57 protein-coding genes and 1 rRNA gene (1 of these 58 running past the window's edge) are annotated in these 57,671 nt (G+C 49.0%); 27 read left to right on the top strand and 31 right to left on the bottom strand.

Annotated features, from left to right (window positions below):
- A protein-coding gene (locus H6F88_RS21210) for a DNA polymerase III subunit gamma/tau (RefSeq protein WP_190644718.1) crosses the window boundary here: on the bottom strand, positions 1-724 show its beginning. The gene continues 1,397 nt to the left of window position 1, outside the view; only the first 724 of its 2,121 coding nucleotides appear in the window; it begins with the start codon at positions 722-724; the stop codon falls past the left edge of the window.
- Between the two features lie 266 nt (positions 725-990).
- Here H6F88_RS21210 and H6F88_RS21205 point away from each other — a divergent pair, with 266 nt between their 5' ends.
- Positions 991-1,587, top strand: coding sequence for a rhomboid family intramembrane serine protease (locus H6F88_RS21205; protein WP_190644717.1), 597 nt, complete (start codon positions 991-993; stop codon positions 1,585-1,587).
- A gap of 46 nt (positions 1,588-1,633) precedes the next feature.
- On the opposite strand, the gene H6F88_RS21200 is transcribed toward H6F88_RS21205, so the two are convergent.
- Both H6F88_RS21200 and H6F88_RS21195 read right to left on the bottom strand, forming a co-directional pair.
- Complete coding sequence (locus H6F88_RS21200) at positions 1,634-2,371, bottom strand: 4'-phosphopantetheinyl transferase superfamily protein (RefSeq protein ID WP_199333727.1); 738 nt, start codon at positions 2,369-2,371, stop codon at positions 1,634-1,636.
- A 44-nt stretch (positions 2,372-2,415) separates the two neighbouring features.
- Positions 2,416-3,918 (bottom strand): MFS transporter, encoded by a 1,503-nt coding sequence (locus H6F88_RS21195; protein ID WP_190644716.1) that lies wholly within the window; start codon positions 3,916-3,918, stop codon positions 2,416-2,418.
- 295 nt (positions 3,919-4,213) lie between these two features.
- Between H6F88_RS21195 and H6F88_RS21190 the strand changes: the two genes are divergently transcribed.
- Positions 4,214-4,732, top strand: a complete 519-nt coding sequence (locus H6F88_RS21190; protein WP_190644715.1) for a phosphoribosyltransferase — start codon at positions 4,214-4,216, stop codon at positions 4,730-4,732.
- On the opposite strand, the gene H6F88_RS21185 is transcribed toward H6F88_RS21190, so the two are convergent.
- On the bottom strand, positions 4,689-6,371 hold the full coding sequence (locus tag H6F88_RS21185; RefSeq protein WP_190644714.1) for a HAMP domain-containing sensor histidine kinase: 1,683 nt from the start codon (positions 6,369-6,371) through the stop codon (positions 4,689-4,691). The two genes, H6F88_RS21190 and H6F88_RS21185, sit on opposite strands and share 44 nt — an antisense overlap.
- A gap of 639 nt (positions 6,372-7,010) precedes the next feature.
- Here H6F88_RS21185 and H6F88_RS21180 point away from each other — a divergent pair.
- A complete protein-coding gene (locus H6F88_RS21180) occupies positions 7,011-7,475 on the top strand; it encodes a hypothetical protein (protein WP_190644713.1) in 465 nt (154 codons plus the stop codon).
- A 149-nt stretch (positions 7,476-7,624) separates the two neighbouring features.
- On the opposite strand, the gene H6F88_RS21175 is transcribed toward H6F88_RS21180, so the two are convergent.
- Positions 7,625-8,662: an AEC family transporter gene (locus H6F88_RS21175; RefSeq protein ID WP_190644712.1), complete on the bottom strand. Its 1,038-nt coding sequence runs from the start codon at positions 8,660-8,662 to the stop codon at positions 7,625-7,627.
- Between the two features lie 94 nt (positions 8,663-8,756).
- Here H6F88_RS21175 and H6F88_RS21170 point away from each other — a divergent pair, with 94 nt between their 5' ends.
- Positions 8,757-9,569, top strand: coding sequence for a M15 family metallopeptidase (locus tag H6F88_RS21170; protein ID WP_347277722.1), 813 nt, complete (start codon positions 8,757-8,759; stop codon positions 9,567-9,569).
- Positions 9,570-9,572: 3 nt separating this feature from the next.
- Positions 9,573-10,256, top strand: coding sequence for an ATP-dependent Zn protease (locus H6F88_RS21165; protein ID WP_190644711.1), 684 nt, complete (start codon positions 9,573-9,575; stop codon positions 10,254-10,256).
- Positions 10,257-10,339: 83 nt separating this feature from the next.
- Here H6F88_RS21165 and H6F88_RS21160 read toward each other — a convergent pair whose 3' ends face one another.
- The 7 genes from H6F88_RS21160 to H6F88_RS21130 form a co-directional block, all read right to left on the bottom strand.
- The gene (locus tag H6F88_RS21160) at positions 10,340-10,720 is read right to left on the bottom strand and encodes a hypothetical protein (protein WP_190644710.1); all 381 of its coding nucleotides are present in this window, start codon (positions 10,718-10,720) and stop codon (positions 10,340-10,342) included.
- A gap of 36 nt (positions 10,721-10,756) precedes the next feature.
- Positions 10,757-12,469 (bottom strand): AarF/ABC1/UbiB kinase family protein, encoded by a 1,713-nt coding sequence (locus H6F88_RS21155; RefSeq protein ID WP_347277721.1) that lies wholly within the window; start codon positions 12,467-12,469, stop codon positions 10,757-10,759.
- 372 nt (positions 12,470-12,841) lie between these two features.
- Positions 12,842-14,635 (bottom strand): ABC transporter permease subunit, encoded by a 1,794-nt coding sequence (locus tag H6F88_RS21150; protein ID WP_190644709.1) that lies wholly within the window; start codon positions 14,633-14,635, stop codon positions 12,842-12,844.
- 5 nt (positions 14,636-14,640) lie between these two features.
- The gene (locus tag H6F88_RS21145; protein ID WP_190644708.1) at positions 14,641-15,393 is read right to left on the bottom strand and encodes a phosphonate ABC transporter ATP-binding protein; all 753 of its coding nucleotides are present in this window, start codon (positions 15,391-15,393) and stop codon (positions 14,641-14,643) included.
- The gene (locus H6F88_RS21140) at positions 15,390-16,304 is read right to left on the bottom strand and encodes a putative selenate ABC transporter substrate-binding protein (protein ID WP_190644707.1); all 915 of its coding nucleotides are present in this window, start codon (positions 16,302-16,304) and stop codon (positions 15,390-15,392) included. Before H6F88_RS21140 ends, H6F88_RS21145 begins: the two co-directional genes overlap by 4 nt.
- Positions 16,305-16,446: 142 nt before the next feature.
- Positions 16,447-16,635: a hypothetical protein gene (locus H6F88_RS21135; protein ID WP_190644706.1), complete on the bottom strand. Its 189-nt coding sequence runs from the start codon at positions 16,633-16,635 to the stop codon at positions 16,447-16,449.
- Between the two features lie 137 nt (positions 16,636-16,772).
- On the bottom strand, positions 16,773-17,285 hold the full coding sequence (locus H6F88_RS21130) for a DUF4347 domain-containing protein (RefSeq protein ID WP_190644705.1): 513 nt from the start codon (positions 17,283-17,285) through the stop codon (positions 16,773-16,775).
- 260 nt (positions 17,286-17,545) lie between these two features.
- Here H6F88_RS21130 and H6F88_RS21125 point away from each other — a divergent pair, with 260 nt between their 5' ends.
- Both H6F88_RS21125 and tsaB read left to right on the top strand, forming a co-directional pair.
- Complete coding sequence (locus tag H6F88_RS21125; protein ID WP_190644704.1) at positions 17,546-19,453, top strand: serine/threonine-protein kinase; 1,908 nt, start codon at positions 17,546-17,548, stop codon at positions 19,451-19,453.
- Positions 19,454-19,539: 86 nt separating this feature from the next.
- On the top strand, positions 19,540-20,202 hold the full coding sequence (gene tsaB / locus H6F88_RS21120; RefSeq protein ID WP_242050642.1) for a tRNA (adenosine(37)-N6)-threonylcarbamoyltransferase complex dimerization subunit type 1 TsaB: 663 nt from the start codon (positions 19,540-19,542) through the stop codon (positions 20,200-20,202).
- 9 nt (positions 20,203-20,211) lie between these two features.
- Here tsaB and lptC read toward each other — a convergent pair whose 3' ends face one another.
- The 3 genes from lptC to metG form a co-directional block, all read right to left on the bottom strand.
- A complete protein-coding gene (gene lptC, locus H6F88_RS21115) occupies positions 20,212-21,369 on the bottom strand; it encodes an LPS export ABC transporter periplasmic protein LptC (protein ID WP_190644702.1) in 1,158 nt (385 codons plus the stop codon).
- A gap of 4 nt (positions 21,370-21,373) precedes the next feature.
- Positions 21,374-21,979 (bottom strand): NYN domain-containing protein, encoded by a 606-nt coding sequence (locus H6F88_RS21110; protein ID WP_190644701.1) that lies wholly within the window; start codon positions 21,977-21,979, stop codon positions 21,374-21,376.
- A gap of 110 nt (positions 21,980-22,089) precedes the next feature.
- Positions 22,090-23,682: a methionine--tRNA ligase gene (metG, locus tag H6F88_RS21105; protein WP_190644700.1), complete on the bottom strand. Its 1,593-nt coding sequence runs from the start codon at positions 23,680-23,682 to the stop codon at positions 22,090-22,092.
- A 580-nt stretch (positions 23,683-24,262) separates the two neighbouring features.
- Here metG and H6F88_RS21100 point away from each other — a divergent pair.
- Positions 24,263-24,982 (top strand): lysophospholipid acyltransferase family protein, encoded by a 720-nt coding sequence (locus H6F88_RS21100; protein ID WP_190644699.1) that lies wholly within the window; start codon positions 24,263-24,265, stop codon positions 24,980-24,982.
- A gap of 1 nt (position 24,983) precedes the next feature.
- Positions 24,984-25,823, top strand: coding sequence for an alpha/beta hydrolase (locus H6F88_RS21095; RefSeq protein ID WP_190644698.1), 840 nt, complete (start codon positions 24,984-24,986; stop codon positions 25,821-25,823).
- 62 nt (positions 25,824-25,885) lie between these two features.
- On the opposite strand, the gene H6F88_RS21090 is transcribed toward H6F88_RS21095, so the two are convergent.
- The gene (locus tag H6F88_RS21090; protein ID WP_190644697.1) at positions 25,886-26,611 is read right to left on the bottom strand and encodes a phycobilisome rod-core linker polypeptide; all 726 of its coding nucleotides are present in this window, start codon (positions 26,609-26,611) and stop codon (positions 25,886-25,888) included.
- A gap of 80 nt (positions 26,612-26,691) precedes the next feature.
- Positions 26,692-27,165 carry a phycobilisome protein gene (locus H6F88_RS21085; RefSeq protein ID WP_190644696.1) on the bottom strand — a complete coding sequence of 158 codons (474 nt, stop codon included), beginning with the start codon at positions 27,163-27,165 and terminating at the stop codon, positions 26,692-26,694.
- Positions 27,166-27,471: 306 nt separating this feature from the next.
- Here H6F88_RS21085 and H6F88_RS21080 point away from each other — a divergent pair, with 306 nt between their 5' ends.
- Together H6F88_RS21080 and H6F88_RS21075 are read left to right on the top strand one after the other, a co-directional pair.
- Positions 27,472-27,690: a hypothetical protein gene (locus tag H6F88_RS21080; RefSeq protein ID WP_190644695.1), complete on the top strand. Its 219-nt coding sequence runs from the start codon at positions 27,472-27,474 to the stop codon at positions 27,688-27,690.
- A gap of 26 nt (positions 27,691-27,716) precedes the next feature.
- Complete coding sequence (locus H6F88_RS21075) at positions 27,717-28,358, top strand: ABC transporter permease subunit (RefSeq protein WP_190644694.1); 642 nt, start codon at positions 27,717-27,719, stop codon at positions 28,356-28,358.
- Positions 28,359-28,411: 53 nt separating this feature from the next.
- Here the strand turns inward: H6F88_RS21075 and H6F88_RS21070 are convergent, their stop codons facing one another.
- Positions 28,412-29,092, bottom strand: a complete 681-nt coding sequence (locus H6F88_RS21070) for an ABC transporter permease (RefSeq protein WP_190644693.1) — start codon at positions 29,090-29,092, stop codon at positions 28,412-28,414.
- A 77-nt stretch (positions 29,093-29,169) separates the two neighbouring features.
- Between H6F88_RS21070 and H6F88_RS21065 the strand changes: the two genes are divergently transcribed.
- Positions 29,170-30,762, top strand: a complete 1,593-nt coding sequence (locus tag H6F88_RS21065) for an AAA family ATPase (protein WP_190644692.1) — start codon at positions 29,170-29,172, stop codon at positions 30,760-30,762.
- A 71-nt stretch (positions 30,763-30,833) separates the two neighbouring features.
- Positions 30,834-31,241 carry a DUF1257 domain-containing protein gene (locus tag H6F88_RS21060; protein WP_190644691.1) on the top strand — a complete coding sequence of 136 codons (408 nt, stop codon included), beginning with the start codon at positions 30,834-30,836 and terminating at the stop codon, positions 31,239-31,241.
- Positions 31,242-31,345: 104 nt separating this feature from the next.
- Here H6F88_RS21060 and H6F88_RS21055 read toward each other — a convergent pair whose 3' ends face one another.
- Together H6F88_RS21055 and H6F88_RS21050 are read right to left on the bottom strand one after the other, a co-directional pair.
- Positions 31,346-32,659 (bottom strand): metallopeptidase TldD-related protein, encoded by a 1,314-nt coding sequence (locus tag H6F88_RS21055; RefSeq protein WP_190644690.1) that lies wholly within the window; start codon positions 32,657-32,659, stop codon positions 31,346-31,348.
- Between the two features lie 39 nt (positions 32,660-32,698).
- Positions 32,699-33,226: a hypothetical protein gene (locus H6F88_RS21050; RefSeq protein WP_190644689.1), complete on the bottom strand. Its 528-nt coding sequence runs from the start codon at positions 33,224-33,226 to the stop codon at positions 32,699-32,701.
- Positions 33,227-33,525: 299 nt separating this feature from the next.
- Here H6F88_RS21050 and H6F88_RS21045 point away from each other — a divergent pair, with 299 nt between their 5' ends.
- Positions 33,526-33,930 carry a hypothetical protein gene (locus H6F88_RS21045; protein ID WP_190644688.1) on the top strand — a complete coding sequence of 135 codons (405 nt, stop codon included), beginning with the start codon at positions 33,526-33,528 and terminating at the stop codon, positions 33,928-33,930.
- Between the two features lie 27 nt (positions 33,931-33,957).
- On the opposite strand, the gene H6F88_RS21040 is transcribed toward H6F88_RS21045, so the two are convergent.
- The 7 genes from H6F88_RS21040 to phoU form a co-directional block, all read right to left on the bottom strand.
- On the bottom strand, positions 33,958-34,986 hold the full coding sequence (locus H6F88_RS21040) for an alpha/beta fold hydrolase (protein ID WP_190644687.1): 1,029 nt from the start codon (positions 34,984-34,986) through the stop codon (positions 33,958-33,960).
- 182 nt (positions 34,987-35,168) lie between these two features.
- Positions 35,169-36,074 carry an acetylglutamate kinase gene (gene argB / locus H6F88_RS21035; RefSeq protein ID WP_190644686.1) on the bottom strand — a complete coding sequence of 302 codons (906 nt, stop codon included), beginning with the start codon at positions 36,072-36,074 and terminating at the stop codon, positions 35,169-35,171.
- Between the two features lie 84 nt (positions 36,075-36,158).
- Complete coding sequence (locus H6F88_RS21030; RefSeq protein ID WP_190644685.1) at positions 36,159-36,761, bottom strand: shikimate kinase; 603 nt, start codon at positions 36,759-36,761, stop codon at positions 36,159-36,161.
- An 82-nt stretch (positions 36,762-36,843) separates the two neighbouring features.
- A complete protein-coding gene (locus tag H6F88_RS21025; RefSeq protein WP_190644684.1) occupies positions 36,844-37,743 on the bottom strand; it encodes a hypothetical protein in 900 nt (299 codons plus the stop codon).
- A 134-nt stretch (positions 37,744-37,877) separates the two neighbouring features.
- Entirely contained in the window at positions 37,878-38,531 is a 654-nt protein-coding gene (locus tag H6F88_RS21020; protein ID WP_190644683.1) for a UbiX family flavin prenyltransferase, read from the bottom strand.
- Positions 38,532-38,572: 41 nt separating this feature from the next.
- On the bottom strand, positions 38,573-40,972 hold the full coding sequence (locus tag H6F88_RS21015) for a ribonuclease R family protein (protein ID WP_190644682.1): 2,400 nt from the start codon (positions 40,970-40,972) through the stop codon (positions 38,573-38,575).
- A gap of 643 nt (positions 40,973-41,615) precedes the next feature.
- On the bottom strand, positions 41,616-42,269 hold the full coding sequence (gene phoU, locus H6F88_RS21010; protein WP_190644681.1) for a phosphate signaling complex protein PhoU: 654 nt from the start codon (positions 42,267-42,269) through the stop codon (positions 41,616-41,618).
- Between the two features lie 379 nt (positions 42,270-42,648).
- Between phoU and psaM the strand changes: the two genes are divergently transcribed.
- From psaM to H6F88_RS20950, 12 genes are all read left to right on the top strand, one after another.
- Entirely contained in the window at positions 42,649-42,744 is a 96-nt protein-coding gene (gene psaM / locus H6F88_RS21005) for a photosystem I reaction center subunit XII (RefSeq protein ID WP_190644680.1), read from the top strand.
- Positions 42,745-43,152: 408 nt separating this feature from the next.
- Entirely contained in the window at positions 43,153-43,560 is a 408-nt protein-coding gene (locus H6F88_RS21000; RefSeq protein WP_190644679.1) for a hypothetical protein, read from the top strand.
- 114 nt (positions 43,561-43,674) lie between these two features.
- Positions 43,675-44,463 carry a hypothetical protein gene (locus H6F88_RS20995; protein WP_190644678.1) on the top strand — a complete coding sequence of 263 codons (789 nt, stop codon included), beginning with the start codon at positions 43,675-43,677 and terminating at the stop codon, positions 44,461-44,463.
- A gap of 187 nt (positions 44,464-44,650) precedes the next feature.
- Complete coding sequence (gene hppD / locus H6F88_RS20990) at positions 44,651-45,781, top strand: 4-hydroxyphenylpyruvate dioxygenase (protein WP_190644677.1); 1,131 nt, start codon at positions 44,651-44,653, stop codon at positions 45,779-45,781.
- 268 nt (positions 45,782-46,049) lie between these two features.
- The gene (gene lexA, locus H6F88_RS20985) at positions 46,050-46,667 is read left to right on the top strand and encodes a transcriptional repressor LexA (RefSeq protein ID WP_190644676.1); all 618 of its coding nucleotides are present in this window, start codon (positions 46,050-46,052) and stop codon (positions 46,665-46,667) included.
- Between the two features lie 378 nt (positions 46,668-47,045).
- On the top strand, positions 47,046-47,414 hold the full coding sequence (locus H6F88_RS20980) for a LapA family protein (RefSeq protein WP_190644675.1): 369 nt from the start codon (positions 47,046-47,048) through the stop codon (positions 47,412-47,414).
- Between the two features lie 32 nt (positions 47,415-47,446).
- Positions 47,447-47,584 carry a hypothetical protein gene (locus H6F88_RS20975; protein ID WP_190644674.1) on the top strand — a complete coding sequence of 46 codons (138 nt, stop codon included), beginning with the start codon at positions 47,447-47,449 and terminating at the stop codon, positions 47,582-47,584.
- 11 nt (positions 47,585-47,595) lie between these two features.
- A complete protein-coding gene (locus H6F88_RS20970) occupies positions 47,596-48,453 on the top strand; it encodes a segregation/condensation protein A (protein ID WP_190644673.1) in 858 nt (285 codons plus the stop codon).
- Between the two features lie 246 nt (positions 48,454-48,699).
- A complete protein-coding gene (locus tag H6F88_RS20965; protein WP_190644672.1) occupies positions 48,700-49,863 on the top strand; it encodes an NDP-sugar synthase in 1,164 nt (387 codons plus the stop codon).
- Between the two features lie 210 nt (positions 49,864-50,073).
- A complete protein-coding gene (locus tag H6F88_RS20960) occupies positions 50,074-50,625 on the top strand; it encodes an FHA domain-containing protein (protein ID WP_190644671.1) in 552 nt (183 codons plus the stop codon).
- Between the two features lie 26 nt (positions 50,626-50,651).
- Complete coding sequence (locus tag H6F88_RS20955) at positions 50,652-52,649, top strand: FHA domain-containing protein (protein ID WP_190644670.1); 1,998 nt, start codon at positions 50,652-50,654, stop codon at positions 52,647-52,649.
- Positions 52,650-52,682: 33 nt separating this feature from the next.
- Positions 52,683-53,108, top strand: coding sequence for a hypothetical protein (locus H6F88_RS20950; protein WP_190644669.1), 426 nt, complete (start codon positions 52,683-52,685; stop codon positions 53,106-53,108).
- A gap of 18 nt (positions 53,109-53,126) precedes the next feature.
- On the opposite strand, the gene H6F88_RS20945 is transcribed toward H6F88_RS20950, so the two are convergent.
- The 3 genes from H6F88_RS20945 to menA all read right to left on the bottom strand — a co-directional run bounded on the left by H6F88_RS20945 (position 53,127) and on the right by menA (position 55,525).
- On the bottom strand, positions 53,127-53,510 hold the full coding sequence (locus H6F88_RS20945) for a VOC family protein (protein ID WP_190644668.1): 384 nt from the start codon (positions 53,508-53,510) through the stop codon (positions 53,127-53,129).
- Positions 53,511-53,558: 48 nt separating this feature from the next.
- On the bottom strand, positions 53,559-54,239 hold the full coding sequence (locus H6F88_RS20940; protein ID WP_347277723.1) for a hypothetical protein: 681 nt from the start codon (positions 54,237-54,239) through the stop codon (positions 53,559-53,561).
- 389 nt (positions 54,240-54,628) lie between these two features.
- Positions 54,629-55,525 carry a 2-carboxy-1,4-naphthoquinone phytyltransferase gene (gene menA / locus H6F88_RS20935; RefSeq protein ID WP_190644666.1) on the bottom strand — a complete coding sequence of 299 codons (897 nt, stop codon included), beginning with the start codon at positions 55,523-55,525 and terminating at the stop codon, positions 54,629-54,631.
- A 534-nt stretch (positions 55,526-56,059) separates the two neighbouring features.
- On the opposite strand from menA, the gene H6F88_RS20930 reads away from it, so the two are divergent.
- Positions 56,060-57,475: an isochorismate synthase gene (locus H6F88_RS20930; protein WP_190644665.1), complete on the top strand. Its 1,416-nt coding sequence runs from the start codon at positions 56,060-56,062 to the stop codon at positions 57,473-57,475.
- A 95-nt stretch (positions 57,476-57,570) separates the two neighbouring features.
- Here H6F88_RS20930 and rrf read toward each other — a convergent pair.
- Positions 57,571-57,671 (bottom strand): 5S ribosomal RNA (gene rrf, locus H6F88_RS20925); the annotation flags it as partial.

The following is a 57,671-nucleotide window of genomic DNA, read 5'->3' as shown; positions in this document are numbered from 1 at the left end:
CCAGTTCCCAAACCCGCTCAACTGTGATTTCGCCTTCCAGTAAGCTCAACTGATCGAGCAAGCTTTCGGCATCTCGCAGTCCGCCTTGAGAGATTTGGGCGACTAGTTGCACGGCATCAGGGGCGATGTTGATCTGTTCCTTAGACGCAATTACGCCTAAGTGCTCCACCATTGCCTCTAGCGGAATCCGGCGAAAATCGAACCGCTGACATCGAGAAATGATGGTTGGCAGCACCCGCTGTGGATCGGTCGTTGCTAACACAAACACAACGCGATCGGGCGGTTCCTCCAAAGTCTTGAGCAAAGCGTTAAATGCTGCTGTGCTAAGCATGTGGCACTCATCGATGACGTAGACCTTAAAGCGACACTGAACTGGAGCAAACTGGGCACGTTCGATCAGTTCACGGATGTTGTCTACGCCTGTGTTGCTAGCTGCGTCGATTTCGATCACATCTAAAGCTGAGCCTCTGGCGATCGCCCGGCACACATCACACACGCCACAGGGTTTGGCCGTAGGCACATCACTTTTGATGCAGTTCAGTGATTTTGCCAAAATTCGGGCGCTGGACGTTTTTCCCGTTCCTCTAGGTCCAGTAAATAGGTATGCAGGGGCAATTCGCTGTTGCTGAAGGGCATTGCTAAGCGTGGTGGCGATCGCCCCCTGTCCTACCAGTTCTGCAAACGTCTGCGGACGATATTTGTGATGAAGCGGTTCGTAGGACATAGAGCGTTTGTAAGTTCCCATCCTTTAGGGTAAGCGATCGCCAATACGAACATATGAACTATTTTCTCGTACAATTTTGTGAATTCACGCCACCCTAATTCACTTCGCTAAGATACAAGCAGCCAGCTTTGGAGCGATCGCCTTCCTCTCCCTGCTTGCTCCCTGCCCTCAGTCAAACCTGGATTCTAGCCTTCCTAAAATAGAAGCAAGCATACGCTTGAGCCTGACAGAATTGCTGCTCTGCTGTTCTCAACCGAAACCTATAGATGTTAGAACTTAACCGACCTGACCGAAAGCAAGAACGTTTTTATAATGGCGTTTTTGCGCTGATTCTGATCAATTTAATCCTGTTTATGCTGGATCAGGTTTTACCGCTCCAGTTTCTTTATCTAAACCATGCTCGCCCTGTTTGGTATCAATTTTTTACGTCCATGTTCCTTCACGCAAATTGGGCGCACCTTTCAGGCAACCTGTTTTTTCTCTACATCTTTGGCAAGCTAGTTGAGGAAGAAGAAGGGATTTTAGGTGTTGTTGCAAGCTATCTCGTTACAGGGCTGGGTGCAAACCTGTTGAGTGTGCTGTTGCAGCCTGGAGCAACTCTTTCTTTGGGGGCTTCTGGCGCGGTATTTGGCTTGTTTGTTGTCAGTGTTCTGCTTAAGCTGAGCTGGAGCTGGCGCAAAATTCTAGAAGTTCTGATTTTGGGGCAGTTTGTGATTCAGCAGGTGGTAACTGAATTGCAGCAGGTTGGACTGCAAGATGGAGTTAATCGGATTGCTCACATTGGTGGGGCATTGGCGGGAGTTGCACTGATTATGGGACTGAGGCGACTGACGCACGATAAAAGAATTGATTCTCAATTGTAGGGTAGGTGCAGGAGCGATCTCCCCCTCTGCTTTCCGGCAAACTTAATCAGATCTCCCAGCACCTTAGCTGATAGTCCTGCCCTTCTACCGCAAGGGCTGCTTTGTAGCTAGCCGAAAGATCGAGTAGCTGTAACGACCAGAGGTTTGCTGTTTCAGAACTGCCTAAAACCTTCTGCAGTTGAACCTTTGGAGTTAGGGCAAATTCGATTTGGTCCATAGGTTGACTCAAACCGCTGCCGATCGCCTTTAAATAAGCCTCCTTACAAGTCCAATAGGTTAAAAAAGTTTCTTCAGGGCAGTTTGAATTGATGAGCGAATTTTGCTCTTGGAGGGAAAGGCAACGTTCTGCAAGTTGATGAACTTTGGGCAATGGGCGAATTTGCTCAACATCAACCCCGATTTGGCGATCGCGTGTTACTCCGCACAATACGACTTCCCCAGAATGCGCCAGGTTAAATTGCAGTCCGGTGTTGGCAAGAGAACCTGCTAATGACGGTTTGCCGTGAATTCCATAGCAAAACTGAATTTGTTCAGCGGAAGTATTCAAATAACGGCTCAAGATTTGCCGCAATCGTCCTCGACTGATGGTGAAGCGATGGCGATCGCGCTCAAAGTGGAAGCGATCGGCTCTGGCTTGCTCGTCGGCAGAGAGAATTTGTCGAAGTTGGGGAACTTGGGCGATCGCCTGATCAACCCAGGTTAGCCAAAGGTGAACCTGATCTTTGTCTAAGACCGGGTGAAGCGGGGGAGAACCCCAACCAGAGCTAATAGAATGCCTCATCATCACAATGTGAAAGCAGATAAGCCCGTAGCTCAGCAAGGTTCATCTTAAAGTCTGGTTTCATCTTCTGCCGGTTCATCGCTAGCTAGTGGAGGCTGAGGCAATTCGCCAGGAACGGCTTCTGCGGCTTCGATTTGGCGAGCTTGCTTGCGCTGGTGCAACTTTAGAAGGATTTCAGCGTGCTTTTCACGGGTAATTGGATAAAAGTAAGCCAAAATCACGCCTAAAATCAGTGACACGGTAGGTAATGGACCGATCGCCACGCGAATGGCCAACAGCGCAGACTCAGGTTGCACCGGAAGCGGCTCTCCAGGAGTGGCTTCGATGAAGCCTGATTGCTCCAGTGCGATACCCACCAGAGCCAGTCCGACTGCCAGTCCAATTTTTTGCAGCAGGGTCATAAACGCGTAGAAAACGCCTTCTCGCCGCTGCCCGGTTTCTAACTCGTCTAGCTCGATCACGTCGGGCAACATCGCCCAGGGCACCAGATAAGCGGTGGCAACTCCAAAACTGGCAGCAAAACAAAGTAAATACATCAGCCCAACCTGACCAGGCTGCACAAAGAATAGACCTGCCTGAACAATAATCCACAAGCCCATGCCCATGAAATAGAGCGATCGCTTACCAACCCGCTTGCTAATGGCGTTGCAAACAAACAGCATGATAATTGCCGTTCCCTGGACGGCCGCTGCTACCAAAAAATAAGAGTCCAGCCCCATCCAGCTCACAACAAAGTAGGGAATGATTGCAGCCGTAAACTGGAGTGCCAGCCAGGAGAACAGATAAATACCAATCACATAGAGAAAAGGACGATTGCTTAGGGCAACTTTGAATTGTTCTAAAATTGGCATCGATTCTGCATCGTTTTCTGGCTGCAAGCTGGCTTGCTGCATGTTTTGCCGCGTTCTGCCAATGGTGCCCCAAATACACCAATACAGCGTCAAGATCGACAGGACGGCGCACACAATTCCCGTGACCCAATATTGTTGTCTGGCATTGGAGAAAACTTCCCCCATCACGAAGCCCAAAACCAGGGCTAAGACTGCACCACCCAGTGAAAAGGCAAGCCTAAAGCTGTTTAAGCTGGTGCGCTCGTCATAGTCTTGGGTTAGCTCCGCAGTCAGAGCAGAGTAAGGTACATTGACCACGGTGTAAGCTGCGTTAAAAAGAATGCCAACCAGGACGTAATACCAAAACTTGAGTGTGATATTAAAATCTGGCACTAGCCACATTAGGCAAAAGCTCAACCCCATTGGAATGGTGCCATACAGCATCCAGGGATGACGACGGCCCCAGCGAGGAGAATGGGTGCGATCGCTCAACACCCCCACCGCAGGATCGTTGAATGCATCCCACACTTTGCCGATCAGCAATACTTGCCCTGCCAAAGCTGGATTTAACCCAGCAACATTAGTGAGAAAAATCAGCAGCGACCAGGCCTGTAAGTTTGCAGTGATGCCTCCACTCATATCTCCAGCGCCGTAAGATAGCTTGGTGAAAAGGTTGAGCTTTTGAGATGGTTGAGTATCAGCAGGTGCAGATTGAGTCATGTCGAATTTAAGGCAGGCTGAACGATAGGGAACTTAGGCAAGCGTTTCCTCTGGCAAACCTATAACAGCAGGTTAGGGGAGGTATAGCAACAGCGCGCTGATACAAGTGCCAGTATTGCGTCTGGTTACATGTCAAAACAGTTACCTTGTGCCATCATCTCAGGGTGTCATGATTTTGTGGAATTTTGAAGTTTGATTTTTGAAAGTTGTACGGTGAAGGGGACACAACCTTTCAAAAATTAAACAAGTTTCCTATATGATGCTTCTCATCTTTGCAATCTGAATTGAGCCTGTCATGCCAGACCTTCACGTTTCCTGGGCAGATTACTACCAAAAAATTGAGCAACTCGCGGTCAAAATTCACCAGTCCGGTTGGAATTTCAACCAAATTATTTGTCTCGCTAAAGGTGGACTACGAGTTGGAGACGTTTTGTCTCGCATCTATGACAAACCCCTGGCAATTCTGGCAACTTCCTCCTATGGTGGTCCCAATAATCAAGTACGAGGCTCAGTCACCTTTTCTCGCGACTTAACGATGACAACCGCCAATCTAGGCAGCCATGTTCTGCTGGTTGATGATTTAGTCGATTCAGGTGTGACTTTAAAGCGCACTCTGACTTGGCTCGATCGCCACTACGGGTTTTACACCGACGAAGTGCGAACTGCCGTGTTGTGGTACAAAGAATGCTCGGTCATTGCTCCTGACTACTACGTTGACTATTTGTCTGACAATCCCTGGATTCACCAGCCGTTTGAGGGGTATGAAAAAATTAGCCCAGCAGAACTGGCTGCGTCTTTTGAAGCGGAATCTTAACTGTGAAAGTCGTGCCTTCCCCAAGCTGGCTGGTAAAGCTGATCTCCCCCTGATGGCGCAGCACACACTGCTGGGCGATCGCCAGTCCCAGTCCTGTTCCTTGAACGGCCTCGACATTGCCAGCCCGGTGAAATAGCTTAAACAAATGAGGCTGATCTTCAGGAGGGATACCAATTCCGCGATCGCGCACCGTGAAGGTAGCTATCTGCTTGTGGCAAACTAGCTCAAAATCAATGGTTTGTCCGGTTTTAGAGTACTTCAGAGCATTTGAGAGGAGATTGATCAGAATAAAGCGTAAAAGCTTTTTGTCTACACACGCTGGTTCGCCATTCATTTGACTGGTGAATGTGATGACCGGACTGCTGCCTTCTTCTGGCTGCATCTCTGCTGTAATCTCACGACAAAACTGCTCTAGATCCAGTGAAATTGGATTGAACTCCAACTGTCCAGCTTCTGCCTGATTGGCAACCAAAACATCCTCAAGCAACTGCGTCATATTCTGAATTGCAGTCTGCATTCGGCAAAAATATTGCTGCTTTTTCTCTTCGGTTATTTTTTGCCCATAGTGTTCTAGCAACTCCGTAGAAGTTTTGATTACAGTCAACGGAGTTCGCAGTTCATGGGAAACCATCGCGACAAAGCGAGATTTGAGTTCACTCAGTTCTTTCTCCACCTGTAGAGCATGACGCATTTCATTTTCTACCAGTTTGCCTTCACGAATTAACTGCTCACGGGTACGGATGCTGGTAATCATCAGGTCAAATACCTTAGCAAGAATGTCCATCTCATCTGGGAAGCGGCTTTGCCGAGAATAGGACAGTCCCTGCTCATAGTTTCCTGCACCGATGAATTCGGCTGATTCAGTGAGCTTCGTCAAATGTTTCGTCAACTCGCCCGACAAAATGTAGACCAGCACGAAGATGATGCCATAGGTGGGAATGAAGGAGATTAAGAACTGGTGGCGAATTGCTTGTTGAACTTTACGCACCTCATCAAAACGAAAATCAACTCCCAAAGCGCCAACCTTTTCACCTTGTAAATTAGTAATGGGTGCGACTCCAGAAATCCAGGTTCCCCATTGATCGGTGAAGGATTCGGTGCTGATCGTCTGACTGGATAGCCCCTGGTAAAGAATTGAGCCTTCGGTTGACCCTTCCTCTGCTTCAACGTCGTAATACTGAAGGAATTTTGCTCCGTCGATCCTATGGTTAATGGCACTGCCGCTACCGATAAAAAAGATTGCCCCTGGTTCTGGTGCGGCTACATAGGTGTAGGTAAAGGCTCTTGGTTCAATGCTCTCTACGGTTGCCAACCACCTGACATGTTGCCAATAACGTAAGTCATTGCTGTAGCCATCTTCTCTACGTTTTCCTTCCCGGTACAAAGATAAGAATGTGTCGCCATTGACCTGGTTAGCCGCAGCCGTTAGGGTACTAGCCAAATCATCCTTGATATGGGAGATGGCTTGCTCTGTTGCAAGGCTATAGGCCCGATAGAAAACCCCTGCCCAGACAGTCGCAAACGCCAAACTGCACCCCACTAACAATTTTGTTCGTAGGCTAATAAATTTTGGTTTTTTAGGAGTGGGTGTAACAGTAACAGTGTGAGGCTGACGACCAAACCACTGAAGAGGTGACATATTTGGCCTTGACATGATGAGAAAAGTCGATCCGTTTGATAGAACTTTTTGAATGGAAATGAACAGCTTTCAATTTGGTGATGGTTTTGCCGCTGCTCGTCTCACTCCACACGAGGTTGAATCGGTCTAGCTTCAAGCTCTAGAGTTGCTGGCTGTATCTGTTTATTATTCCCTCTGCTTTTCTGCTCGCTGGTCAAAGGGATTGAGAGTTCTCAAAAATTTTAAAGAAATTTCAAGACAATCTCTAAAGCTCAGCTATGTTAAGCAATCAGTCAGTAATGTCAGGAAAACGATGAAGAAGCCATGAAGAGTATAGGAAGGAGAGCGATCGCCTATGGAAATTCTCTAACATGGCTGGAACAACTCCGTAGTCTTCTTTGTCAACCTATAAGCAGATTCATGAAGCTTGCATAAAATAGTTGATATACTGTGTGGAATTACGCTGTAGTAATTAGGACATCTGCATCCTTTGACCACTTAAAGTACGTAATTGCTTGAGATGCCCCTCTAACATCCAGCAAGTACGAGTATCAGCAAATACAAGGACAGATGGCTTGGTACGTTTCACCCTCCTTGAACTATCGGTTGACTGTTTCGATACCTTCCTCACACCTTTTACAGTGATTTCTGGAGCTGAGCATGCAAGACAAGAGCGATCGTTACCGGGTTAAAACGGTGCCAACGCTCACTGGTACGAAGCGAATAGGCAGTTATCTAGTCGATGCGGGTTTGTTGACCGCTGGTCAAATCGAAGTCGCTCTCAACGACCAAAAGGTAACTGGGATGCGGTTTGGTGAAATTTTGGCCGCGCGTGGCTGGGTCAAACAGCAAACCGTTGACTATCTGATGGAAAAAATTGTGGTGCCAGAGCGCCATTCCTTTAAGCAACGGGTAGGTCAGTCAAAATCTAGAACTGATGGGCTGAGCGCAAACCAACCTTCCAAGGCAGCCGGGGATGAAATTTCTTTGCCACCTCGCCTTTCTGTACCGGGTCGTCAGTCTAGCTCCACCGAAGGGCAGTCTTCTGTCCGCAAAGATTTGCCGATCTCTAAGCCTCTACCCTCAGTGGGGACTTCTGATGGAGATGTGAATTGGGTCGGATAGGTAATTTAATTTTTGATGAAGCTAAAAAATCCGAAAAGGAGTGCAGCATTGTTTGTCCTCCTTTTTTGTTAGACCTTCTGCACGAATGGAGGCGCGCCTTCATTCATGCTTCAAGAAAGGACTCATGCAGAGAGTCTATTGAGTTTGAGTCAGTTTGAGAAGAGCCATAACCAAATGGGGAGTGTTAGCAGTAAGCCCAGTGAGCCGACGGCTAATGCTGTTACCGTTAACTCTCGGTCAAGATTGTAGGCTTCAGCAATCACTAGAGTTGCGAAGGCTGGAGGCATGGACATTTGTAGGACGATCGCCAATTGAGGTGGTCCTGTTACCCCAAAGTATGACAGCCCAAACCCGACCATTAAGGGGACAATCAGCATTTTGATGCCCAAGCTGATCGAGGCGGGTTTGACGCTTTGCCATGAGGTGAGTTGGCTCAGTCGCATTCCTAACAACAGTAAAGACAGAGCAATGACCGCCCAACCGCAGCCCTTTAATGCCTGCTCTGCTAGCTCTGGTAATGGAATAGTGCGGAACCCCAAACCCAACCAAAAACTCCATAAAGCAGGGTTCTTCAATAGGGCTTCAATCAGTAGTCGTTGCCCCTGTCCGCCCATACCAAATCGGGCTGCTAGCGCAACCCCTAACCCATAAGCTCCCAATGTACTGCCGAGGGTGTCATAGAAAATCGCCCAAGCAAAATACTGCGGTCCAACTAGTGCTAGCGAAACGGGATAGCCCAGGTATCCTGTATTGCCTACCATTGCTGCTAATAAAAAGCTGCCTTGAGTAGGTTTGCTCCAGTTTGCTTGGGGCGATCGCCTCTTGCTCTGTGCAGAATTTCTCTGTGTAAAATTTCTCAGTGCAGAATTTGCCTGACTGCCACTATGTAGAGTTTGCTGTTGCTGCCAGTGTTTCCAGTGCGATCGCCCTTGTATCCAAATCCAGGCTAGTCCTCCTCCTAACAGCATCGCTGTCCAGGCAGCAATGGGTGCTAGCCAAACCGACTCCGATAAATCTGTCTGACGTAGAAAAGATACAATGCTAAGCGGCACTCCAACCCAAAACAGGAACTTGCCGAGAAATAGGGGAACGGCTTTAGGCAGCTTGTGCCCCAACAGGACACCCAGACCAATCCACCCGATTAGGGGAACATAGAGTTTTAACAGACTTATTTCCAGACCCGGCATATTTATCAGAAGTTAAATTAGGTTGGGGGTGCCTCAGTTTACAATCGCTTCTACAATCACTAATGTGAGGACTTCTAAGTATGGGAGTTGGTCTGTGAATAATGCGGGTTCGCCCAGAAAGCCTCCAGGGCTATCGGCTCATGGAGATGATATTCCTGAAGCATTGCGCGAAACTCCTGCCCTTAAGCCTAAGCCGACCCGTTCTGGCTGGCGGCTATTTTGGTGGGGATTTATGGGGTTTGCGATCGCCCTCATTGCAGGTGGTCTGGCGGCCTGGCTGACTCAGTCGATCAGCCCTGGTTCCCTCACTGGTGGTGCAGCTATTCCTCTACAAGCTGGGCTTCAGACAGCTCTGGCTCCCGCTGGCACTCAGTCTTCTGATTTGCTGCTGGGGCATCTCCCCTATGAGGAAGCACCCGAAACAGAACTAGCACCCATCGCCACAGATGGCAGCATCCGTTTGCGGCAAGCGGCGGCAGAGCGGTTTACTGAAATGAGCAATGCAGCTCGTGCCGATGGAGTTGACCTGGTCACCATCTCTGGTTTTCGTACCGTTGAAGAACAGCAATATCTGTTTTTTGGCATCCAGGCTGAACAAGGGCAGGCTTCAACCGAGCGAGCTGAGGTCAGCGCCCCACCAGGTTACAGTGAACACCATACAGGTTACGCGGTTGACGTAGCAGATTCCTCTCAACCAGAGACAGATTTAGAGATCAGTTTTGAAAATACACCCGCCTTTAAGTGGCTCAAGGAAAACGCTGCTTACTTCAATTTCGAGCTATCTTTCCCTGAAAATAATCCTCAAGGGGTTAGCTACGAACCTTGGCATTGGCGCTTTGTGGGCGATCGCGACAGCCTCGAAACCTTCTACAAAGCCCGTACCCCGACTGCCAGATTGGGAAGCTAACCGATGAGTCAAACTGCTCTAAATCTAATTGCAATCACAATTTTTACCCTGGTGATGTCAAGTCTGCTAGGACCATTGGTGAACTTATCACCCGTGGTGCCTGCGATCGCTGTTTTTGGGCTATTAGGGGCAGCAACGCTGGACACACTGAGTTGGCAGGGGCGTGGGGGTACGTTGCTGCTAGATTGGCTGGCTCGCTTTTCACCCCAACACCGAGAGCGGGTCATTCATCATGAAGCTGGGCATTTTCTGGTGGCTCATCTTCTAGGAATTCCAATTACGGGCTACACCTTAAGCGCCTGGGAAGCTTTTCGACAGGGACAACCGGGTCTAGGTGGTGTGAGTTTTGACAGCCAGGAACTCAATGCAGAATTGGAAAAGGGCATACTTTCTGCTCAGTTAGTAGACCGCTATTGTACGGTCTGCATGGCAGGAGCGGCAGCTGAGAAGCTAGTTTATGGGAATGCCGAGGGAGGCGCTGACGATCGCCAAAAACTACGCATCCTCTGGACACAGCTTAAGCGACCCCTGAGCGAATGTGAAACGAAGGAACGCTGGGCATCTTTACAAGCGCGATCGCTACTAGAAGTCCACCGCTCTGCTTATGAAGAACTAGTGATTGCCATGACTCAGGCTGAACCTGTGAGTAAATGCTACGAGGTAATTGAGCAAGTAGCCATCAAGTAAAAGCATCGTTCTAGATGTTCCTGCGCGAATGGGGGGCACGCCTTAGGCGTGCCCCCCATTCGCGCTTCAAGAAATGACCCAATTTAGTTGAATAGGTCTAAGTCCAGTGCTTTAGAGCCACCTTTTTCGAGCTGTACAAGAATACTGCTGAGTTGATACCACACCAAAAGGCTGATGAAAGCGGTGAGGGGAAGAGCGATCGCATACGCTAACCAAGTAGGGAAGCCAAAAATCTCCAGCCCCGATGAGAGAAACACACAGGCTCCGATGCCAATTCCGACAAAGGGCACAAGCAGTTGAATTCCCTGTAAATTTGCTAAAGTGCGAGTCGAGCGATTTCGTGACCACTCCTGGACTGCCTGCTCAAGCGTCGTCTTAAAGGCGATTCCAGAGGCGATTCCAGCTAGAAGACCGGCAAATAGCAGGAAATAAGGCGGAGAATAATAGTATAAGGGTACGGGCACGGGGTAGATCCTTGAAAATGCGAGTAGTTTGTCTACTTAATGATTTGCCCTGTTCTGAAATCCTGAGAAGGCTGCAAAGGTTGGAAGTAGAGCAACTTCCTCAGTAGATAGTCCGGTCAATGCTCCTAAGGCTGCGTTTAATAAACGCGAGGGCTTAAAGTCTGGTTTGATCAAATTCCATAGCCGTCGTACTTCGTCGGTGTGCAGGCGATCGTCTTCAACTAATGCCAAGACAAGCTGCCGCCTCAAAAATTGACCTTCATCAGACAACAGGTATTGTAAACCTAATTGAGCCGTTGGCAATATGTCGAAGTTTTGGTCAGAACGGGCGATCGCAATCAGATCCTCTAGGCGCTCCCACTGGAACTTGCCATTCTTAAACAAGATCTCAATCAGCCTGCGCCGTAGTTCAGGCGATTCACCGGTGAGTAGCCGTCGAGCCACATAGGGGTAGGCAACCTCAACAATTTTGAAATTGGGGTTAAGGCTAAGCGCCAGACCTTCCTGAGTTACCAAAGAGCGGATAATCAGCGCAAACTTAGCAGGTACCCGAAACGGGTATTCATACATCAGTTCAGAAAACTGATCGGTAATAGTTTTGAAGTTAAAACTGCCAACGCTTTCCCCAATTGCCTTACCCAAGACCATTTCTAGAGCTGGGACAATTTCCCAGATGTTGGTTTGCGGTGTAAGGAAACCAAGCTTTACAAAGTCCTCTGCAAGTTCGGGGTAATCTTTATTGACGAGATGAACCAAGGAGTCAACCAGCGTTTCTTTCATCTCCTGGCTGAGTTGATCCATCATGCCAAAGTCGATATAGGCCATCCGACCATCTGGCATCGCAAACAGGTTGCCAGGATGTGGGTCAGCATGAAAGAAGCCAAACTCTAAAAGCTGCCTCAGCCCCGAAGTGACCCCAATTTGAATCAAGGTATCTGTATCTAGACCAAACTCCTGAATTTTCTGCATGTCAGTGAGCTTAAAGCCGTTGATCCACTCCAGTGTCAGGACATGAGTGCTGCTGTAGCGCCAATAAATGGCAGGAACCTTGACGTTAGGATCATCCTGAAAGTTGGCAGCAAACTTTTCGGCGTTTCGTCCCTCGTTTAGATAATCAATTTCCTCAAACAGTTTGATACCAAACTCATCCACAATCAGAGTCAGGTCATGCCCCAAATTTAGAGGCAGCCAGGGAGCAATCCAGCCCGCTGCCCAACGCATCAAGTACAGATCTAACGTCAGAGTTGGCAGCAGGTTAGGACGCTGCACCTTAACCGCTACTTCTTCGCCGCTGTGCAGCTTAGCCCGATAGACCTGCCCTAAACTAGCAGCAGCAATAGGTTCTGGCGAAATCTCGCTAAAAATTTCACTGATAGAACGGTTTAGCTCAGTTTCGACGATGGGAAACGCTTGAGCAGTAGGGAAGGGAGGTAACTGATCTTGCAGTTTGATCAGCTCTTCCAAAAAGTCTTTACGAATAAGGTCAGGTCGAGTGGAGAGCGCCTGACCAACTTTGATGAAGGTTGGACCCAATCGGGTCAACAACTGACGTAGCTGAACGGCACGCTTAGACTTATTTGCCTCAACTCGGTGCTGCCACTCATCCCACTTCAGTCCCAGGATGAATCCAGCAAACGCTAACATAACCATCAGAGAACGCCACCAGGTTTTCCAGGGACGGTAGCGATAGTGTTGGGCGATCGCGCCCGCATCATAGCGTCTCAGCCGATTTAATGGATGCTGACTCACGCCTCTCTATACCTCTCAAACTGGGGATTTGCGATTTAGGTTTTGCGTAGACTAGACTCAATATCTGCTGAGGCATTGTCTCACTGACATTGCCTGCTAAGACCCCGTGGGGCGTTAAACACCAGCCACCACCTATGAGAGACTACCCTACGACAGCTACAGTTCCAGGCAGTCTACAGGGGGCAGAAGACAAAGTCACAAACCTAAATCCCTTTAGATTGCCCAGCTTTTCTTTTATTAACTATAGTATAGAAAACTACAAATATTTTTATCGCTTGTTAGTTCATCTATTAAATTTTGTAACAAGCTGATATTTGAAGACGCTAATTCATTATGGATTCGTGGGGGCAAAGCAAAAGTTTTGATTGAAGGTTAACGCAGCGATCGCCTCATCCTGCCGCTGACCCAATCCACAATAAACGTAAGGACAACAAAACTGCTCAATGTCACGATGACACTGCTGTAATCAAAACTGCTCAACTGCTCAGTCAACAAACGCCCCAATCCGCCAGCGCCGACCAGCCCGACAATGACAGTTTCTCGCATACAGACCTCCCAACGGTAAAGAATGTAAGCCAGGAATCGCGTCATTGTGGTGGGCAACACGCCATACAGAAAAACCAGGGAGGCAGGCGTTCCCTGCGCTTTCAAAGCTAGTAGCGGTCGCTGGTCCAGGTTTTCAGTGACTTCTGCCATCAGCCGACCAAGAATTCCCAGGTTATGTAACCCCAGGGCGATCGCCCCGGGTAATATTCCTGGAAACAGCACAAATAGCGCTACCAGCGCCCAAATTGGTGCAGGCACTGCACGAGCAATCAGCAGAACCGATCGGGTGAGCAGCAGCATTCCCCAAGCAAGCAGACAACCTGATCGGCTGGACTGTGTAGGATTGAGCAATCCACCAGGCAAGAAGAAGTTGTGAGCTGCCGGAAAGGAAAGCAGAATTCCGCCGATGCCTGCTGCTGCGATCGCCAAAATCGACATCGCCAAAGTTTGCCATGAGAGCGCTAGCAGTTGAGGAAGTTGCTCTCGATCAAAGTTGGGTGGCAGGGAGGATTGAGTAATATCTGCCAAGAGCTGCATTGTGCGCGGTGACCACAGCTTGCTGAAATCGGCTGACACATACCAAAAGCAGAAAGGAATGAGCAGCACTGCTCCCAAACCTGCTACCATGACCCAGCGATCGCGGGGTTGTCGCTGTTGCTTAGGCATAGAAACTCGATCAGCTGCATTTTGAGTGGGATGGGACTCTTGCCCGCCCGAACTAGTGGAATAATCATCCCGCAACCCCTCTAATTTCTGGCTCTTAGATCGAGTGTCCCGCCGCAAGTTTAAATCTAGGCGACTAGGTGACCCTAGACGATGACGTAGGACAGCGCTGGTGAGATCGACAGTCCCATTCAACACAAACAGCGCATAGAAGAGTGTCCAAAGTTGCTCATAGCGAAGGGACTGAAGGCTGAGCAAAATTTGATAGCCTAACCCACCTGCACCAATGATCCCCAGTACTGCCGCTGACCGAATCGAACACTCAAAGCGGTAAAAACTGTAGGAAAGCAAATCTAGAAATGCTTGGGGTAAAAGACTGTAGGTAAACGCAGTCAGCGGCGCAACGCCACTGTTTAAGAGCGCCATCAACGGTTGACGGGGCGTTTCATCTAGAATTTCGGAGAACACCTTGGCAACGATCGCCCCGTAGGGAATGGCGATCGCCACAATTGCCACCAGTGGGTCTAAGCCAAAAATATTGATTAAAAACAATCCCCAGATCAGTTCGTGAATTGCCCTGGGTATTGCTAAACCTGCTCGAATCGTCAGCCAAATTGAACGTTGCTTTGCTTGGCGAGGAAAAACGGACTGCCACCATACTTCTGAGACGAGCACACCACCGACTAACCCAAACAGCAGACTAAGGCACGTTCCACAAACCGCGTAAGCCAGTGTGATGACTGTGGCATCCAGGGTCAAACGCAAAAACTCTGGGCTGAGGTCGGGCTGTACGCTAGCTTGGAAAAATCGCCCCAGTTGGGACAATCCACCCAGGTTGAGCCAGTCCCGCTGAAACAGTCCTGCTTGGTAAAGGGAAAGGGCGATCGCCCCCAACGCAACCAATCCCCAGATGGCACGCTGATTTAGCAGTGAGGGACGTGATAGCGGCTGATCCATCCCCTTTACTCCTTCAGCCGATAGAGGGCATCGATCATTTCAGCCGAAACAGAAGCGGGTGGTGCATCAAATAGGATTCTGCCGTTTCGCAGCCCAATGATGCGATCGCAATGGCTTCGCGCTAGCTCCACTGAATGGAGGCTGGTCACAAGCGTCTTACCCGATTCCTGCACCAGAGTTCGCAATAAACTCATTACCTCCTGGCTAAGTGCTGGATCAAGGCTAGAGACAGGTTCGTCTGCCAGAACTACTAGCGGATCTTGGACTAGAACTCGTGCGATCGCCACCCGCTGCTGCTGCCCCCCTGAGAGCTGATCTGTTCGGGCATAGAGCTTTTCAGGAATGCCAACTCGATGCAAGGCAGCAGCGGCAGTTTTCACCTCCAGCGGGTAAACCAGGGACAGGGCTGCCCGCCAAAATGACCAGCGCCCCAGATGACCAGCGTTCACATTGTGAATCACTCGCAGGCTATCAACTAACTGAAACTGCTGATAAATTGTGCCGATCTGCCGCTGCACACGACGCAGTTGGCGAGAAGAGAGGCGACTGAGATTTTTTCCCAACGCCCACACTTCTCCTCGGTTGGGCAACAAGGTTCCATTGAGCAAGCGCAATAGCGTGCTTTTCCCAGCACCACTGGACCCCACCAGTGCTACCCGTTCACCAGGATAAATTTGCAGGTTAATGTCATCGAGTGCCAGGAAATGTCCAAACTGCTGAGTTACTCGTCTCAGCTCAAAGATGGGATCTGAATTCATTGAATCTTGCCGATCGCCCGCCCAACGTCCTCAATCTGCTGATAGTTGGAATTCTCCGTCTCGATAAACTGATTTGCCCCAAACAACTCTAAAATTTCCTTTTGCTCCGGCACATTGGGGTCAAGCTTCAGCAGTGCTGCCTGCACCTGCTCGACAAAGTCTTCCCCGTAACGCTCTTTGACTTGGGGGTTGATCACCCAGTGGTAGTCAAAGTATGCGGGCGATCGCCAGATCACATCCACCTTACTCAAATCAATATCGCCTGCCTCAACCCGGCTCTTCCAGACTTGCTCATTAAGCACACCAACTTCATACGTGCCAGCTTCCACAAGCTGGATTGTGGCATCGTGTGATTGTGAAAAGCCAACTTCTCCACGGAAATCTTCCAGGCTCACACCTGCTTGCTCCAGGAAGTATTGCGGCATCAGCCGACCCGACGTAGAAGACTCACTGCCAAAGGTAAACGTTCGCCCTTTGAGGTTGGTCAATTCATTCAGGTCATTGAGTGGAGCAATGCCAGTATTTTTGTTGGCGATGAAGACACTGTGAAAGTCAGCATCAATGTCACGCTGGGCGATCGCCTCCGATCCCTCAACCTGCAACCGAGCCTGCACCCCAGTTAATCCGCCAAACCAGACCATGTCTAAGTCACCTACTCGAAAAGCCGTGACCGCTGCTGTGTAGTCCGTGACGGGCTGATATTCGACAGGTACTCCCAACTCTGCCTCCAGATAATCTGCCAGCTTGCTGTAAAGTCGCTGGAGCTTTTCTGGATCTTGGTCAGGAATTGCACCTGTGACAAAGGGTTGGGCAACAGAATCCTGTGGCGATGAAGCTGTCTCTGAACCAGGTGAACAAGCAGCCAAGGGCAGCATCAGCACCAGCAGAGCAGACAGCAATGTTCTTTTCATTAGCGCACCAATCTTGTTTCTTTAGCAGAAATAAACCAAGAGTTGATGGTATCGCTAAATCTACCAGAATAGGATGCACCGGGAGGGGAGCAAACAGGAAGGCAGACAGAATGTGGGTCACGCAAACTGTATGTCAGCCAGACTATAGGTGAGGGGAATTATCGGACAAGCTTTCAAGCTGCAACATTACCTGAAGCACCCGTTCAGTTTCTGCGGCTGTAACAAACCGCTTGAAAAGTTGACGTGCGTTCTTCTTCTGGCGTAACGTTGCCCGGTTATACCACAGCCAAAACAGATCTCTTGGGCTAATGCAATCAGGAATGTCGCACATGATGAGGTTGCACTATTAAGGTCGTACTTCCACCAGAACTATTTGCAGGATGCCCGATAATCTTCAGTTTTTATCCCTCAAAAGCAAGAAAACCCTGATTATCAAGGGATCATGAAGCTCAAAGGCAAAGTTGTGAACTAGGTACTAGAAGCGATGACATCTACACCTGTAAGTTGACTGAAGCGGTGTACAAACTCAAAGCCATGACTTTCAGCTACAACAGTACAGCCGTAAAGAACAATCTTTCCGCTACCTGTGGCAGAAAAGGAACTGCACCAGTCTTGTAAATCCCAAGCGTAGCGATCGAGGTTGTGGAGTCCGAGTTTGGTACTGCCTAGACAGAGGTGGTTGGACGTTCCGCTAGAAATGATGTGAAGTCCAAAGATTTCAGAATGTCGGTCAAGGATTTGGGTAATTTGCTCAACTCCATCTGAGTCGGGATTGAGCAAAAACTTCTTGGTTTTGATTTCAGTCTGCTTCATCCAGGTGCGGTGGTTCTCAATACTGGAATCAACGATCACTAGCTTCTGAGGTGACTCTAGGATGGAGGATGGGAAATAAAGCGCGTTGCCATGTAGGTCTTTGACGGGTAGCGATCGCTCCAAGATATCGGTGCTACATGCCGCACCCTGTCCGTTTGCTGAAACCATAAGATTAGAACTCCAGATTCTTGTGAGCGAAGCTTGGCTTGGTGTCAGACTGAAAGGTTTTAAAGCAGCTTTCAACCTGGTTTAGAAAGTAAGCTAACAAAAGTAACTTTGACTTTGAAATGCAAGAAATACGCAGTCTTTGGATGGTTTTGTAGGACTTGCAGTATTTAGACGGAGATGGAACTGCACAAGTTAGGAAAGTTGTTCATGATGAAAGTAGGTGTTTTTTGCCTACACCGCTCTCGTTGCCACTCTTTTGCATGAGTTACTGTTTCAATCCTGCTTGTCAAAAGCCTTATAGCCCTACTGAGGCGAAGTATTGTCAGAGTTGTGGCTCAAAACTGCTGGTGGGCGATCGCTACCGGGCATTGAAACCCATTGGGCAGGGCGGCTTTGGCAGAACTTTTTTAGTCACAGATGAGCAAGACCCAACGGATCAGCGCTATGTGATTAAGCAGTTTTTTCCACAAACGCCCCACCTGCGCGATAGTGACAAGGCGGCGGAGTTATTCCGTCAAGAGGCTTGCCGCTTGGATGAGTTGGGCAAACATGCTCAGATTCCAGCGCTGATTGCTTACTTTGAACAGGAGCAATCTCAATATCTGGTTCAGGAATTTGTAGATGGACGCAATTTGTCCGAAGAGTTGTTGGAAGTGGGCTGCTTTGATGAAGCTCAGATTCGCCAGCTTTTGATTGCGATTCTGCCTGTACTGAAGTTTGTCCACAATCATCAGGTCATTCATCGAGACATTAAACCTGAAAATATGATTCGGCGTAGGGTCGATCAACAATTGGTGCTGGTTGATTTTGGTGCTGCTAAACGCGCCTCAGAAACTGCCCTGGCTAGAACTGGCACCATGATTGGCAGTGCTGGATATGCGTCACCAGAGCAGACGGTTGGCAAAGCCGGATATTCAAGCGATCTTTACAGCTTGGGGGTTGTGTGTGTGCACCTGCTGACTGGAATGCACTTGTTTGATTTGCTTAGTGTCGGAGATGATGCTTGGATTTGGCGAGATTATTTGAGTTACCCAGTAAGCGATCGCCTCGGTCAAATTCTCGACAAGATGCTAGAGCGGGCAACCAATAAGCGCTATCAGACTCCCGATCAGATTCTCCAGGATTTGTACGCTGCTGAGTCTTCGCCGTCGGTATCTTCGCTTGAGTTAGTGGAACAGGCAAAAACGATACAAAGATCGCGAGCTGTTTCCATCGTTACACCCTTGCATCAGGTTGAGCAAACCTCGCCTGTCGCATCCACTTGGCAGTGTACCCGCACAGTGCAGGGGCAGTGGAGCGTTTTCACGCCAATTCTGGCGCTGACTTTTAGTCCTGATGGGCAAACGTTAGCTAGTGTGGGTCAGGACAGAAATGTGAGGCTGTGGAATCCCCAACTTGGGCAAGCAAAACTGACATTGCCTGGACATCTGGATTTTGTAAGCGCTGTAACCTTCAGCCCAAATGGGCAGTTTTTGATTAGCGGTAGCTATGACCACACAATTAAGCAGTGGGATTTGAAAACTGGCCCTAAGATTCGTACTTTTGCTGGACATTCCAGAGCTATAACTACTGTTGCAATTCATCCTGATGGGCAAATCTTAGCTAGTGGTAGCGATGATTGCACAATTAAACTCTGGGATCTTCGTACAGGGAAGGAAATCCGCACGTTGAGAGGACATGTAGGTTGGGTTAATGGAGTGAAAGCGATCGCCTTTAGTCCAGATGGAAAAATTCTTGCCAGTGCTGGATATGACTGTGTGGTTAACCTGTGGCAGGTCGATACGGGGGAATTGCTGCTTACGCTAAAAGGAGTTTTAGAAATTGTTTATGCCCTTGCTTTTAACCCGGATGGGAAAACGCTTGCCGCCTGTTATGCAGATACGATTAAACTTTGGGACTTGGGTACAGGAGGGGTTCTCAATACATTTTCTAAAGAAGCTTCTGGTGGCGCAGGTATCCGCTCTATTGCGTTTAGCCCTGATGGGGCAAGGCTCGTTAGTGGCAGTGGCAAAAAGGTAAGAATTTGGCGGCTTGAAACTGGGAAACGGTTATGTGACCTTGAGGGACATACTGGAAACGTAACGGCGATCGCCTTTAGCTCGGACGGAAGAATGTTTGCCAGCGGCGGCTGGGATCGGAAAATAAAGATTTGGCAGGAGGATAGGTAAGCAGGATGAGGGGTGAAGAATTCCTTCTGATTTATCACTTACCGTTTAAGCATGAAAGGGAGCAATAACAGTTGAGCAGCTATGGATTGGCGATTCATACTAGTAGTTCTGATTTAGGGTTGGCGTTAAGCAACTTTGCTGGAGAAGGGCGATCGCAGCATTGGGATTTGGGGCGATCGCTCTCCAGTCACCTACATCAATATTTGATCGACTTTATGCAACCTCAAACCTGGGCAGATCTACAGTACATTGCTGTTGCTAAAGGTCCAGGCGGCTTCACTGGAACGCGAATTGGTGTCGTTGCCGCTCGAACTTTGGCACAGCAGCTTAATCTTCCGCTCTTCGGTATTTCATCTCTGGCAGCAGTAGCGTGGCATGGGCGATCGCAAACGATTGGTTTAAACCCTGCCAGCGTTGAAGCTAGTTCTACTGCTTTGATTGATCAAGCTAGTAGGACTGATGTAGCCGTACAAATGCGTGCCCAGCGAGGAGAGCTGTTTGTTGCCATCTATGGCATTAGTGATGCAGGACTAGTTGAGCTTCTGCCAGATACCGTTATGGCGGAGGAAAAATGGCAGCAGATGTTACCGACCTGGACACGTCCCTGTCGCTTGATTCAAGCTGAAGGCGGTTTAGGAATGACTGCTACGAGTTTGCTGGAGTTAGCTCACCTTGGCTGGCAACAAGAATTGCGCCCTGACTGGTCAACCGTCTTACCATTTTATGGACAGCATCCTGTTTCTGCTTAATGAGCTAACTCAATTAATACTTCCAGGAATAATCTCTGTAACGACTCGCCCACCGCTCACAACAACTGTTCGGTCCTGAAGCCTACCAACGGCTCTAGGACCTCGCAAATTCAGCGGCGGATTAGACTGGTTGTAGGTTACGTTCCCTTCAGCGACAACCTGTTGGTTGTTCATATTCCACGTCAAGCTATCTGAATCCAGTTCTGACTGGTTGCGCTGGCTGACTGCTGTGACGTTGCGATTCAGGTAAACGATTTTGCGGTTGATGTCCATGCGTCCCTGGTCAGCCGTTAGAGTGATTTGCTGTTGACGCTGCTGCACTGTGACAGGTTGGGTGGAAACTAGAGTCTCGTTCTGCAGATTCCACACCAGTAGGTTGCTGGTGACTACCACTGGAGGGTCTTGCAGAGCCAGGTTCGCTCTTTGCCTGAGGGTAGCAACTTTGGTTTTGAGATTGACTTCTGCTCGATCGGCGTTTGCTCGATCCGTTACTCGATTGCCATTCAGACGCTCAACCTGAATGCGGCGATCGCTCACAATCCTTTGGTCTTGTAGTCTCCAGGTCAAATGCTCAGCATTGAGCCGCAAAGCTGGGTCACGTGAAGTCGCAACCACTTTGCCTAATAGCTCTACTCGGCGATCTCGACTGTAGGCTCGCGCTTCTGTTGCTGAAACTCTAAGCTGAGGATGGGTTGCACTGAGATTGTTTCGCACAACCAGCAGATCCTCCTCAGGACGCCACTCTAGCTGATTGCCCCGCAACACCATTCCATCCCGCAAATCTGTGGCTACAATTTGTCCGTTTAGAACAACTTTTTCCCCATCTTGCTGCACTTCTCCGCTCTGGGCACGGATTTGGAAAACGGCTTTACCGTCTTGAAATAGCTCTCCCTCAGGGTTTTCAACTCTAGCAACCTGTTGATCCTGACTGTAAGTCGCTTGATCCGCTTCAATCTTCCAGAGCGTTTGCCCTTGGTCGTCTGCCTGGTTTAGGGTGATGTTGTTAAACGTCAGGTTACTTTCCAGGTTTTGCACCGCAGAACTGTCTTCTGCGAGTTGTTCAGATGCCCGATTGCCCCTCCTGCATCCAGGAAGGGTGACCAACAGCATTAGAACAACAAGCGACCACGCTACGGACCGACTCAAGGGCAATGGTTTGAGACGCATTCTTTTAACCTTCAGTCTGGTCGTCTGTAATGCCGATGCTAGAGAGGGGACGGTAGGTGTAGTTTTGTCGGGGCGTTTTCTGGATATCTTCTTTGATGTTATCTAAATCGATGTAGCGATCGGCAACATTGATCAAACTGTCGCTAGTCATCGAGCGAAGACTAACAACTTCGACGCGTACTCCGCGATAGCTGACTGCATCAACTGCATAGGCAAGATCACCGTCGCCGCTGACGAGAATGGCTGTGTCATAAGCGCCAACCAATGCCATCATGTCTACTGCGATTTCAACGTCCAAATTTGCCTTCTTTGAACCATCGGGTAGTTGTACTAAATCCTTGGAAATTACTCGATAACCATTACGGCGCATCCATAGCAGAAAACCCTGCTGCTTTTCATTGGTGCGATCGACTCCGGTGTAAAAGAAAGAGCGCAACAGCCGAGAGCCAGCCGTCAAACGGCAAAGCAGCTTAGTGTAATCAATCTCAATTCCCAACTGTAGGGCGGCATAAAACAAATTCGAGCCGTCGATGAAAATGGCTACTCGTCCGCGATTTTCTAATACCTGCTCTGGTGTAAAAACAGAGTCATTTTCTACATTATTAAACATGGTTTTAAGACCTCATTTTATGAAAAAGTGAATAGTTTATAGAGCTGAAAGAATTTAGGCTGATAGGGGCGATCGCTTAATATAAAGCAGAAATCAGGTCTAAAGTGGATCTAAAGCGGAGGCTCAAGCCGTTGAAAAATGGGTTGGGGATCACCGAGCAACTGATTAGCTGGTAGAGTTCCCCAATCGGTGTGGATCGTAAACGGGACAAGGGCATTTGTATCCCGATTGTTAAAGTCAACAGAAAAACCGAGCTGTTGGTAGATTGCAGTACTGATGTCAGGAATAATGGGCGACAGCAAATAAGCCGCCAGCCTAACGGACTCTAAAACGCTGTACAGGACCCGTTCGACCGCAGCCTGATCCCCCTTTTTGTAAAGCGTCCAGGGGGCTTGCTCATCTACGTACTTGTTGCTAGCTCGAACTAGAGCCAGGATGCTGTCGCAAGCACGGCTAAATGCTAAAGATTGATATGCCTGAATGACCTGATTACTAAGAGCTAAACCCTTCGACTTGAGGATATCTTCGGTAGAGATATCTTCAGCAGAAACGTTGGGGACGCGGCGATCGCAATATTTCTGCGCCATCTTTAGGGTGCGATTGAGCAGATTGCCCAAATCATTGGCTAAATCAGCGTTGAGGATATTGATAAATCGAGTTTCGTTAAAATCACCATCCCGCCCAAATTCAATTTCCTTGAGGAAATAGTATCGAACAGCATTGGAGCCATAACGATTTGTCAGTTCTACCGGGTCAAGCGTATTTCCCAGCGTCTTACCCATCTTCTGCCCGTCCTTGGTCAAAAAACCGTGACCAAAAACCTGTCTTGGGATAGATACCCCTGCCGACATTAACATAGCCGGCCAGTAAACCGCATGAAACCGCAAAATGTCTTTGCCAATCAGGTGCAGATTCATTGGCCACCAGCGAGACAAGGCGTTGTCTAGCGTCGGCTCATCGTCGGGCTCAAGCAGAGCCGTAATGTAGGCTAGCAGCGCATCAAACCAAACATAGATCGTGTGCTTGGGGTCAACGGGCACCGGGAAACCCCAATCCACACTGACTCGTGAAATTGAGAAATCCTGAAGACCACGTTCTACAAAGCTCAGCACCTCGTTGCGACGACTCTCAGGCTGAATGAAGTCAGGCTGCTGCTGGTAAAGCGCCTCTAATGGACCCTGATATTTAGATAGACGGAAGAAATAATTCTGCTCATCGCGCCATTCCGCTTCCTTGTTGGTGTGAATCGAACAGCGGTGCCCCTCTAAAAGGTCTCGCTCTTCCTTGAATTCTTCACAAGAAACGCAATACCAGCCCTGCTGCTGCCCCATGTAAATATCGCCATTCTGCCAGACTCGATCAAAAAACTCTCGCACAATCGCCTCGTGGCGGGGTGAGGTTGTGCGAATAAATCGATCGGGCTGGATGTTTAACAGCTTCCAGAGGTCTTGAAAGCTACCTGCAATCAAGTCGCAATGGTCTTGGGGCGATCGCCCTAATGCTTCGGCAGTACGTTGAATCTTTTGTCCATGCTCATCCGTACCCGTGATCATCAGGGCAGGAATTCCTTGAAGACGATGAAAACGAGTAATCACATCGGCTGCAATCGTGGTGTAAGCACTGCCAATGTGAGGTACATCATTTACATAGTAAATCGGTGTAGTTATTGAAAAGGTATGATTGCCCGTAGCGGTAGAACTCATGGAAATCTTAAACCGTACTCCTAAAAGCCGTCATCAGCTATTAAACAAAGAAAACTAGTACACGGATGCTGTATCGCTTATGTTTACCTTAGCTCTTCCAGCTTAGACGCATTGAACTGACACTAGGAGTAGCACGTAATTCAATGTGATAGTTGGAGTGTAAACATTCTCATTTTATGCGTAAACTTTACTCAAAATAATGCAAAAAATCTTAAGTTAACTCAGTCACGGTAACCGGATGCTCAGATATTGCTCAAATTAGAGTGAACGAGGACTAATATTGCTCAAAATAGGACGAGAGGTTGTGGAAGGGTATGAGCAATTTAAAAACGGATGAAAATCATTCCAGAGGACTAGAGCAAGAGCTTGAGAATCTATCGATCTCTAGGGCTAGAGGTTAATTTGATAGTGTAAATTAATATTAAGCTCGTACTAATTCTAGTGCTTCTGGGTTGAGGTTGAAAGTCAAATTTGCTTTTTTCTCCGTCTTAGCCTCCTCAAGCTACTGAATTCGTGGACATGGTAGTTGATTCCATGTTTCGCCAGCGACGAGTTAGCAGGATAGTTTTGATGGTTACGTATGTTGCTGCATGATCCTCTGTTCATCTCCCGCCAACTGCTTACTGTCTTAGGAACCCGGCTGTTTGCATATCACCAAGATCAGGTTCCGCAGAGTAGTGCGATTCTAGTTGTGAGCAATCATCGCAGCTTTATGGATGCGCCCCTGCTGATGGCGGCGATTAATCGCCCGATTCGGTTTGCCTGTCATCACTACATGGGGCAAGTACCTTTAATGCGCGAGGTGGTGACGCGAATGGGCTGTTTTCCGTTAGATGCACCCCAACAGCGTCAACAGGCGTTTTTTGATCAGGCGACCCGACTTTTGCAAACTAAACAGGCTGTAGGTGTGTTTCCAGAAGGGGCACAGCCGATGATTCAGGTCACAGCAGCAGAAAAGTTAGGGGAGTTTCATCGTGGCTTTGCTCATTTAGCTTTACGTGCCCCAATTCAAGAGCTGGCGGTTTTGCCAGTGGCGATCGCCTCTTACGAGGAAAGTACCAATTCTGCAGTTCCACTCAAGCTTTTGAGCTGGTTTGACCCATCCGAACCGCTATTTGACCAGGACGGTTGGCACCCGATGGTGGTTTACCAGCGGGTACATATTTTGGTGGGACGACCTTTGTGGATTACAGCGTCTCAGCGCCAGAGTTATCAGGGAAAGCAGGCAAGAACAGTCGTCGCAGACTTAACCGCTCATTGCCATTCAGAAATCAGCAGCTTGTTAAGCCAGGGTTATTAACATGTCAGCAATTCCTCGTCAGGTTTATTTCCGCACTCCTCGCAAAACTAAACCTGAAGCGCCTTTGTTTGTTTTCCTTCCCGGTTTAGATGGCACGGGTGAACTGCTGCGTGTGCAGACCGAAGGCTTGGAACCTACTTTTGATATTCGCTGTTTGGCAATTCCCCCAACCGACATGACAGGCTGGGATCAGCTTGCCGAACAGGTTTTGGCACTAATTCGGACGGAATTGGAAGGAGAGCATCACCGCCCAATTTACCTCTGTGGAGAATCGTTTGGCGGCTGTCTGGCAATGAAAGTAGCGTTGCGATCGCCCCAATTGTTTCATCGAATTATTCTAGTTAACCCTGCCTCTTCTTTTGCCCGTCGCCCCTGGATGCAATGGGGATCGCTAGTTACTCAATGGCTGCCAGAGCCTCTATATGAGTTGTCCTGCTATGGATTGTTGCCTTTTCTGTCATCGTTAGGGCAAATTGAGGCAGGCGATCGCCGTGCCCTAATCGAAGCAATGCTATCAGTTCCCCAGCAGGCATCTATTTGGCGGCTGTCGCTCTTACGCGAGTTCAGGGTTACTGCCAATCAGTTAAAGCAGCTAAAACAGCCTGTTTTGCTAATTGGCAGTCGGCGCGATCGCCTTCTGTCTTCTGCCTCAGAAGTGCAGATCTTGGCGCGACATCTTCCGAATGCAAGAGTCTTGATTTTGCCCAATAGCGGTCATGCGTGTTTGCTAGAGTCAGACATCAATCTATATCAAATGATGCGAGACCGCGATTTTATGAAGGACAGTCACTCTATGAGCTTAGAAGGCTCTACGGCTGTGTTCTCTGCTGCTTCTTCGTAGCTTCTGCAAATGGCAGTGCTTCTTTGCCCCTACTCTGATTTATGGGGCTACAGCGACTAATCCTAAGTTCGCAGCGATCGTCTCAGCAGTTCTCGCTGCTGGGGTGACAGAGAGCCAATGATTTGTTTTGCTTGAGCAACGTCCATCTTTCGTAGCAGTGATAGTAGCTCTGCTTGTAGCATTTCCGCAGTTGAGGAAACGGGTATATGTGACTCATCAGCTTCTGGGTGTCGGCATACTCCAGCGTCACAATTTAGCCCCAACTGTCGCCAGTAAAGCGTTGGTACAACCCAGCCCCGTTGCCCAAAATATTCATGATTCAGCAGACTCGACTCCAGATATGCCTTAGGAGATTCGTACTGCTTTTGCTGCCGGGGATAGGGAACGGTAAAACAGCCAAACGCCTTGCGATATTCTTCCGAATCGAGCAGGGCCATAATGACTTGTTTTACTCCTTGCTTTAGCAAAATGTTGCTGTAAAGCTCAATCTCCGCCTGGTCAAACGGTGCGCGACCCATGAAATGCTTAAAGCACCAATCCAGGAATTTTAGGTTAGAGCAATTAAAATAAAACGCTTTAAGATAAGCTTCAGACTGACCTAATTCTTTAAGAAATCGCCGTACTCCAATCTTATCGGTGAGAAAGTTTTTCTCTGCTTGCGCCAGACTTCTTCGCTCGAAACTGTAGGGCTGTCGTTCGAGAACTTGTTGATAAATCTGATGCAGCGCAGATTGCCGTTCTTCAACTGGAGAATGGCGACTAACTGTAACTGGGGTAACATTTTCCATGCGAAAGACCGCTCCATTGATTGCGTTTAGGGTTGAATGGAATGGCTGAAGATCGCAGGTGTGGTTAGGAAAGCGTAAATTTAAGCGTGAGATTGGAGAGAGGTAATGACGCTCTCTAAGTGGGGGCGAACCAAGCTACTGCTTATAGCGGGTAAGTTGGTGTGAATCGCTTCTTGAAGATAACGATAGGCCACCATACATTGAGCATTTTTCTTGTGGGCCACGAGAATGGTGTCCAACCAGGACATCATCTGCTCTTTGAAGAAAATTTCATCGTCCCGTAAGATTGATAGAGCAACATAACGAAGCACTTCTGTCATGTCGTATTGACAGCGCTGCCCATGTTTCTGAATCAGTTCTGGATAAACTTGGGCTAGTTTTCGCAGTGCTTGTAAAACCAGCTTTTGGTTTTGGTCACGTAAGTACTGATAAGTTTCCAGGCGAGTTGTATAGCTTTGAAGATAGTGCTCTAGGGGTTGAAGCCCTTGAGCATCAAGGTAGCTACCATCTGCCTCTAAAACTTTTTGCTCCAAAATTCGATTGAGAGTATGCATAACAAGCTGAGATCAAGTGAAGAGTGTGATCCAAACTGAGGGCTAAAGACCCTACCTGCAAATGCGGGAAAGGTGGCTAGTTAAAGCGACTCTAAGTTTAGGGGATTAGCTAGATAAGAGGTTTAAATTTAGGCGGAGCGTGATAATTCTGTCGCTTATTTTCTAGACTGCCCTGGAGAGAAAGGCATTGCTATAAATTGATGTGTTTCTAAACAAGTTGATGCGATTCTTAATACGGGTCTTTGCCATAGGATAAAGTGATGGACGTGCCGGTAGAGCGATTTGGTAGAGCGATCAGGTTTTAGAATGCATTCCGATTCAGGCAAGCAGCAGGTTGTGATCAAAATAGAGGCTGAGCTTTTAGAGCGGTTAGATCGGTTGACGGGCGATCGCAATCAAGCGATTGAGTCTGCCATTCGGCTCTGGTGCGACCAGCAGTCTGACAACGTGGGTAAGATACTGCAACGGTCAGCTCAGGTGCATCAGCAGCGCCATGACAATGACGAAACAGGCTGGTTAGTGTAGTTGGTCGATGTAGAGGGAGCGCAACCGTGGAAGTGTTTGCTCAGGCTTACGAATATGCCGCTACCAACGTAGGCGAGTTAGTTACTGCACTGAGACAACACTTTTTGCTGGTGCTGGTGCCGCTGGCGATTGGACTGATTGTGGGTTTGCCGCTGGGGTTGTGGAGCGCGCGATCGCGTTCAGCGTCCACGGTTCTGATCAATGGCTTTAATGCGCTGCGGGTGATCCCCAGTCTGGCGATTCTATTTCTGGCAATTCCCTATTTTGGGCTGAGTTTTCAGTCAGCGGCGATCGCCCTTACCCTGCTAGTCATGCCCCCCATCTTAATTAGCACCGATGTCGCCTTTCGTAACATCGACCCGATGATCCGAGAAGCTGCTTACGGCATGGGAATGGCTCCGGGACAGGTACTTCGCCTGGTCGAGATTCCACTGGCGTTGCCCGTGATTATCGCTGGGATCAAAACGGCAACCGTGGAAGTGATTGCTAGCGCCACCCTTGCAGCTTTCATTGGAGCAGGCGGGCTAGGAAGTTTCATTGTCTTAGGATTTGCCCTTTACGACAATTCTGTTTTGTTGGTTGGAGCGATCCCAGTTGCGCTTCTGGCACTATTAGCTGAAATCGGGTTAGGAACATTGCAAAGATTTCTACAGCCACCTACGGGTTGAGCTGAATCACAAGCAAAGATGCGATTATCAGCAAGTGTTTGCGTGAAGGATCTCTAGCTCGGATTGGGCAACTTATCTAACTGTCTCTTTTGAGCACGAGTAGTTTGTTGAATGCGTCTACCGGGATTTGCTGCCCATTCTAGGGCTAGCAATGCACCATTGATGATGAAGGCGAGTAGGGAGACGGCGATCGCCCCTGCCCAGATTTTGTCGTAGCGCCCAGCCTGGTTGATTCCGTCAAACAGCAGGGTGCCTAACCCGCCTGCCCCAAACTTTGCGCCAATGGTGGCAATGGCGATCGCTACGATCGCTGCAATTCGCAGCCCCGCCAAGAAGATGGGCAAAATCAGCGGTACCTGAACTCGCCACCAGCGCTGCCAAAGACTCATTCCCATGCCTCTGGCTGCTTCTAAAATGGCTGGCTTAATCGATTGCAGCCCGACTGCCAGATTTCTTACCAGAATCACCTGTGTGTAGATCACCATTGCCGCAATGACTGACTGTGCGTCCAGTCCAAAAATCGGCACCAGCAGAATAATCAGTGCCAAACTGGGAACCGTGTAGAGAATCCCCAGCACTCCCAGAACTGGAACGTTTAGCCAGCGATAGCGGGTGATCAGCAGCGCTAAGGGGAGGGCGATCGCCACGGCAATAACCAGCGTCAAACTCGTCATCTGGAGATGCTGTAGCACCAGATTCCAAACGATTCCAGGGTTTTTGAGGATGTAGCTCATGGGTAGAAGCTAGGATAGGTTGGCGCTGTCCAGTGGCTAAATTCTAGGCAATCCTAAATTCTAGGCATCAATGTTCAATGACTCATTCTCAGCGTTCGGATTTCAATTCCTACAGTCCTCACCAAGATTTGGTCGAGCAGCTAGATTTGCTGATTCGGGCACGCTACCCTTTACTCTACATCGTGGCTGCCGAAGAAGAACCCGTTGAGGCAGTTTTGCGTCAGGTTGCGGTTCAGGCTCAGCCAGCGCGAAAGCTGTTGCTGTGGGATATTGTGTGCGGTTGGGAGGACAGCGGCTCAGACAAGGGTTCGCTCATGGGTGCGCTAAGTCGAATTGGCAAGGCAGATGTCGAAGAAGTCGCTATCTTTGTGCTGCGAGATCTGCATCCATTTCTAAATAGCTCAATCAGTGAAAAAAGTGCGCCCATTGTACGAGCGCTAAAAAATCTAGCGCGAGAGCTAAAGCGCAACCGTAAAACCATTGTTTTACTCAGCCATACGCTAGCTTTGCCGCCTGAGCTAGTGCAAGAAATCACTGTAATTGATTTTCCATTGCCCACTGCCCAGGAAATTGATTACCTTATTTCACAAGGAATAGCGCCCGAAAACCTAAAGATTTCAGGTTTGTCCAAAGAGCAGCTTGTAAAAGCTTGTCTGGGTTTGAGCCGAACTAAAATTCAGCGGATTTTGGCAAAGGCTATTGCTGCAAAAGAGCAGGTGAATGAGACGGACATCGTGCATGTGCTGGAGGAAAAAAAGCAAGCCATTCGTCAAACTGAGATTTTGGAATTTTTTACAACTCAGGATTCGCTCAAAAGTGTCGGCGGGCTAGAAAATCTAAAGCTTTGGGTACGGATGCGACAGGGGGTGTTTACTGAAGAGGCTCGGCGGTTCGGCATTCCTAACCCCAAAGGTGTGCTATTGGTTGGCATTCAGGGTACGGGCAAGTCGCTCTCTGCCAAAACAATCGCCCACGAATGGCGCTTACCCCTGCTGCGGTTGGACTCTGGACGGCTGTTTGGCGGTATCGTAGGCGAAAGTGAGAACCGGACGAGACAGATGATTCAGCTTGCAGAGGCGATCGCCCCCTGTGTTCTCTGGATTGACGAAATCGACAAAGCCTTTGGCAACATTACTAGCGGTGCAGATGGAGACTCTGGCACTAGCCGTCGCGTCTTTGGCAGCCTAATTACCTGGATGCAAGAGAAAACGGCTCCTGTTTTCATCGTCGCCACGGCAAACAATGTGCAAATTCTGCCTGCTGAACTGCTGCGAAAAGGACGATTTGACGAAATTTTCTTTCTGAATCTGCCAACTGAGCCAGAGCGTGAGGAAATTTTTAAGGTGCATTTGCAGCGACTTCGTCCCAATCGGCTGCGAGAATTTGATTTGAGCCTGCTAGCTCGGCAAACCAAAAACTTTAGTGGTGCAGAAATCGAACAGGTGGTGATTGACGGAATGCATCGGGCATTTGGTCAGGGTAAACCTGGACAGCGACAGGACTTCACCACAGAAGACATTATTATGGCGATCGAGGAAACGGTGCCTCTAGCGGCGATCGCCCATCACCAAATCGAAGCACTCAAACGCTGGGCTGCTGAAGCTGGAGCCAGAACAGCCTCTAAAGATGTGCAGCTTACCGAAGAATTGAAGCGATATACCTTACAGTAAGGAATTCAATCTTTGGAAGTCGATTGAGCTATTTTGGAACTGAGTTTTAGTTCTTCATTCCTCTTTTCGCTATGTCACACTTCACCTGCATCAAAACTCAGCTCAAGGATCAAAATGCACTGATCAAAGCTTTAGCAGATATGGGTTTAGGGCAGGTTGAAGTGTTTGACACTGCCGAGCATCTTTATGGCTATCGGGGCGATATTCGTCCACAAGCGGCTGAAATAATTGTTCGACGACGCTACATTGGTCCGCTTAGCAATGACATTGGTTTTCAGCGTCAAGCTGACGGCACCTTTGAAGCAATCATTTCTGAATACGATCGCTCCAAATATTCGCAACAGTGGCTCAACCAGTTAACCCAACGCTATGGCTATCACACCCTCATAGCAACTGCTCCCACGCAAGGTTTCACCATTGAAGAAGAGGAAATTCTAGAAGACGGCACGATTCGAGTAGTGGTTGGAAAATGGGTGTAGGAGATTTCGTAGGGGCAACGCATTCAGTAAAGATGTGCTGCAATCATCAAAATTTTGCGGCCAAATGCTTCGCCCCTCCCCGTCGTACCCCGCCTCAAACGGCTCTAACCTTGTCGAGCAGCTACTCCTAGCTGCTGGAACAGCATACTTGGCAGGTAAGCCCCTCCGCCGACCCACTCTGGAGTACTTCCTAGGTCAGCCAGGTGTTGGAAGGCTTCAAAAATATTACCTGCGACCATCGTATTTTTGACCCGACCGACAATTTTGCCCTTTTCCACCTTGTAGCCCAAGTCCAGGTTGACCGAAAACTCTCCAGCAAGCTGGTTTGACTGTCCTGCACCCAAAACCTGATCGACAATCAGTCCTTCATCCATGCTGGCAATCAAGTCTTCGGTAGAAGTGCCACCCGGAGCAACGCAGAAATTCACCATATCAGGGCCGGGACGCGACAATCCACCCCGAAAGCCATTGCCAGTCGGCTCCGTTTCAGTACGGGCAGCCCAGCGACGATCCCAGTAAAATCCTTTGACTGTACCCTGGTCAATGTAAGCTTTGCGGCGAGTCGGCGTACCTTCATCATCAAACGCACAGGCAGAAACGCCGATCGTGGGATCTTCAAACACGGTCAGGCGCTTGTCAAACAGCGTCTCGCCAACTTTATCGGCTAGCGGTGAAGCCTTTTGTGCCACAACCTGACCCGAAAGCACCGTTTCAAATAAGCCACCTAGCGAACTGGCTGCTGCTCTGGGGGTAAACAGCACCGGGAAAGAGCCGCTGGTAATGTTGGCATTTTGCTCTGCCCAGCGATATTTCTGCAGCAGTTCTGCCAGAATGCGGTCATAGTCAGGGATGCGATCGCGCCCCACATCGTAGCTGTATGCCTGAAGAAAGTCTTCACCGCGCACTAAATTTCCTGAAATGCTGGCGCTGGTCGTCTGGCTAGCCCGCTCTGCATACACGCCCTTGCTGGTAGCGATTTTTGCTTGCCCGGAGCGGACGTGAAAACCGACGTCTACGAGAATCTCTGAATTGTAATCGTGAACCGATTGGATCAGGCGATCGCCCACTTCCACCAGTTCCTGAGTCGCAGGCGGCACATAGCCCGAGTTACCCGCACCATTCTGACTATGCAGTTCATCAGCAAAGTTAAACTCGGCCACACTGCCGATTTCTGCCGTTTGCACCGCCGCATCGACCAAATCTTCGAGTCGAGTCAGGTCAGTTGAGCTAGCAAACCCCAACCTGCCATTGCAAATTACCCGCAGTGCTACACCTTTTAAGGCTTTAGTTTGCAGTGCTTTCAGCCGATTATTCTCAAACTCAATTGGCGTGTCTTGGCTAGACAGGTAATACACTTCTGCCGACTCAGTTCGTGGGGCAGCCAATTTCAAAATTTGCTCTAAGGTAGAATCGCTCACAATGTTCGGGGGGTAATGGGCAAGGGAAGTATTCAGATCTTAACTAAACCAAAGCAGGCTCCCTATGGTGAGGGCGATCGCCGCTAGCGCCACCCAAATGAAAGCATTATCTTTGGTGTTGACCTGGCTCAGATCAATCGGTTCGGGGTTAGGTTGAGGGCGCGGACGAGATGGACGTTTGGCAGGAGTGGGGTAGCTTGTGCCGCCTTTGTTGCCTTCAGACTCGTCTAGGGCTGCCAGGTCAGGAATTTCGCTCAGCCATTCGGGACGGGTCTTGAGTAGGGGGGCTTTGAGGATGTAGAGCAGGCGCTTGCCTTGCTTACGGGTTTCATAGTCGGGATGGCGGCTGACCGTTTCACAAAGGGCGATCGCCTCTTGGCGCTGTCCTGCGGCCTCGTAGGCAGTGATTAGCCAGACCAGCACCTCCCCACCAAAGGCGGTGTTTCTCGCTACCAGGCTGGCAGCTTTCTCTAAACATTGAACCGACTGGCGGTATGCCCCTCGCTCGAAGGCCGCTTTGCCCGTCTGGTACTGCACTTTTGCAGCTTCTAGGTTTTCTGAACTCACGATTTACTCAGTCAAGAATTCGGTTAAGGATCGAGTCAATGCGATCGCTACTTCAATTTTAAAGGGCAACGGATTTTAGGTTGGGGCAGGCAGTTGCCAATCTAAAACCTAAAATTGAAATTAGGGCGAACTCTACCCGATGCAAAAACTCGTTTCAAGGCTTCGTCTTGAAATGGAGGGTGAGAAGCTCTGCCTCCAGGAACCAAATGGCAGAGACACTTTAAAGGCATTCCCAAGTCAAGCTTGGGAACGGAATATTGAAGGATCGTTTTTTGTTGATGGACTCTTGAGGTAGACCAATGCTCCAAGCTCTTAATCCGCTCCGCTCTAGTTGGCATAAGCCCTTGCTAACTCTCAGTACTCTAGCGTTGGGTGCCGCTGCTTTAGCCATTGATGCCTCCTCCGCAGTGGCCGACACAGTTATCATTCGCGGGAATGGCACGATTCGAGTTAGACCTTCTGTAATCTACGATGACTACTCGTCTCGGACGACTATCCTTCGCACAGAACGCTACTGCTATCCCTATTACGGCGTGACTCCAATTAATGAGCGTCCTACTTCAGGGCTGGTGAACTGCTCTTCTAGCGGCTCGACGTTAAGGAATCCAGTCATTGTTGACTCAACGATCATCGACTCGACATTGATCAATCCAGTCATCATCAACTCTGACCGGGTTAATACTAGAACGATTCGGATACGTTAGCAGCGTAGGTTCAATCAAGATAGAACGTTAGCGATCGCCCCTAGAGCGAGGACCCCGGGACATGGCGATCGCCCGTTTATCTACCATCGTCATCATGGCAGGCATATCGCGTGAGACTTTTTGTGCCAGGTTAAGCTCCGACACGGCTATGTCAAACGTTTTGCCGCGAGTCATGCAATAGCCAATGTCCTCCACTTCTGCCCAGGTCAGGTCGCTCTCGACGTAGGCTTTAGTCATCGCAATCAAGAGATCCTGGTAATTGTTGCCTTCCTCCAGCGTCAACATCGTGTGAGGAATATCCAAAATTCGGTCAAATCGCTGATACCAGCATTTGGGCTGATATTTAACGCCTGACTCAAATAGCGATCGGTGATCATGATTGCCCACTGCAATATCACTTTCACTGGAAATTGCAAACGTGGGGGCAATCGGACCTCGACGCGATCGCTTCAAAATATCCGTTCCCATCAACAAGAACACTCGCAGCGCCGGAATCATAAATCCGTTGTAGCCATATCGCGCTGCCTCAGGCTTGGGATTCACCCACTCGTTGTAAGAGTCGAGATTGCGAACAAACAGGTCAATGACCTTACTGCTACTGCTGAGAAATGCAGCATACAAAACGGCACGAGAAATCACTTGAGGACGCTCTACGGCTAGCCAACCCGCCAACGTTCCCCCGCCCGATAAGCCACCCACCACAACCTGCCCACCCAGCGTTTGGGCGAGCTGAAGCCACTGCAAAGCAAACTTTTGGTAATCTTCGGCTTTGGTGGGCAGCGGGGGTGGATTATCTTTACCCCAATCACCCGCTAATCCGTGTCCTGGCATTCGCGGAATTAGGACGTTGTACCCAGCCCGAAACAGTGCTTCTGCCATTGGCACAAACTGATATGGTCCAGCCGTAAAGCCATGAAAAAACAGACAGGTTTTGGCAGCAGGCGCAGGTTGAAAATAAAAGCGAGAGCGACAGGCTTCATTGCGGACGGGCAATGCATCTTCACGGGCTTTGATGTCACGGACTACAGCTGAGGTGATAGCAGAGTAGCTGGGCATAGGGAAGTTGAGGAAGAGAGGGGTAGAGGTGATGAATTGCCGTTCTGGTCACACTCGCCAGTCGCGAACGTGATGCACAACTTGGGAAATGTTATAAATTAGACCTCCATCATTGTATGAAGGTTCTAATGGAACGTCTTTAGCCGTTTCGGGCGATTCTCTCTAGCCTTGTCGGAGGATGCTCAAGACATAAATTCTGATGCAACTAGCATGGAGCCAATTCCAGCGTCAGTAAAGATTTCTAGCAGCAGAGCGTGGGGAATGCGTCCGTCGATGATGTGGGCCGCTCGGACTCCTTGAGCGAGCGATCGCACACAGCAATTCACTTTAGGAATCATTCCGCCTGACACGACCCCCGATTCAATTAACTGACGAGCTTGTTGAATATCCAGTTTGGCAATCAGGCTAGACGGATCGTGATAGTCCTGCAAAATTCCGGGTGTGTCAGTCAATAAAATCAGCTTCTCTGCACCCAGTGCTGCCGCCAGTTCACCTGCCACGGTGTCAGCATTAATGTTGTAAGCCTGTCCCGTATCATCCGCTGCCACACTAGAGACAATCGGAATGTAGCCGGAATTCACCAAGGATTCCAGGACGCTGGCATCAATGCTGCTGACATCCCCTACAAAACCGATTCCTGCGTCATTTTGGGGACGTGCCTTAATCAGATTGGCATCCTTGCCACACAGCCCGATCGCAGAGCCTCCTGCCTGGTTGATCAGGGACACAATTTCTTTGTTGACTCGACCGACCAGCACCATTTCCACCACGTCCATTGTGGCAGCATCCGTTACCCGCAACCCGTTCTTAAATTGCGGCTCAATGCCTAATTTGCCCAACCAAGAGTTGATTTCGGGTCCGCCACCGTGAACCACAACAGGACGCAAGCCGACGCAAGCCAGAAACACAATATCTCGCATCACTTTGGCTTTGAGCATGCTGTCTTTCATTGCTGCGCCGCCATACTTGACCACTACAGTACGTCCGGCAAACTGCTGAATGTAGGGCAGGGCTTCACTCAGGACTCGGACACGAGTTGCTTCGGCTTTTTGGATATATTCACTATCGAGATAGTCTTCGCTGATCATCGGCAACTGAATTTTGTGAAGGGGTTGAATGCAGTTTAGAGGAGGTTGCCACACTCAACAATGTCAGATTTAACTTTGTCGGATTTAACTTTTAGGTGAACGGCGATCGCTCGGTTTGATTGTTTTGTCTATTTCTTCCAAAACTCGACTGGCGACATAGCTAGGCGGAGCGCTGCCATTGATTCTGACGCGCACGTCAGCCTGAGCATAGAGGTGCTGTCGCTGTTCCAGGAGGGTTTGCAGCTTTTGCATCGGGTCGGGGGTTTGCAGCAGTGGGCGGGTCGTGTTGCCCTTGAGCCGCAGGTAAAGCTGATCGATGGGCACGTCTAGCCAAACCACAATGCCGTGATGCAAGTAGCTCCAGTTTTGCCGCTGAAGCACAATGCCACCTCCGGTGGCGATCGCCAGTCTTGTGTAAGCCGATAATTCTGACAATACCTGCGTCTCAATCCGCCGAAATGCTTCTTCGCCTGACTCGGCAAAGACTTCCGACACTGACTTTCCAGTTAACTGCTCAATCATGGCATCAGTATCAAAAAAGCGATACTTCAGCCGTTTTGCCAAAATGCGTCCGATGGTTGTCTTGCCTGCCCCCATCATGCCAACCAGATAGAGGTTGACCCCCTTCAACAGATGCTTCTCGGTCACATCGCTGAGTGGGTTAATTTCGTATGAAGATCCTGCCATTGTTCCTGCCACAGCAAATTCTTAAGATTTAGTTTATCGAGATTATGGCAAGATTACAGGTCGCTTTTGTGGGCATTAGGGATTAACGACGGGGGCGATCGCCTTCATCCTCAAAATCGTCCTCAAAATTCCAATCTTCCTCGTCCAAGTCTTGATGGGAAGCAGGTTCATTATCCAGTTCATCGAGCGATCGCGCGGGCGGAATGATTACCCGGTAGTCTGCGTCATACACCGATTCGGTTTTACCCACGCCAGAGTCACTCGGCTCCCGATAGCTGTAGGAATAGACCGAACCCGACTGATAGCTAGTTTTGGGATCTCGACGCACCTCATAGTCCGTTCGCTGCGGCTGAGCAGGACTTGGGGGAGGCGCATCCGGCTCCTCTTCCCAGTCCTCCCACTCCTCCCGTTCCTCTGGCTCCTGAATATAGGTTTGGGAATTGTAGGACGAACTCGAATAGGATGAACTCGCTTGAGGACTTGCCTGAGCAGGTGGCGTATCTACAGGTTCCTCATAATCCTGCCAGTCTTCCCACTCTTCTACAGGAGCACCAACATTTTCCCAATCATTGCTAAAGTCAAAGCTTGATTTAGGTTTAGGCGATGCTGACTGGGTGTAGCTGGTGGTTGTGTCAGTGGAGGCTGCCGCTGTAGCAGCAGTTGAATAAGACGAATTCTGCGATTCAGCCCAGCCTTTGTCCCACGATCCATCGGCTGAAGTAGAACGGCTGGTTTCGCGTGGGGCAGCAGGACGGCGAGTGCGCGGGGCAGAAAAAGTACTAGAAATTCCAAATAGTGCTGCGATAACCAGTGTAGTGAAAGCTCCAGCAGCGATCGCCCCTACCATCCACACTGCCAGCGGAAATGCCTGCGTCTGTACTCCCAAAATCACCAGCGGCACCGCAGGCGACCAGTTTTGCAGAGCAAATAGCGTTAACCCTCCCAGGATGGCAAGCAGCAGCGCAAGGCGAATTACTGGCACGGCTTATCCTCCAGTGGGCGATCGACTGTGAATAATCGGACAGCGGGCAATAGACGGTAGGTATTCACAATCCTCAGTATAGGATTGATGGCGCAACCGTTGCATCAAGGGGAGGGGCGATCGCTCCTCTACATCTACGCTTCATCTCCCAAGTGTCCTTCCCAGCGCTTGATTGGTACACAATTGATGTCTAATTGATCGAGCGCTCTAGCTACAACAAAATCGACTAAGTCCTCAACGGTTTGAGGATTGTGATACCAGGCAGGAATGGCAGGAACGATTCTAGCTCCGGATTCTGCCAGAGTGGTTAGGTTTCGCAGATGAATCAGGCTAAATGGTGTTTCGCGGGGCACCAGCACCAGTTTGCGCCCTTCTTTAAGCTGCACATCTGCCGCCCGTTCTAACAGGTCAGAACTGAGTCCTGCGGCTAGTTTGCCAATGGTACTCATGCTACAGGGCATAATCACCATGCCCAAGGTGCGGAATGAACCACTGGCAATGTTTGCACCCACGTCGCCCCAGGGATGACAGTGCAGTTTGCCGCCCGTTTCAACCTGGGCTTGAGATCGCCAAAACTGCTCTTGCTGAACAGCTTCTAAAGGCATTCGCACATTTTGCTCAGCTTGCCAAACCATGTAGGTCGATTTGGAGGCAACTAACTCAACCGAGTAGTCTGCCTCCAGCAAATATTTCAGGGCACGAACGGCATAGATTAGTCCAGAGGCTCCAGTAATTCCTAAAATTAGCGGTTTGTTTGAAGTCGATGTTGCAGGTGAAGTTAGAGACACGCAATTACACAGAGCAATGACACCAGGGAATACCCCTGTTTTTAATCATAAGCCTCTGACGGTTGCTCGTTTTCTGGCTCTAGCTCCGGCTCAAGGGGTGAAACATCATCTACATCGTCATCGGTGGCTTCACTGCCGCCACCGACCGCCACTAGGTCAATCTGCTGACGATAGTAGTCCACGCTCTTGACTTGAACTTCAACGCGATCGCCCAGTCGATACTGCTTGCGGTTTTTGCGCCCGACCAGCTTTTGCTGACGAGAACGGTACTCATACCAGTCATCCTTAAGGGAACTGACGTGTACTAGTCCTTCGACTAGCAGTTCCTCAATTTCCACAAAAAAGCCGTAGGACTGCACTCCAGTAATTAGACCGTGGAACACTTCCCCGGTGTGCTCCTGCATAAATTCGGCTTTTTTCAGCCCTTCCAGGTCAGCTTCGGCTTCCTGGGCCAGCTTTTCTCGCTCACTCAGATGCACCGCAACCGCAGAGAAATGTTCCTCTAGCTCACTTTGAATTTCGGGCGGCAGCACATTCCAGGTGATCTGCCCATGACAAGAGCTGCTGCGGAGATCCACTGATTCTTTAGAGCGAGTTGAACGGCGATCGCGCCCAAATTCAAACACCGCGTTCAGCACCCGGTGCACCAGCAAGTCGGGATAGCGGCGCATCGGCGATGTGAAGTGTGTATAGCCCTGCTCCAGCGCCAATCCAAAATGATTTCCCGGCGTAGTGCTGTAAATTGCAGGCTTAAATGTAGACAGCAGCAGGTAGGTCAATACTTTCTCTGCTCTCGATTCAGCAAACTCCCGCAGCAACCGTTGATAGTCACGTGGATGTACCGCATCCTCTTCTTCCAGGTGAGTGTCGATACCCATATTGCCTACCAACTTCAGCAATTCCTGCACATCAGCAGGGTCAGGGGTACGGTGAACTCGATAAATTCCTGGCACCTGGAGTGCCTGAAGGTGAGACGCAACTACCTGATTTGCCAGAATCATCAGTTCCGTAACGATAGAACGGGCTGGCAGTAGGGACGAAACCACCATTGCCCCCAACGCTCCCTCGTCGTCATACTGAAACTTGGGCGAAAGGTATTTGCCGAGTTCTGGGTTGCTTTCATTCGGAAAGATTTTTTCGGGCAGGTTTAGCTCAAATGCACCCCGCTGCCGTCGCTGCTCTCGAATGGCTTGACTCAGAGCAAACAGTTGATCTAGCAGTTCAAAAACGGGCGTAAACTCCTGTAGCTCCTCCAGAGAGGGCAGCGGATAGCTCAAGGTTGGATCTGTTTCAGGAGATTGGTTACGCTGCAAAATCGCCTGAACTTGCTGGTAGTTCAGCTGATGGTGAATTTGAATAGCGCTAGGCTGGATTTCAAATTCGAGCAATTGTCCGGTCTGATCCACCGTCAGCAATACCGAAATCGTGAGGCGGTCCTGATTCGGTGCTAGAGCACAGCAGCGGCGAATTTGCTCTGGAAACATTGGCAACACGGTTTCGCCTAGATAAACCGACGTGCCTCGCCGCTGAGCTTCTACATCTAGCGGCGACTGAGGTTCTACATAGAAAGCAACATCAGCAATGTGAACGCCAATGCGCCAGCGATCGCCAGCGAGTTTCTCCAGTGTCAAAGCATCATCGATTGCCGGTCCGGAGGGAGAACTTGGTCCGTCAATGGTAATTGCAGGCAAGCTACGCAGGTCTAGCCGCTTCTTTAAATCGCCTTTACGCAGCTTGGTCGGCAGGGCTTTAGCCGCTTCTATCACCGTTTCAGAAAAGCTACGCGGCAAGTCATGTTTGCAGCAAACAATGTCAATATCAGAAGCCGCCTGAGCATCACTTCCTAAGATCTGAGCAACTCTGCCAAGGGGCGGCAGTTGCCCCAGAGGGTAGCGCAAAATTTCAACGTGAACCAGCTGATCAACCGCATCTTCCAGTTTGCCGCCATTCGATTTAAGGTCAAGCTCAAACAGCAGTCGATCATCCAAAGGAACAGCGCGATAGCTGCTGTCTGCCTGTTTAACCCTTGCCAAGACTGAAGAGTTAGCCCGCTCTAAAATCAACCGCACCTCTCCTTCAGGGCTGCGTCTGCGACTACCTTCCTTAGTCACTTTGACTAGGACGCGATCGCCATTCCAGGCTGTATTCAGTTGGCTCTCGCGAACGTAGATATCCTCAGCCCCTTCCTTGTCTTGAATGGCAAAGCAAAAACCTTTACTAGAGCAGCGCAGCTTGCCCTCAACGACATCTTCTTCAAATACGCGGCGGTATTTGCCTCGCTCCTTCACTAAAATGCCGATCTTCTCCAAAGCATCCAGGGCAATTTGTAGCTTACGGATACTGGCATCATCCTCACAATTGAGCTTTTTTTCTAAAGCTTTGGGGGCTACTAGTTTGTCATCCGTAAAGTTTGCCAGCAGCGACGCGATCGAAAATTCCATGCAGCGATTGATCCTTCTCTGTAAGTTTGGTGTTTTGACCTTGTTCTTTTGCTGTCTGAGTGAGCCACGAGCCTGTCTTGAGTAAGCTCATTGCCCTCTTTAATGCTCTCACGAGCCTAATCTGAACTTGGCGATCGCAGTATCAAGCAGCTCAAAGTCCTGCTTCTGCGTAGCCAACCTTCTCACCGCTGTTGCAGCTTTCCTTGCAATCAGGGCATGAAAATCAAACAATGACCCGAAAAGCGATTGCATCGTTCGTTCCATCAGTTTGCTGAAAATGCTTTAGCTCCGCAATCTGAAAATGGGAGCAATGACATCAGTGACAGCAATGAGTGGGCGACAGTGCAGCTAAGGGGGGACAACGGTAGCTAACACCGAATTAGGTCAACTATGTTGGAGAAGTGCAAAAAATTTCGGCTAATTTGCACTCTGTACACTGTATTTATATTTCGTAATTAGCGCGAAGCTGTCAAATCCTGCCGAAAAATTTACTTAGATTCATAATATATCTATCTTGAAGTTCTAATTAGAGTGCGCCTCGCACAGCCGATTCACCCTGCATCTAATTCAGAACTAAACATATGCTGAAAAACTCCTGATTTGATGGGCAAAGCGATAGTCGGAATAGCCGTGACTCCAAAACTCACCGTTGTCCAGTCACGATATACGCTACACGCTTACCAATATTTGTAGCGTGGTCTGCCATCCGCTCCAGGTGACGAATCACTAACACGAGCAGCACAATTGGCTCGATCGCCCCCTGAATGTTGGTTTGGTTTGCCAGCAGGGTATACAATTCCTCATAGTCTGAATCAACGTCATCATCCTTAACCTTGATATCCAAACCTGATTCTGCATCCAGATTAGAAAGTGCTGCTAGACTCATCGCCAGCATTGCCCGACAGCGATCGGACATCACCTGCACCCGATCCATACAGGGATGAACTGGGTAAGGAAACAGCTTCATCGCAATTTCTCCCAGATCATCAGCATAGTCGCCAATTCTTTCCAAATCGCGCACAAGCTGCATGAGAGCACTAAGCAATCGCAGATCTTGAGTCACAGGAGCCTGAAGCGCCATCAGATTCACGCAGTCAAGCTCAATCTGTCGGTAAAACTGGTCAATCTGTTTATCTTGTTGGGCAATTTGCTTGGCCGCATCTAGATCTCGCTCAAATAGAGCTTTGCGGGCAAGCCAGCAGGAATTTTCGACTAGCGCACCCATACGTAAAACGTCACGCTGTAAGCGTCTGAGCTGTCGTTCAAACTGAATTCGAGTAGGTTGAGAAGCGTTCAAGGAGATTCTCGCGAAGCTTAGGTGCAGTAGATACAGAAACGGGAAAATTCACAAATCACGAAAATTGGATGATTTGATAACCCTAAAAGTCCCCAAATTTCCTAAAAGTGCCCAAATTTTAAGTTTTCAAACCAGTATAGACATTTCAACAGGAAGAGAGCAGATAAAAATGTATGGAGCAAACAGAACCGAAGCAGACAGGGTAAAGCCGAGAGGGGTTTTAGCGGGTTAGCGATAAGACAGCACAGGTGAAGCTTGCCTCTGTTACATCATGTGACAAATTGTTCAAGAATGACGTGATTTAGCCGACAGTGATGAACGTTGGCGCAAAGCCTACGAAGTAGAACATATTGCCCATCAAATCAGGAGTTTTTCAGCTATGTCATTATCAGATACCCAAATCTTTATTGCATTGGTCGTTGCTTTAATCCCTGGCGTTATGGCGTTTCGGCTCTCTACAGAGCTCTACAAGTAACGCTCTGTGGCGCGAAGCGCTACCCCGTTCATAAATTCTGGGCGTAGAAATTTATTTCCGCGTCCAGAATTTGTATAGGGAGACTGAAATCAGTTAGAAATAAATGGATTGTGAGAGGTACATTTTTTCAGTGTAACGCTCACAATCCATTTGAAGTTGCTATACTTCAGCTCACAACGGCTCACAGAGTTATAGTCATTTTCTAGAAATGCCCGAAAGCTGTCTTTAATTTTCAAAAGGAATTTTCAAAAGGGTTGCTTTTACTGTCCCATCTGATCTAGCCTCAACCTGTTAGTTCAGCTCATACCCCTTCGGGGTGTTTTGATTCCTTTTCCGAGGCGAGTATGCTCTCAATTAGGGGTTTTCTCGGATTCGGCAGTCCCCTTGGATAGAGCAATATTCAACATCATGAACGCAACCCAGCCCTCTAGACCTCCACTCCACATCGCGCCCCCCGCTCAACGCTCTGTACCTCGGACAAGGCGACAACCGCAGCAGCGCCACCAACCCCATCAAGTTGTGGCGACTGAAGTTGGAGTAAAGCTGGCAGTGAACGTGGTTTTGGCGATCGCTGCTGTTTCTGCTTTGGTCAAGCTCATTCCCTACAACCTGACCCAGCAAGCAAAGCTGCGTGAGCTAACGACTGAGGTTGCTGCGGTTGAAGGGCGTGTTGATCAGATCCAGACAGACTTTAACCGACATTTTGATCCGCGTCAGGCGACTAGTGTGATGCAGGAGCAAACTAGCAGAATTGAACCTGGGCAACGTCCTATCGTCTGGGTTGATCCGCCTAGCTCCGACTCTAGTGCGCAATGACACAACAAGGGATTGGGAGATTGAAGGGAGTCCCTCCCTTGGCACGGGTAGTATGTCTCTAGTAGCCTTGGCTACACAGGCAGCTATTCTGTTTTGACAGCCCCCCTTTCGGTCATGGCGATTCAAAAATTTCCGCTGGCAACTCTGCAAAAGGTTAGACAGTACATCAAAAATACGTTAGTCCTACCCAAGTCGGAGCAACATTGGACTTGGACTAGTTCTAAGTCGGCAGATGAATTGCCTGAACCAAATTCTTTAGATGCTCTAGGCGATTTGTTTAAGTTTGGGGGAGTGATTGAAAGCCAGTTGACCTCTCCTAGACCTTCTGGTCATTGGCTAGTTAGCACCCTTAACCCAGGCACCGCCCTGGCAAAGCTGCCGGGATTGAAGCTCAAACCAGGATTTCGGCTCATTAGCTATCTCTACCGAGCTGAGGTAGACGGTGCGGGGGTTGTCTGGGCAATTCCAGAAGCGTTTGGGACGACAGCCCAGCTTGAAAAGCCGATCGCCATGGCAGGTGCTCTCGATCAACCGCCTAAACCCGAATCGGCCCTGACAGATTTTATGCAGGCGATTGAGGGCGATCGCTCTCCTCAGTCTTTTATCATCGCCTCACTCCTACGGCGAGAATTGCTAGAAATTGGGGCACTAGGTCAACACCGCAACTGGAGCCATCACCGTTTAATCGATGAGCCACCTGCTCAGGTCAACTGGCAGTGGAGCACCGAGCAGCCCAAAGACCTCTCGCCTAAAGTACGGCTCTTGCCAGACCAGGCAGCAGTCGAGTTTTTTACTTGTCGCACTGTTGCCCCTATTGCCCTGTTTCGTCACATCGACCAATACTTGCCGGGTCAATACAAGGCTAACAGCATCGATCGAGTCGTGGCGATTGCACAACGATAAGGAATGCAAAATTCAACTATTGCTACAAAAGGCTAATATTTAGCCAGAAAGCCACTTGATTTTGGTGATTAAACCGAAATAGAACGATTTTCTACCTAGAGAATGACTTACAGCTCAGCTTAATGATGCAAAGTTAAGTTCATAAGCAACAGCAACCCTCGCTTTGGGGACGAACTTTTCAAACAGTATGAACATCGATCACGTTCATTTCTATGTTGAAGACGCAATAGCGTGGCGCGATTGGTTTGTTTATACTCTTGGCTTCTACTCAATTGCAGGGCACTCTACGCTTCACACTCACACAGAGGTTGTTAGAAACGGCAAAATCTATTTTGTCATTTCGTCGCCGCTGACCGATTCTAGCCCCGCCTCTGACTATCTCAGCTTGCACCCTGCTGGCATTGCAGATGTTGCTTTTCAGGTTGTGAATTTAGAGCAGGCGATCGCTACCGCAACCGCTCACGGAGCGCAACTGCTGCACCCCATTCAAACAGAACAGCAATCTCAAGGCTGTTTGAAATGGGCCAGCATATCCGGTTGGGGCGACCTGACGCACACTTTAGTAGAGCGATCAGGATTTACATCCCTACTCCCTCACCGGGCTGAGCCAGGACAGGAAGTTGAACAACTCATCAGGCTGGATCTGAGCCAGTATCTTTCCACCCAACAAGAGGTGTTACCCAACTTCATTGACATCGACCATGTCGTGTTGAATGTTGCAGCCGGAAGTTTAGCAGACGCTGTACTTTGGTACGAAAAAACATTGGGATTTGAACGACAGCAAACCTTTGCAATCCAGACAGAACGTTCAGGTTTGTCCAGTCAGGTTCTAGTTCACCCCGAAAGTGGGGTAAAGTTTCCAATCAACGAACCTGCTTCAGCGACCTCCCAAATTCAAGAATTTTTAGATGTTCATCAGGGTTCTGGAGTACAGCACATTGCCCTCCAGACTGGGGATATCGTGCAGACCATTGCCCATCTGCGCCAACGGGGGCTAAACTTTCTACCCGTTCCCCTCACTTATTACAGCCAGTTGCGCCAGCGACCTGGGTTTTGCCTAGCAGAATCAGAGTGGCAGGCGATCGCCCAACAGCAAGTGCTAGCAGACTGGTCAGAAGACACCCCCCAGGCAATGCTGCTACAAGCTTTCACTCAACCAATCTTTGAGCAACCTACCTTTTTCTTTGAGATCATTGAGCGCCAAACTTACTGCTACGCCGAACGTTTGACCCAGGCAGAAGGATTTGGGGAAGGTAATTTCCGAGCCTTGTTTGAGGCGATCGAACGTGAACAGATTAAGCGTGGTAATCTTACTTAGAGTGAGGAATTAGAAATTCAAAATTTCAACTAAGAGACTTCCCCACCCTAAGCCTCTAAAAACTTCTAATCTTGCAAGACATCTTCAGCTCTAACAGCTAGACCTTAAGAGCCTAATAGAGAAGAGCTTAATAAGGTGCAAATCGTCAGAAGTATCTTCAGCTTTTCTTTAAAGTTTTCAAAAAGGCTAGACAACACTAGGTTTTGGTGGTACAAATGTTCTATGGAGTGATCCGTCGCTCTTAGCCACCGCTCCCAACACTACTCCTATGGAACGCCTTACTGAAGTCCAGCAACAGCTTTATGATTGGCTAGCCAGCTACATCAAAGAATATCAGCACTCTCCTTCTATTCGGCAAATGATGAAAGCGATGGGGCTTAAATCTCCCGCTCCTATTCAAAGCCGTCTTGAGCATTTGCGAACCAAAGGCTACATTGATTGGACAGAAGGCAAGGCAAGAACAATTCGGCTGATCCATAGCATTGCTCAAGGTGTGCCAATTAGGGGTGAAGTTTTTGCAGGGGGTGCGCTTGAACCTGCTACTGATGACGACACGACCTATCTTGACATTGCAGGGCTACAGCTTCGTCCCCAAGACTATGCGCTAAGGGTCACAGGAGACAGCATGATCGAGGCAATGATCGCCGATGGTGACTTCGTCATCATGCGCCCTGTGCAAGAGCCCGACCGCCTGAAGGATGGCACCATTGTTGCTGCTCGAGTAGAAGGAGAAGGCAATACGCTGAAATACTTCTATCGCGAACAAGATCATGTTCTGCTAAAGCCTGGCAATTCTAAGTATGACGTGATTAAAAAACCTCTAGAGAGGGTTACAGTTCAAGGCGTCTTGGTTGGTGTATGGCGTGATTACAGTTCCATAAAATAGTTGGAATAGCTCTGAGATTGGCTTCTGACTGAGATTTGTTGGAACAAGTATGTGGCTTAACAAGCGGGGGATCTGCTAGCAGATCCCCCGCTTTCTAGATCTAGGTATCTAAGAGGCGAACGGCTTTACAATTCTTTGAACAAGAGGGTCTCAAGCATCAGGTCGCGTAGAAAATCTTTAACTGATGACTTTCCTTAAATCCTTATTCCTTACACCCTCAATTAATTCTCATGTCTTCACTCATATTGGATCAGACGTATTACTATCATTAAGCTGTTAGACTCTGTTTCAAGGTTGTTGCTTTCATGACTACCTTGACGTGTGTTCTACCTTACTGGCAATTTGGATTGGTCATCCGCAAGAGTGAGGTTTTAACCAATGCGCCAAATTAACTTTGTAATTATCTTTGTCTTCTGTCTGGCTCTCGTCCTGTTTGGGATTGAGAACACAGAACCTGCTGTCATTCATGTTGTTGAAGGAGTTGAGCTACAAGCGCCCCTGTCAGTTGAGTTGCTTTTGGCAATGGGAATTGGGGCAACATTAGCCTGGGTCTTTAGCGTTTGGACGCAGATTCAGCGGGTGTTGGAATCAGGGAAAGAAATTCGTCAGCGTGACGTTCGAATTGAAGAGTTGGAGCAAGATGTACAGCGCTATAAGGTAGAGCTAGAAGAGCAGCAACGGCTTTTGCCTGCCTCCCAATCTCGAACTGAAGATGTCGAAGTCACTGAGGTATTTGCAGCTAAATAGCTTGTCTACCTTGCTGGATGCTGTTGACGATAATGCTACCAATGCTATTGATGATGAATGCTTCTGCCCTAATTGATCCGCTCAGCCCTTGGAGCTTGTGGGTGCCGCTTTTGTTTCTCAACCTGATTGTGATAGCAGCGGTGTATTTTGTCCGAATTCGTATCAGGTAAGCTTCTCTCCTATGACCCAATCCCTGGCACAAAATGCGATCGCCCTGCTGATTGACCTGGCAGAGCGAGGAGAAGTAGATCCCTGGGATGTGCAAGTGATTGAAGTCATCGATCGGTTTCTGAGTCAACTCAAACCGACGCAAACCGTCGAGTCAGGTCGAGCACCCTATGAGGCTGACCTATCGCAATCAGGACAGGCTTTCCTGTATGCATCGATGCTGGTTTTGCTGAAGGCAGACAGTCTGGCTCGCCTGGAGGCAGGAGCCGAAGCAGAGATCGTCGAAGAACCTGAATTGTTAGATGAGGCAGGGGCAGGTCAACCCTTGCCGCTGCATTTAGAGCGACGGATTCGGCGACGGGCGGTGGCCCGTCCACCCCAACAGCGGCGGGTCACGCTCCAGGAGCTGATTGCTCAACTTGAGCTGATGGCGACCGCAATGGTGGATCAAAAGCCCCGTTCGCGGGTGCGCCGCCCTCGCTCACAATCTCGCTCACAGGCGGTGCGGGCGATCGCCCAGCTTGCTCACCAGGAAAACCTGTCAGAGGTTGCAGCCGCAATCGACCAGTTTCTTGCTGAGCATTGGGATGAGATTAGTCAGGGGCAAGACTGGCTAGATTTTGAGTCGCTTCTAGACGTTTGGATTAATCCAACTGGAAATGGAGTGGCAGAATTTACTAAGCCTGTTGATTTGCACAGTCATTCTCCTCAGGGTGATCGGGTTGCCGTATTTTGGGCACTGCTGTTTCTTTCGTCCCAATCCAAGGTGGAGCTATCTCAAGAGGAGTTTTACCAAGATTTGAAAGTTCGGAGCTTAAGCCGTGATGCAACAACTGAGCCAGAATTCCCAGCGATCGCCTTGCCAGACTGAAGCGATCGCTAAATTTTTCACTCGCCGCGGGTGATATTGAACGTCGTGCAACTGTCTTGCCTGTAAGCTTCTCTGCAGTTTCCATTAAGTAAATTCCGGTTTTGCTAACAGGCTTAATGTAGATTGTGCAAAATTGCTATTTTGTATCCAGTAATTCCCAGAGATTATGGAAAACTGGAACAAGTTGACCAAATCGACATCAACTAAGCAGAAGCTAACCTAGCCCAGGATTGAGAGAAAATACTTATGAAAGCCATGATTCTGGCAGCAGGTAAGGGTACTCGTGTACGCCCTATTACCTACACCATCCCTAAGCCAATGATTCCGATTTTGCAGAAGCCAGTAATGGAGTTTTTGCTGGAACTACTGCGTCAGCATGGCTTTGACGAAATCATGGTGAACGTCAGCCATCTTGCCAACGAAATCGAAGGCTATTTTCGAGATGGTCAACGATTTGGCGTTCAGATTGCCTATTCCTTTGAAGGGCGAATTGAACCAGACGGAACTCTGGTTGGCGCAGCGCTCGGCTCCGCTGGAGGAATGAAGCGCATCCAAGATTTTTCTCCATTTTTTGATGACACCTTTGTGGTGCTTTGCGGTGATGCCCTAATCGACTTAGATTTGAGCGCAGCCGTGCGCTGGCATCGTGAGAAGGGTGCGATCGCCACAGTCGTTATGATGCCCGTACCCCGCGAAGAAGTTTCCAGCTACGGTGTGGTTGTCACAGATGAGGAAGGGCGGATCAAAGCCTTTCAGGAAAAGCCCTCCGTTGAAGAAGCCCTAAGTACTGACATCAACACGGGTATTTACATTTTTGAGCCAGAAATCTTAGATTACATTCCCTCTGGTGAGGAATACGATATTGGCGGACAACTTTTCCCCAAGTTGGTAGAAATGGGTGCGCCCTTCTACGGCATCTCAATGGACTTCGAATGGGTAGACATCGGTAAAGTACCTGATTACTGGCGCGCAATTCGTAGTGTCTTGCTAGGTGAGGTCAAGAACGTAGATATTCCTGGGCACCAGGTTGCCCCCGGCATTTACACCGGGCTAAATGTTTCAGTGAATTGGGACAAAGTTGACATCAAAGGTCCGGTTTACATCGGTGGTATGACTCACATTGAAGACGGAGCCACAATCATTGGACCAACAATGATTGGCCCAAATTGCTACATTTGCAGCGGCGCGACCGTAGACAACAGCGTCATCTTTGAATATTCCCGCCTTGGTCCCGGAGTGCGCTTAGTCGATAAGCTAGTGTTTGGTCGCCACTGTATCGACAAGACTGGAGCTGCCATTGATGTACAGGCAGCCGCATTGGATTGGCTGATCACCGATACTCGTCAAGTTCTCCCCTCGCAACCCCCCGCCGAGCGACAGGCGATCGCCGAGCTGCTAGGAAAGGGATAGGAGAAGGGATTAGGGGCTGGGGACTAGGGGCTAGAGAGTGAGGAGATAAATTATCTTCTGGGTTCTTCATAACCCTAGTCCCCAGCCCCTAGCCCCTAGCTCCTAGCCCCTATTAAGATTCCGCCCATATTTTCTGTTTCTCATGCAAGATCATGTTAGAAATCAGAGAATAACCTGCTGTAGCAAGTCTTAGCATTGAGCATTGGGCGCATGAATCAATTAACGCTGCAATGGGTAGAGGCAGGTCACGTCAAGACCTACACCATTGCTGATAAACAGCAGTCAATTAACTCGTCTGGAGGCATTCGGATTGGGCGTGATCCGGTGCGATGTGACCTGGTATTGACTCATCCAACAGTATCGGGTTTGCACGTCGAAATTTTTTACAATCCCCAGCACGGCGGGTTTTACTTGCGAAATTTGCGAGATACAAACCCTCCCCTTGTCAATCGGCAAAAGCTGACTGAGGGTGAAGTAGCGCTGCGTCAGGGTACCAGTATCTATTTGGGACAGGTTGAGCTTCAGGTGGTGGCGATCGCCTCAAGCGTTGCTAATACGGTCGCCGTACCGCCACCTACTGCAACCACACCAGTACAACCGACGAAGCATCCTGCGGCTTCCCAAGCAAGCACATCCTATGGACTGAAGTGTCCTAGATGTCATCAAGTTTCGCCCTATGAGCGGCTTAGTCTTGGCTGTCCCTGGTGCGGCACGTCTCTAGCTGCTGCCGTTAGCGTGCTGATGGTTCCGGGAGAAAAATAATCGCCTAAGTCCTATCCTTCTACCCTATGAATCCCGGACTTCTGCAAATTCGCTTGCGTTGGGATGATCCTGCCACAGGAGAACGACGAGAGCCCATTCTGTCCGTGCCAATTGCTCTAGGGCGGGAATTTGCCCAGATGCCTGCTTCCCTAAGGGAACAGCGAGTTGCCCGAATTGTGCTGGACAGTGGACAGGTTTCGCGATTTCATGCGCTGATTGAGCAAGATGGCGTGGGGGTGGCGATCGCCGACCAGAACAGCAGCAATGGCACCTTTGTCAACGGCACCCGCCAAACTCGAAGCTTCCTTACCAATGGCGACACCATTCAAATTGGTCCTTACCAAATTTCCGTTTTTCTAGATATTCAGTCGGCTGCCACTCCAATTGGTGATTCGACCATCCTGTTTCATTCTGAAACAGACCTGCCTGTACCTGATGCTACATCCACCCTATCCGGATCGACCCCAACGGCACCTGCGGCACGCTCAAACTTTCCACCCCCCTTCTTTCAGGCTCAGCAAGTATCGATGCGTGACCTGATGGACACCGAGTTGATGGTGCATGAGTTTGACTATGCAGCAATTGGGGCAGGACTGGGCAGCTTCATTTGGGTAGATTTGCTGCGGCTTTGTGGGGCACGGTTGAATCAAGTCGTGGCGATCGGCATGGAACCACAGCCCTACGCCCGCTACCAACGCCTTTGCCAGAATTCCCAAATTCCGCTGCACGAACGGTTGCGGTCAAACTCTGATTCTTGCCCCGATAACATTTGGGGATTTCCTAGCTACGCCTTTCGAGAATCATGGCACAGCTTTCGCCAAGGGCAAATCGGTTCTGCACTGAAATATCTGTGGCAGGTGTTTGCCGAACCAACCCTAGCAGAAACCTATACGCCTCGCTCTGGCAATGTGTTTGCCTCAATTGACCGAGAGGCACAGCGAATTGGCTGGCAGCAGATTTTTCGCTATGGGCGTGTTTTATCAATTCGCCAAACGAATGATGGACGGTATGCGATCGCCTATTCCCGCTCGACCGCTAGCCACCGAGAACATGCCTTCATTGTGTCGCGCTACCTGCACCTGGCAACAGGCTATCCGGCAATTCAATTCCTCCCTGACTTGCAGGCTTACCGTGAAAAAACGGGCGACTTCAAATCTGTCGTCAATGCCTACGAAGAACACGAACACGTTTACCAGAAGCTAGAGCAGTATGGCGGCACCGTGCTAATCCGTGGTCGTGGCATTGTCGCTTCCCGCATTGTTCAGCGCATCTATGAAGCCCGGAAGAAAAATCCTCATATCTCGCTGCTGCATCTAATGCGATCGCCCAAACCGCAAGGCAACAAATTTGGTAAAGCTCAGCGTCAGGTCAAACATCACTACGAATTTCAGCCGTTTAACTGGCCCAAAGCCTGCTGGGGTGGAGAGTTCCGCGCTGTGCTAGAGTCCGCTGACCCACAGCAGCGATCGCGCCTGCTCGCTGACTGGGGCGGCACCACCACCGCCGACCGCCACGACTGGCAGCGTATCGTCCAGGAAGGGCTAAACCAGGGCTGGTACAAGATTGCCTTTGGTGAAGTCGAGCGCGTCGAGCAAGACGGGCAAAAAGGTACCATCACCTACATTCAGGAAAAGGACTTCAAAGGCAAAACTCAACTAGAGGCAGACTTCATCATTGATGCTACTGGGTTGGATGCCAAAGTTAACGCCAACCCACTGCTCGAAGATCTGGTAACACACTACGATCTGCCTATTAATGCTCTGGGTCGTCTCAGCGTGGCTAATGATTTCGAGCTAGTCGAAATGCGTTCCTCCGGGCAGGGGCGCGTCTATGCCGCAGGAGCAGCCACTCTGGGTGGACCTCACGCTGCTGTTGACAGCTTCCTGGGACTACAGTACGCCGCTCTCGCTGCCGTTGATAGCCTCGTCTCTACCCGCGCTCCCAACCTCCGCTACCCCAACGGACTCACTTCCCTGACTCAATGGCTTAGATGGGTCACGAATCAAGCTCCCAACCAACCCTAGCTCCCAGCCCCCAGTTCCTAACCCCTTTCCCCTATGACCCCCACGCTTCTCGGTCGCTGGCAATCTCGACTGTTACTCCTCGCTACAGTTGGGCTATTGGTAACGCTACCCTTCTCAATGGGTTGGATTGTGCTCGGTTCGTATCCAGTTTTTCTGTGGGTGTTGGGCTATGTTGCCGTCTTTGGAATAGGGTGGGACCTGCTCTACGATTATCTACAAAAATTTCGCTGGGATCGAGACTGGCCAGCTGCGTTTCAGCTCTTAGCAGGCATCTGGGAAGCAATATTTATTCTCTTACTGTTTAAAACAATTGGACTACCAGGAATTGCCAGAACTACCCCAATCGGTTGGTTCGCGCTGCACTATAGCCTGGTCTGGCTAGCAGTCTTTACAATGTCACAAACGTTGATGCGAGTGGTGTTTTTGCGATCGCGCTTTCGAGGCGGACAGTGGCTATAGAAGAAGGACAGGAATTGTTTAGTTGCTGTCTGGTTCATAGAAGGTGATACAGACCCCAGCTAAATCAATGACAGCAAACTCTTTTGTTCCCCAAAGTTTAGTTTGTAGTTTGCCATTGGGATGAAGCATTGTTCCCCCTTTTGCTTGAAACTCCTGATAAAGCTGTTCAATCTGTTCAACTTGAATGCGAAAGGTTGTCCATTCTGCTAAATGTTTGTCGTCATTTTGCTGTAGAACAATTTGGGCTGAGTCACGTTTCACGATCGCCATCGTGACAGGCGCACCTTCCCGGTAAACTATCGTAAATCCAAGCTGCTGTTCATAAAAGGCGATCGCCTTTTCTACATCCTGACCTGCTGGAATAAACGGGCTAATGTTGCCAAGCTTTGGTGAAGTGGTCATAGATTATTCTTCCTAACTGAATTGTGGCGATCGCTTTTTTGTTAAGAACTAAAGCATCCACTCCAGCACAATTCCCACTCGGCTGTCTTTATTAAACGAAGAATTTTGCTTTTGAATATCCGTTGAAATTCTCAAATCTTCAGTCAGCGCATAGCCAACTGATAGCGTTGTTATTCCTACTTCCTCATCCCGACCAGGTGCCACCCAAGTTTGAGTCAATGAAATATCAGCCGCTCCTGTACGTGAGAGGGCAAGCAAAAAGCGCAGTCCTAGGTTGAGGTCGTCGGTAGTGTATTCATCGGTTTCCAGGTAGCGGTAGCCAATCACAGGAGCGACGTTGATATAGCTACCCAATGGACGAATGTAGTAACGCAAATCGGCGCCGTAAGCCTGGCGATCGCCCTCGAAGGTTGCTTGATAGTCAGCGCTGACCGTCAGCCCCGTTTGACCGATGAACACGTCCTCAATGCCGACATTAAACCCACCCGCCTGATCGGTAGAGGGAAACTGCGAATAGCCCAGCCGCAGCCGCGTCCGAAAGCTTGGATCGCTGCGAATCTCAGACAATACATCGGGAATGTCTTCCAGCCAGCGTTGAAGAACTGGGCTATTTTCGATCGTCTCTGAATCTAAATCCACTTGTTCGGTCGTGTCAGAATTGCTTGAATCATCAGAATCTTGTGGTTCAGACGATTCTGGTGAAGGAGAAGTTTGGGCGATCGCTTCTATTTCTGGCAATTCGACGGTATAACCGATTTCAGCAGCTTCAGCATTGGAAGCGATCGCACTAAAAGAAGCCTCAGTAAAAGAAGCCTGAGTCAATTCGCCTGAAAATCCTAAATCAGCAGCTTCTCCTAATGGCGGCAGCGTTGAAGGATTAGCGATCGCAGCAGATTGAGGCACTTCGACTTGAGAAATTGCATCCAATTCAGCTATTTCGGAAGTAACGGCCTCTGATGTAACCAGATCTAGATCCGATGTGGCTACAGCAGTCATCTCTGCAGACTCTATGCTTGAAGTTTGAAGGTCTGCCTGCACTTCAGGTGCCAATGCTAAAGCGGGAGCGATCGCTAAAGGAAACCAGCACATCGCCATTCCCGCAATCCGGTTCACATTTCTCACAAGACAAATCCTAGACCTAGCAATAGCCCACTCCAGAAATGCAAGGTAACCGCAATAAATTTGCAGTTGCTTACTCGCTCTGGCTGGTCGTGGTGTTGAGCAACATGACGGCAAAGTTTGACCGCAGGTGGCAGGCTGAGGAAAATTAGCAGCGTCCAACTCGGAAAAACCTGCAGCGCCACACACAACCCCGTCAACCCGTAGATACTGCCACAAAGCCAGGGCAGGAGGCTAGCCCCTCTGGCAGTTCCCAAACGCACAATAGGCGATCGCTTACCTGCCGCCAGGTCATCTTTAACCTGATGGAAGTGCGAGCAAAACAAAATCAAACTGGTGCTGATGCCAATAATAATCGAAGCAACCAGTGCAGAAATCGACCAGGACTGAGTTTGGCTATAGTAAGCAGCAGCGATCGCAAGGGGACCAAAGCAAACAAAACAAATTATTTCACCCAATCCTTGATAGCCCAAGCGAAAGGGCGGTCCTTGATAGCTATAGCCCAAAGCACAACAGAGCAGAACAATACCAGGAATAGTGAAGTCACGCTGGAGCCAGGCGATCGCTAAGACTCCAGATACGCCTAGCCCTAAAAACAAGTTTCCTAACCAAAAAATTAGAGATTTGTTGCCTGTCAAATTAACCAAAGAATGAGCTTTGTTTTGATCAATTCCTGTTTCCGAATCAAACACATCGTTGCTCAAGTTTATCCACGCCACAATTAAAATAGCCGCAAGTAAAAAAGTTAAAAATATTCCGCTTTGAATCGTTCCTGTTTCAGCAAATGCAATGGCTGTTCCAACCCAAATCGGAATCACTGCAACACTATACATTGGCGGCTTGATGGCTGCTAACCAGAGCTTAGATTCGGGGTAACTAAGAGACTTTGTGGTCATGGCTTAAAACTCAGCAACTTAAAACTCAGCAAGAGACACGGACAGCTTGTCTCAAACATTCCTTGTGTCCCTCCCGCTCGCATTCTCGGAATCCTACCGAGGTGTTGAGGCGAAGAACACGGTTACGGGAATCGGAGACAGAGATAAGGCGGGAATAACTGTTTTTCCTCCCAAATCCACCCTACGGGAAGCTGAGCAGCAGTGCAATGTGTCAGTTTTCAAAGATTTGTGACTCTTGCTCCAGCGAACGGAGGCAGCTATGTCAGGCTGGTTCAGTCCACAAGATGCCACAGAAACCATGCTAGAACTCGGCTTTTTACGATAATCTAACCGAGAAACTGCTTGACTGCTTGCTCTAAGCCAGCTTCTCAGAGAATCGGGTGCAGTGGTTACAGCAATTGGAAGTGTGCTACCTGTATTCATAGGTAGTCTAATCGGATTAAACTAAACACTTCATCCAAAAAGCGTTTAGTTTGCTCATTTCTATCTACTTAAAGCTGATCCATTTTGGGAAAATCTGACCTTTTTGCGTCCATGCCAGTCATACCCCATTCTGTCAATCTCTTTCAGGACTGTAAGCAGTTTTTTCAATTTCTTTCAATTTGTCAGCAGAAATCAATTGAGCAGAATGAGACGCAAATCGCTAGTATTTCCTTAAAAGTTGATCGGGTTGATCCGCTTGCTGTGCTACACGAAATTGCAACACCAGATCAGCTTCATTTCTACATCGAAAATCCCGCCGAAGATGAAGCGATCGCTGCTATTGGAGCAGTTTCATCCCTAAAAACGTCAGGGAAAACGCGTTTTTTCCAAGCTCAAAATTTTACTGAATCCTGTTTCAATCATCTAGTTTCAGCCACTTCCTCAAACTATTTATTACCACGTTGCTTCTGTAGCTTTAGCTTTTTCGACCAGGGAGCTACTTCAGAAGCCACTTTCTCAGAAGCCACTATTTTTTTACCAAAGTGGCAAGTTTCTTCAAAAGCGGATCAATCGACCGTGATTTTGAACCTAGCAATCCACGCTAATTCTAATTTGGAGCTTTTGATTGAACAAGTTTGTCGTGAATTTCAAAATATTTGTCTAGCAAAGTACGGAATTTTTAACCTTTCAAGCAACATTCAATATAAATTGAATCACTGGAACGTAAATGACACCAATAACTTTAAAGTAGCCGTAGCCTCAGCATTAAAGTCTATTCAAATTCATCACTTAAATAAGCTTGTATTAGCCCATGCAGTAGATATAGTCTCAAAATTCCCTTTTCAATGGATTGACTCACTACATCACCTCCGCAAAATTTATCCTGATTGCTACACTTTCTCAACAGGCAATGGCAAAGGTCAAAATTTTATTGGAGCTAGTCCAGAATGCCTCATCAGAATTTGTGATCGCCAGCTCAATACAGAGGCTCTAGCAGGTTCTGCACCCAGAGGTAAAACAGTGACAGCAGACGCAGACCTGGCGAATCGGTTGCTGAATAGCTCCAAAGAACGGCATGAGCATCAGGTCGTAGTAGACTTCATTGCTCAACAACTATCTCGCTTTGGACTTAACCCCCAAATCCCAGCCGTACCAAAATTGCGCCAGCTAACTAATATTCAACACTTGCACACTCCGATTCAGGCAACTCTCCCAAAATATCTGCATCCACTAAAAATTCTGGCTCAGCTCCACCCAACCCCTGCTGTTGCCGGGATGCCCAGGGACTTTGCTTGTGAAGAAATTCGACGTTATGAAAAATTTGAGCGATCGCTCTACGCCGCTCCACTTGGCTGGATTGATGCTCAAGGGAATGCTGAATTTATCGTCGGAATCCGCTCTGCCCTCATTGACGGACATCATGCTCGTCTCTACGCTGGAGCAGGAATCGTCGCAGGTTCTAACCCAAACCGAGAGCTAGCAGAAGTCAAACTGAAGCTGCAAACTCTACTTCAAGCACTAGTTTAGATAACCAAACAACATTGTTTAAGAAGAACAATATGTTTAAAGGGCTAAAGCCTCCTTCGCTTTGTTGAAGGAGGCTTTAGCTCTTTTAATTAATAACCTGGCGCCGAGCTATTTTTGCGGAGGGCAACCCCTCAACTATCTTTGCCGCAGCGATGTTTCACGACCGAGTTCGGGATGGGTTCGGAGTGGTTCCATT

Source organism: Oculatella sp. FACHB-28 (assembly GCF_014696015.1).
Classification (GTDB): domain Bacteria; phylum Cyanobacteriota; class Cyanobacteriia; order Elainellales; family Elainellaceae; genus JAAUTN01.
This window is presented reverse-complemented; position numbering and strand designations above follow the sequence as displayed.

Coding starts and splice junctions, on each gene's coding strand:
- H6F88_RS21190 (WP_190644715.1), top strand. CDS start 4,214: ATGCCAGACCTTCACGTTTCCTGGGCAGATTACTACCAAAAAATTGAG.
- H6F88_RS21045 (WP_190644688.1), top strand. CDS start 33,526: ATGCTCCAAGCTCTTAATCCGCTCCGCTCTAGTTGGCATAAGCCCTTG.
- H6F88_RS21130 (WP_190644705.1), bottom strand. CDS start 17,285: ATGGTTTCAGCAAACGGACAGGGTGCGGCATGTAGCACCGATATCTTG.
- H6F88_RS21040 (WP_190644687.1), bottom strand. CDS start 34,986: ATGCCCAGCTACTCTGCTATCACCTCAGCTGTAGTCCGTGACATCAAA.
- hppD (WP_190644677.1), top strand. CDS start 44,651: ATGAACATCGATCACGTTCATTTCTATGTTGAAGACGCAATAGCGTGG.
- menA (WP_190644666.1), bottom strand. CDS start 55,525: ATGACCACAAAGTCTCTTAGTTACCCCGAATCTAAGCTCTGGTTAGCA.
- H6F88_RS20945 (WP_190644668.1), bottom strand. CDS start 53,510: ATGACCACTTCACCAAAGCTTGGCAACATTAGCCCGTTTATTCCAGCA.
- H6F88_RS20995 (WP_190644678.1), top strand. CDS start 43,675: ATGGCGATTCAAAAATTTCCGCTGGCAACTCTGCAAAAGGTTAGACAG.
- H6F88_RS21030 (WP_190644685.1), bottom strand. CDS start 36,761: ATGGCAGGATCTTCATACGAAATTAACCCACTCAGCGATGTGACCGAG.
- H6F88_RS21145 (WP_190644708.1), bottom strand. CDS start 15,393: ATGAATTCAGATCCCATCTTTGAGCTGAGACGAGTAACTCAGCAGTTT.
- lptC (WP_190644702.1), bottom strand. CDS start 21,369: ATGCGTCTCAAACCATTGCCCTTGAGTCGGTCCGTAGCGTGGTCGCTT.
- H6F88_RS20980 (WP_190644675.1), top strand. CDS start 47,046: ATGCGCCAAATTAACTTTGTAATTATCTTTGTCTTCTGTCTGGCTCTC.
- H6F88_RS20960 (WP_190644671.1), top strand. CDS start 50,074: ATGAATCAATTAACGCTGCAATGGGTAGAGGCAGGTCACGTCAAGACC.
- H6F88_RS21100 (WP_190644699.1), top strand. CDS start 24,263: ATGTTGCTGCATGATCCTCTGTTCATCTCCCGCCAACTGCTTACTGTC.
- H6F88_RS21090 (WP_190644697.1), bottom strand. CDS start 26,611: ATGGAAAATGTTACCCCAGTTACAGTTAGTCGCCATTCTCCAGTTGAA.
- H6F88_RS21195 (WP_190644716.1), bottom strand. CDS start 3,918: ATGACTCAATCTGCACCTGCTGATACTCAACCATCTCAAAAGCTCAAC.
- H6F88_RS21110 (WP_190644701.1), bottom strand. CDS start 21,979: ATGTTTAATAATGTAGAAAATGACTCTGTTTTTACACCAGAGCAGGTA.
- lexA (WP_190644676.1), top strand. CDS start 46,050: ATGGAACGCCTTACTGAAGTCCAGCAACAGCTTTATGATTGGCTAGCC.
- H6F88_RS21150 (WP_190644709.1), bottom strand. CDS start 14,635: ATGGATCAGCCGCTATCACGTCCCTCACTGCTAAATCAGCGTGCCATC.
- H6F88_RS21185 (WP_190644714.1), bottom strand. CDS start 6,371: ATGTCACCTCTTCAGTGGTTTGGTCGTCAGCCTCACACTGTTACTGTT.
- argB (WP_190644686.1), bottom strand. CDS start 36,074: ATGATCAGCGAAGACTATCTCGATAGTGAATATATCCAAAAAGCCGAA.
- H6F88_RS21065 (WP_190644692.1), top strand. CDS start 29,170: ATGACTCATTCTCAGCGTTCGGATTTCAATTCCTACAGTCCTCACCAA.
- H6F88_RS20975 (WP_190644674.1), top strand. CDS start 47,447: ATGCTACCAATGCTATTGATGATGAATGCTTCTGCCCTAATTGATCCG.
- psaM (WP_190644680.1), top strand. CDS start 42,649: ATGTCATTATCAGATACCCAAATCTTTATTGCATTGGTCGTTGCTTTA.
- H6F88_RS20950 (WP_190644669.1), top strand. CDS start 52,683: ATGACCCCCACGCTTCTCGGTCGCTGGCAATCTCGACTGTTACTCCTC.
- H6F88_RS21125 (WP_190644704.1), top strand. CDS start 17,546: ATGAGTTACTGTTTCAATCCTGCTTGTCAAAAGCCTTATAGCCCTACT.
- H6F88_RS21015 (WP_190644682.1), bottom strand. CDS start 40,972: ATGGAATTTTCGATCGCGTCGCTGCTGGCAAACTTTACGGATGACAAA.
- H6F88_RS20965 (WP_190644672.1), top strand. CDS start 48,700: ATGAAAGCCATGATTCTGGCAGCAGGTAAGGGTACTCGTGTACGCCCT.
- H6F88_RS21000 (WP_190644679.1), top strand. CDS start 43,153: ATGAACGCAACCCAGCCCTCTAGACCTCCACTCCACATCGCGCCCCCC.
- H6F88_RS21070 (WP_190644693.1), bottom strand. CDS start 29,092: ATGAGCTACATCCTCAAAAACCCTGGAATCGTTTGGAATCTGGTGCTA.
- H6F88_RS21085 (WP_190644696.1), bottom strand. CDS start 27,165: ATGCATACTCTCAATCGAATTTTGGAGCAAAAAGTTTTAGAGGCAGAT.
- H6F88_RS20970 (WP_190644673.1), top strand. CDS start 47,596: ATGACCCAATCCCTGGCACAAAATGCGATCGCCCTGCTGATTGACCTG.
- H6F88_RS21080 (WP_190644695.1), top strand. CDS start 27,472: ATGCATTCCGATTCAGGCAAGCAGCAGGTTGTGATCAAAATAGAGGCT.
- H6F88_RS21175 (WP_190644712.1), bottom strand. CDS start 8,662: ATGCCGGGTCTGGAAATAAGTCTGTTAAAACTCTATGTTCCCCTAATC.
- H6F88_RS21140 (WP_190644707.1), bottom strand. CDS start 16,304: ATGAAAAGAACATTGCTGTCTGCTCTGCTGGTGCTGATGCTGCCCTTG.
- H6F88_RS21180 (WP_190644713.1), top strand. CDS start 7,011: ATGCAAGACAAGAGCGATCGTTACCGGGTTAAAACGGTGCCAACGCTC.
- H6F88_RS21200 (WP_199333727.1), bottom strand. CDS start 2,371: ATGATGAGGCATTCTATTAGCTCTGGTTGGGGTTCTCCCCCGCTTCAC.
- H6F88_RS20955 (WP_190644670.1), top strand. CDS start 50,652: ATGAATCCCGGACTTCTGCAAATTCGCTTGCGTTGGGATGATCCTGCC.
- H6F88_RS21060 (WP_190644691.1), top strand. CDS start 30,834: ATGTCACACTTCACCTGCATCAAAACTCAGCTCAAGGATCAAAATGCA.
- H6F88_RS21095 (WP_190644698.1), top strand. CDS start 24,984: ATGTCAGCAATTCCTCGTCAGGTTTATTTCCGCACTCCTCGCAAAACT.
- H6F88_RS21165 (WP_190644711.1), top strand. CDS start 9,573: ATGAGTCAAACTGCTCTAAATCTAATTGCAATCACAATTTTTACCCTG.
- metG (WP_190644700.1), bottom strand. CDS start 23,682: ATGAGTTCTACCGCTACGGGCAATCATACCTTTTCAATAACTACACCG.
- H6F88_RS21205 (WP_190644717.1), top strand. CDS start 991: ATGTTAGAACTTAACCGACCTGACCGAAAGCAAGAACGTTTTTATAAT.
- H6F88_RS21135 (WP_190644706.1), bottom strand. CDS start 16,635: ATGTGCGACATTCCTGATTGCATTAGCCCAAGAGATCTGTTTTGGCTG.
- H6F88_RS20930 (WP_190644665.1), top strand. CDS start 56,060: ATGCCAGTCATACCCCATTCTGTCAATCTCTTTCAGGACTGTAAGCAG.